This is a genomic window from Sporosalibacterium faouarense (assembly GCF_016765695.1).
Classification (GTDB): Bacteria; Bacillota; Clostridia; order Tissierellales; family VENL01; genus Sporosalibacterium; species Sporosalibacterium faouarense.
This window is the reverse complement of sequence record NZ_JAETGO010000044.1, coordinates 1-57,671: the sequence shown is the minus strand read 5'-3', so window position 1 is coordinate 57,671 and position 57,671 is coordinate 1. Positions and strand designations below refer to the sequence as shown.

The following is a 57,671-nucleotide window of genomic DNA, read 5'->3' as shown; positions in this document are numbered from 1 at the left end:
AACAAGTTTAATATAATACTCTGTAAGCATCTCTCAAGATTCTCAAGGGATATGGAGTTAATAGAAAAATATCTTCACAAGGAATTTCAAGAGTGGAAAGTAAGATTTGTTAGTGTTACAGATAACGTAGATACATTAGATAAAGGCAACAAAAAATCAAGACAGATTAGTGGACTGGTAAACGAGTGGTACTGTGAAGATATCAGTGAAGCTATCAAAGCATCATTTAAAGTAAAGAGAGAAGAAGGTGCATTTATTGGGTCCTTCGCTCCCTATGGATATAAGAAGGATCCAAATAATAAAAATAAACTTATAGTGGATGATGAAGCTGCCAATATCATAAAAATGATATATAACTGGTACATAGATGGATACGGAACTCAACATATAAGTCATATGCTCAATGAGCAAAAAATACCTAATCCAACTAGATACAAAAAAGAACAAGGGTTGGACTTTAAGAATTCTTCTCAAACCGATGGTTATGGTCTATGGAATAAAACCACCATACGTAGGATATTAAGAAATAAAGTATATATAGGGTATATGATACAGGGGAAAAGAAAAAAAGTAAGCTTCAAATCAAAAAAAGTTATAGCAACTCCAAAAGATGAGTGGATGCTAATAGAAAATACTCATGAGCCAATAATAGATGAAAGAACTTTTAAGTTAGTTCAAGAGAAAATAAAAAAAAGAACAAGAAGTACTGGGAAGGGGAAGACACATATCTTTGCCAATAAAGTTAGATGTATGGATTGTGGAAGTATTTTAAATAAGGTAAGATCTGGAAAAGCATATGAATATCTCAGATGCAAGCTATATGCAAGAGACCCTAGAAAGAATTTATGTACTAGTCATAGTATTCGTCTAGATAAACTAGAAGATATAGTCTTAGAAAAGGTAAGAAGTCATATTAAGAATGTATCCGATGATAATTTAGTATATAGACTTAAACAGGAAGATGAAATAGCTCAATTAGCAAAAAGGAAGAAAAAAGAGATTTCAAGATTAGCTAAGAGAATAAAAGAAAAAGAAGAGATTATTAAAAATTTATATATAGATAAGTATAAGGGTCATATTAATCAGGAGCAATTTAATGAGTTGAACAATGGTTTTATAAAGGATAAAGAGCAATTGCAGGAAAGACAGAACTTGCTAAAAGAAGAAGTTCAAAGCTTGAAAGAGAGTCTTAGTACTATCGATAAGTGGTATGAGACAGTAAAGAAATACAAGTCATTTGATAAGTTATCAAGTACAATGGTGAATGAACTAATAGATCATATTGAGGTAGGAGAAAAGGATAAAAATAGGAAGAAACAAAAAGTTAAGATAGTTTGGAACTTTTGAGGACCTAAGGGTCCTTTTATTTTTGGAAAGTTTGCAAATAGTTAGTTCAATATTACTATTTTTCTTATAATACTTTATATTTATATATATTATGATAGTAATTATTCTAATGAAGGTATCTTACAGAAAGTCATAAACAGAGATAATTATATTTTAGATATCACGTAAGAATCAGTAATAGTTACGCTATATATTAAAAAGGAAGAAGCATGTCGTAAAATGTACCTTCTGCATAAAATATCACACTTTTTGAGTAGGAGATATTGACGTAAATCCAATAATTACCAAAATTAACTATCAATGGATATATATAGCGGTATTTATGATTTAAATAAAGACATAGCTATAAAAAACTAAACCCTATTATTAGACACTATATTTTAGTCTTGTAATAGGGTTATTTACATATGTTTCTAAAGAAAAATTATTAATAAAACGTAACAAAATATACTTAAAATGAAGGATTTTTAAATTAAACTTGCATTTTCTGCTTGAATATTAAAAACATACATGGTAAAATGAATGATAACAAGAAGCTATGAAAAGAGCGATGACTGGATTATGATGAATTAAAAATAAAGAAAGCTTCTACATTAAATATGCAAGTAAAAATTAATATCTTTCATAATACGTTAGGAGGAACTGTAATGAAATATAACGCTATTGATGTTTTAAAACCAAATTTGTATAAGGATATATTTCCTTATGATGAATTACCTAAAGTGATCTTTAATAATATACAACTACCTGTATCACCACCAGAAAACATATGGATAACCGATACTACATTTAGAGATGGTCAACAATCAATGACATCTATGACTACTGAACAAATGGTAAGAATTTATGATATGCTTCACAAGCTTGATAATGGTTCTGGAATTATAAGACAGACTGAGTTTTTTCTCTATACTGAAAAGGATAGAAAAGCCGTAAAGAAGTGTATGGCAAGGGGCTATGAATTTCCACAGATAACATCTTGGATAAGGGCTAATAAAGAAGATTTCAAATTAGTTAAGGAAATGGGGATAAAAGAAACAGGAATACTAATGAGCTGCTCTGATTATCATATATTTAAAAAATTAAAGAAAACAAGAAAAGAGGCTATGGCCATGTATTTAGGAATAGCTAAGGATGCCTTAGACAATGGTATTACTCCAAGATGTCATTTTGAAGATATTACAAGGGCTGACTTTTTTGGATTCGTAATACCCCTTGCAAGAAATTTAATGGAGTTAAGTAAGGAAGCTAATATTGATGTCAAGATAAGGGCCTGTGATACTTTAGGACTTGGAATTCCTCATAATGGTGTAGAATTACCTAGATCTGTTCCTATGATTATCCACGGACTTAAAACCTATGCAAAGGTTCCATCAGAATCTATTGAGTGGCACGGACACAATGATTATCATTCTGTAGTACCTAATGCAGTGGCTTCTTGGTTATATGGAGGTTCTTCAGTTAATACAACCTTGTTTGGTATAGGTGAAAGGGTTGGTAACTGTCCACTAGAAGCAATGATTATAGAGTATGGTCAGTTAAAGGGGAATACAAAGACTATGAATCTACAGATAATCAATGATTTAGCTGAGTTCTTTGAGAAGGAATTAAATTATCAAATTCCACCTAAGACACCATTTGTAGGTTCTGAGTTTAATGTTACTAAGGCAGGGATACACGCAGATGGTCTGTTAAAGAATGAAGAAATATATAATAGCTTTGATACAAGGAAGATTCTAGGGAGAAGTCCTTTGGTTGCTATTAATAATTACTCAAGTATTTCGAGCATAGCTTATTTTATAAATGGCTATTTTAACAAAAATGGTGAAAATAAGTTTTCAAAAAATGATGGAAGACTAATCCCTATTAAGAAGTGGATTGACAAGGAGTATGAAAATGGAAGAACTACTAATATCTCAACAGAAGAAATGGTAGAACTAGCAAATATATACTTAGTTGATGAATATAGAGAAAGCTTAATTTAGAAAGAGGTGTTTTTATGGGATTAACATTAACAGAGAAAATTTTAAAAAATCACTTGGTTAGTGGTGATTACATTAAAGGTAATGAAATAGGAATAAGAATAGATCAAACTCTAACTCAAGATTCAACAGGTACAATGGCATATTTACAATTTGAAGCTATGAATATAGATAAAGTAAAAACAAAATTATCCGTTGCTTATATTGACCATAATATGCTTCAGTCTGGGCCTGAAAACGCAGATGATCATTTATATATTCAAACTGTAGCTAAAAAACATGGAATACACTTTTCAAAGCCAGGTAATGGTATATGTCATCAGGTGCACTTAGAAAGGTTTGGTGTACCAGGAGATACTCTCCTTGGTTCGGATAGTCATACACCAACCTGTGGTGGACTTTCTATGATTGCAATTGGAGCTGGAGGGTTAGATGTAGCTGTAGCCATGGCAGGAGGAGAGTACTTTATAAAGACTCCTAAGGTTGTTAAAGTGAATTTAAAGGGAAAGCTTAGCTATTACTGTAGTGCTAAGGATATAATTCTAGAGGTTCTTAGAAAATCCACAGTTAGTGGTGGAGTAAACAAGGTATTTGAATACGGTGGTGAAGGGATAAAATGTCTTTCTGTTCCTGAAAGAAGTACAATAACCAATATGGGTGCGGAGCTTGGAGCTACAACTTCAATTTTTCCATCAGATGAAAATACTCTAGCCTTCCTAAAGGCTCAAAACAGAGAAAAGGACTTTACCCAGTTATCTGCTGATGAAGATGCAGTATATGATGAGGTTATAGATATTGATTTAGATAAATTAGAGCCAATGATAGCTTGTCCCCATTCTCCAGATGCAGTGGTTCCAGTTAAGGAATTAAGGGGTAAAAAACTTACTCAGGTGGCAATAGGTAGCTGTACAAATTCATCCTTTATGGATTTAATTAAAGTAGCAAATATATTAGATGGTAAAACTATACATGAAGATGTTTCTCTTGTGGTATCTCCTGGTTCTAGACAGGTATTAATTATGTTATCTCAAAATGGAGACCTAGCGAAGATAATAGCTGCCGGTGGAAGAGTACTAGAAAGTGGTTGCGGTCCTTGTATAGGGATGGGGCAAGCACCAAGTAGTAATGGTATTTCGTTAAGAACCTTTAATAGAAATTTTAAAGGTAGATGTGGAACAGAATCTGCCAATGTTTATCTAGTTAGTCCTGAGATAGCAGCACTATCGGCTATAAAGGGTTACATTGCAGGAGTTGAGGATTTTGATAAAGATGTTGATTTAGATATAAAGCTTCCGGATTCATTTTTAGTTTATGACAATCTAGTTGTTAAACCAGCTGATGGTGGTAAAGAGATTGATATAGTTCGTGGACCTAATATAAAGCCATTTCCCATGAATGATCCATTAAAGGATAAAGTCACAGGAAAAACCTTAATAAAGGTTGGGGATGGAATAACTACAGATCACATTATGCCTTCAAATGCACATTTGCTGCCCTTTAGATCAAATATCCCTTATCTATCAGAATTTTGTTTTAATCAAATAGATAAAGATTTTGCAAAAAATGCTAAGAAATTAAGTGGAGGAATAATTGTTGGAGGATTAAACTATGGTCAAGGGTCTAGTCGTGAGCATGCAGCGTTAGCACCCCTTTATCTAGGAGTAAAAGCTGTTATGGCTAAATCATTTGCAAGAATTCATAAAAATAATCTTATTAATAACGGAATTTTGCCATTAACCTTTAATGATAGGGATGATTATAATTCAATAGATGTTTTTGATGAACTAGAAGTTAAAGATGTTCTCTCTAGCATAGATTCTAATGAAGTTGTAGTTTTCAATCAAACAAAGAACTTAGAATATACTACAGCTTTAGATATAACAAAGAGACAAGCTGATATGCTAAAAAGTGGCGGGCTTTTAAATATGATGAGATCAACGGCTGACTAGATTGTAGGGAGGTGATATTTTGGAAAGAATAATTACTTTGATTCCTGGAGATGGAATAGGAAAAGGTATTATAGATGCAACAACAAAAATAATAGAGGCAACTGGGGCAAAAATTACTTGGGATGTACAAGAAGCGGGACTTTTAGCTAATGAAAAATATGGCAATCCACTACCCGAGGAAACTTTAAAGAGTATTGAAAAGAATAAGATTGCTTTAAAAGGGCCTCTTACTACTCCGGTAGGAGTGGGATTTAGGAGTATAAATGTTGCCCTAAGACAACATTTCAAACTATTTGCCAATGTAAGACCTATTAAATCTTTTGATGGTATAGATTCTTTACATAATGGCGTGGATTTGGTCATTGTAAGGGAGAATACAGAAGACTTATATAAGGGTATAGAGTATATGGTTACTAAAGATGTGGCAGAAAGCATAAAGATAATAACTAAAGAAGCTAGTTTGAAAATATGTAACTTTGCCTTTGACCTTGCAAGACAAGAAAAGAGAAATAAGGTTACACTAGTACACAAAGCAAATATTATGAAGTTTTCTGATGGATTGTTTTTAAAGTCAGGTGCTGAAGTATCGAGTAATTATAAGGATATTGAATTTGAAGATGTAATAGTAGATGCTATGGCAATGAAAATGGTTATGAATCCAAAGGACTATTCTGTTATTGTGGCACCCAATCTTTATGGAGATATTTTATCTGATTTAGGTGCCGGATTAATAGGAGGATTAGGTATTGCCCCTAGTGGGAATATAGGAGAGAACTGTGCTATATTTGAACCTGTTCATGGATCAGCTCCTGATATAGCAGGTAAAAATATTGCAAATCCAACATCAGCCATACTTTCAGGTGTTATGCTGCTAAAATATATAAAAGAATTTGAAGCTGCATCTAAAATTGAAAAAGCCTTAGAAGAGGTACTTAAAGATAAAGAAAAATGCACAATAGATATTGGGGGAAAGTTATCTACTACTGAATTTACAAATGCAGTTATAGGGAAAATAAAGGACCTGTAAGGCTTATTTAAATATAGAAGAAATTATTGGACCTTCCCATAGGATGATTGAAAAATTGGGAGACAAGGTTCAATCAAAATTAGCAGCAAAAAAAGAAGCCAAAAAGGGAAGTAGTTCCAAACTCGTATATATGGTGATACACAGGCTCTATACCAAGGGAACCTAAAATGTATAATTTTAATCATCACGTGGCATGCTAATAGTTTGTGTTTATGAGACACCTTGACATGTTGTCGACCCCAAAAATCCAGGAGCGGTAGATGAGATTATCCACTTAGGAGATTATTGGGATGTGGAGAAGATGGAAGCAAATAAAGAAGTAATCCTTGAGGGTATAGAGAGAAATGGTAAGTTTTATAGAAGAGCTTATAAATATCTAGCTGCTGCTAAGCTAATAAAAGATGATATTGCTTGGAAGGTAGAAGAAGCATTAGAAATTGGTCAAGTAAATGTTGCAATATATAATCTTATTAGTGATATTTTTGAAAATGCTTGGATATCACCAACTACTGGAAAAGACAGACACTTGTTCGGTAGTGCTTACACACCAACAGGATGGCATGAGTATACTGATACTTTGCTAGAAGACCTTAATAAAACATATTACATTACAGGTGAAATTGGAACTGGGAAATCAAAACTTTTAGAGAAAGTTTATAATGAAGCGATTATTAGAGGTATAGATGTAGAAGTATATCATACTCCTTTAGTTCCTGAAAAAATAGAAACTGTAATAATAAAAGAGTTAAATATCGGACTTACTACAAGTAAATTAGCTACTATGTTTAATGCTGAAGAAATCAACTTAGATCAATATATAGATCAAGGTAAATTAGAAGTATACAAAGAAGATATTGAAGAAGATAAAAAGATTTTCCTTGATTTAGTAGCTATAGCATCTAAAGAATTTGCTAAGGCTAAGAAAAACCATGATGGTATAGAAGAAAGCTATGTACCAAATATGGACTTTGAAGCTATAGAAGAGGTAAGAAAAGAAATTATTAGTAGAATGTTAAGTTATGAAAAGTAAGAAATTAAAATCCGAGGGAGGATACCTCGGATTTAGTTTTTAATAATAAAAAAAGTAATTATTTGTATATTAAGCATGATTTCTGAATAATGAAGTCATGTTTTTTTATTTATTAAAAGAACTATGTAGATAATTTTAATTCATAAATATGCAATTTACTCAATAAATAACCAGCTAAATTCAAGGGTTTTATTGGATTTAGTGAAATTAATTTAAGAATAAGGAATAATATTACCACTTTCTATGTAGAAAAAATAGTAATTGATATGGTAAAGCTCTGATGGTAACATTTATATATAAAATATTAGACCAAATATTTTGAAAAATCAGTTAATTTTATAAAAGTACTTTTATAGTCTTCACGTTTGGAAGAAGAGAGGAGATGTCCTATGCTAAGTGATAGATTGACGAATCTGCTAAGCTTGTTATCACAGGACGATTACCAAACGGCAGGAAGTTTGGCGGAAAAATTAGATTTAAGCACAAAAACAGTAAGAAATTTATTAAAGCAACTGCATAGTGATTTGTTAGATAATGGTGCAAGAATAATTACAAAACATGGTTGTGGATCTAAGCTTGAAGTTTATGATCTAAAGAAATTTAATCAACTTTTAACTAAAAATCACTCAAATATTCCAAGTTCTCCTGCAGAACGTGTTCAATTTCTCTTGGAGTTTTTTCTCAATAGTAAAGAGTATGTGAAAAAAGAAGATTTGAGCGATATGTTGTGTGTATGCAAGAAAACGTTAACAAACGATTTGAAAAAAGCAGAAGAAATTCTAAATCAGTACAATATTACAATAGAGAGAAAACCCTATCATGGGATGAGAGCTATAGGGGATGAATTCCAGATTAGGTTATGTATTGCTGAATGTATTGAAAAAAGAAATACAAGAAATTCTCTCTTATTTGATGATGAAGAGAAAAGAAAGATTAGCTTAATTGAAAATTGCATAATGGAATGCTTTGAACATGAAACCTATGCTATCTCAGACATTGCAATAGAGAATTTAATAATTCATATGTATATTGCTATGAAAAGAATACGAGAGGGGAAATATGTGTTTTCCCTACATACAGAGAATGATAGATATGTAGGAGACGAGGAGTATAAATTAGCAAAAAAATGCACAGAGAAAATAGGGGAACAATTCTCTATAGAATTTCCTAAAGAGGAAATAGAGTATTTGGCAATACATTTGGCAGGGAAAAAAATTGCTAAAAGTAAGAATGACGATAGTAGAAATATTGTAATTAATAGTAAAATTAGTGAGCTGGTAAAAGACATGCTAGAAGAAGTCTATCAAGTTTTCCGTATAGATTTTAGAAACGATTTAGAACTAATTATGTCATTAGGACAGCATTTGGTACCACTAACTGTAAGAATAAAATATGGAATGAGAATGAAAAATCCTATCCTTAATGAAATTAGAGAGCGTTATAGCTTGGCATATATAATGGCATCACAAGCATGTGTAGTTATCAAGCAACGACTATGCAAGGAATTAGATGATGACGAGATAGGATATATTGGACTATCATTTGCTTTGGCACTTGAGAGACAAAGGACACAAATTAAGAAGAAAACTATTTTATTAGTATGCTCTTCAGGGGTTGGTAGTGCTAGACTACTTGTATTTAAATTAAAGGAAACCTTTAGAAATTATATTGAAGCAGTGCATACATGTGACTTAAGGTCAGTAGGAAAGGTTGATTATTCGAAATTTGATTATATATTCACTACTGTTCCAATTAATGAGCCTGTTCCTATACCAGTTTATGAAGTGAATTTCTTTATGAATGATGAAGATATATATGAAATGAGACAGTTTTTGAAGTCTAAACAGAAGAGTAAAATAGCACAATATTATCCAGAAAATCTGTTTTTTAGTAATGTGGATTTAAATAGAAAAGAAGAAGTAATTAAATATATGTGTCATAAGATTTCAAAGAGGCGGTCTGTTCCAAAGGAGTTTTACCAAGCAGTTATGAAGAGAGAAAGGTTAGCAAAGACATCCTTTGGAAATAGGATATCAATGCCCCATCCCTATAAAGCATTGACAAAAGATAGCTTTGTTTGTGTATGTGTATTGAAAAAAGATATTTTATGGGATGAAGACCAAAAAGTTAGAGTAGTATTTCTGGTTTCAATTCAAGATAGTGTGTCACAGGATATTAAAGAGTTTTATAAAGTTACATCCAAATTGTTGTTAAGTGAGAATTGTATTAATGAATTGATTAGCAATAGCAGTTATGAAAGCTTGATAGAAATCTTAAGTAGACTAGAAAATCAACTGGGAGGGGAATTAGATGAAAGACAACAATGATGAAAAATATCAGGTAGCTTTCGATATGATTATAAAGGCAGGTGATGCAAAAAATTATGCAATGATGGCAATTGAAGAAGCAAAAGAATTTAAATTTGAACAGGCAAGAAAATACTTGAAACTATCTGAAGAAAAAATGACAGAAGCCCATGACTGCCAAACAAGTATGATAAATCAAGAAGCAAAAGGGAATAAAGTAGATGTTAATATCATTCTAGTCCACGCTCAAGATCATTTTTCTATGGCTGTAACAGCTAGAGATATGGCTGAACAATTTATTAACCTATATGAGCTTGTTTCTAAAAAATTGTAATTCAAAAATGGAAGGAGATTATCGCAATGAAAAAAATAGTTCTATTTTGTTCACAAGGTATGTCAACCAGTTTATTGGTAAATAAGATGGAAAAAGTAGCAGAAAAAGAGGGGTATGATTGCAAAATAGAAGCTCATAACCTTGCATCATTGTCACAGAAGGCACCGGATGCAGATATTATCTTATTGGGACCACAAATACGTTTTAATGAGAAGAAGATAAAAAAGCAATATCCAGAAAAAAAAGTTATGGTAATTGATATGTTAATGTATGGAAGAATGGATGGCAAAGGAGTTTTAGAATCTGCTAAGAAATTATTAGGAGATTAGTAAGGAGCTTTATTATATGCAATTTTATTAAGTAAAATTAAATTTATTAAAGGGGAGAGTTAATAATGAAAGAAAAATTTATGAATGGTATGTTAGCAGTTGCAACTACGATGAATGGACAACGTCATCTCGCTGCAATTAGAAACAGTTTCATGAATTTGCTACCAATAATTATTATTGGATCATTCTGTACGTTATTCACTAATGTTGTTACTAGTACAAAAGAAGGGTTTATGAGTATTGCAAATATTCCTGGCATGGGATTTCTAGAAAATATTCAACCAATGTTTACAGCGGCAAATTATGCGACAATGAACTTTTTAGCCATTGGTATAGTAATTCTCTTAGCCAATGAATTAGGTGAATCCTATGGGATTAAAGATAAGGGACTTCCACTAATTGCATTAGGAGCATATATATCCTTATGTGCAACAACTATAGTAATAACAAGCTCTGGTAGTGGTGAAGCAATTACTGTCTCAAATATATTATCAAGCAGTTATACAAATGCACAAGGATTATTTGTAGGTATGTTTTCTGCTATTGCTGCCACAGAGATATATTGTAGACTGGTTAAAAGTAAGAAGCTCGCAATAAATATGCCCGATAGTGTGCCTGCCAACGTAGCAAGATCATTTGAAATTTTATTTCCAGCTGCAATTACTATATTAGCTATTTCGGGTATTGGTATGGTATTTGAAATGATTGTAGGTATGTCCTTATTTGATGCTATTGCAAAATTTGTTCAAGCACCTCTTAGTAATGTTTTAACTGGATTACCAGGATTTATGTTCTTTGTTTTTATGACCACATTACTATGGATATTTGGTATTCATGGAACTCAGACATTAAAAGCTGTATCTGAGCCAATATTAATAGCAGCATTAGCTCAAAATGAAGCAGCATATGCGGCAGGACAGGCAATTCCTAATATTATTAGCAGACCATTTTTAAACAACTATGCAATAGTAACAGGAGCAGGTGTAACTGGTGGACTACTTATTGCAATATTCTTATTTTCTAAGAGAAAGGATTATAGAACCATTGGAAAGCTAGCAATTCCATGCGGTATCTTTAATATTAATGAACCACTTATATTTGGTCTTCCAATTGTATTAAATCCATTACTTGCGATTCCATTTATGCTTACACCAGTTATAACTTCAGCATTTGCTTATTTTATGACTTCTATTGGTTTTGCTGGTCGTTTAGTTGTTAACGCACCGTGGACAACACCATTAGGTATTCAGGCATTCTTGGCTTCTGGGGGAAGTATTGGAGCAGTTGTTACACAGATTTTAGTTGTTTTAATATCTGCAGCTATATACACACCATTTATTCTTGCAGCTAATAGACAGGCAGAAAATGATGAAGTAGAAGAAGTTGCTTAAGGAGCAAATCAAATATTCAGTATGAATTTATAAAATGGGAGTGATTACAGATAGAATGAATAATCAAGCCATTAGAAATGAAAGTAATAAAAAAGTCAGAAAGACAAAGTATTTCAAATCAATATTTAATAAAGAGAATATGAGTGAGAGAAATAGAATTAAGATGGAAGAACTAGAAAGATTAGATGCAGCAAAAAGAGAGCAAAGCACTATGCAATTTAAGAGGATATTTTCAAAAAAGAGAATTATTACTTACTTATGCTTAATGTTTTTAGCACCATATGGTATATACAGGGTATGGTATAAGGATTCAACTTTTAATAAAGTTGAGAAATATCTGTGGACTTTCATATTTATTATGTTGATTTCTAAACTTGTAAATCTGATACTTTAAAAAAACATACTAAAGGATATATGTTTCAACATATATCCTTTAGTATTAAAAAAAGAAAAATAATATAATTGAACTTATTTAAAAAATGAGACTAAGAATTTGTATTAGGAGGTATGTATATGAGTAAAAGAGAATTTCCTAAAGGTTTTCTATGGGGTGGTGCTACTGCTGCAAATCAATTTGAAGGCGCTTGGAAAGAAGGAGGAAAAGGAATCTCCGTTGCCGACTGTGCTAGATCCCACTTGGACATAGATGTTAAGGATTATAAACGACAAAATGCGGTGACAACAGAGGATGTTTTAAAAGCGTTAGAAACAGAAGATACAGTTTATTACCCTAAAAGAAGAGGTTCAGACTTCTATCATCATTACAAGGAAGATATTGCTCTACTTGCAGAAATGGGCTTTAAGTGTTTCAGAATGTCTATCGCATGGTCACGTATCTTTCCAAATGGAGATGATAGTGAACCAAATGAGGAAGGTCTGCAATTTTATGATAAAGTTTTTGAAGAGCTTGAGAAGTATGGAATAGAACCATTAGTAACTATGTCTCACTATGAGCCTCCTGTTAATTTGGTACTAAATTATGATGGATGGTACTCGAGAGAATTGATTGGTATGTTTACTAAATTTGTAGAGACAATTTGTAGGCGTTATAAGGATAAAGTAAAATACTGGTTAACATTTAATGAGATTGACTCTATAATACGACATCCATATACCACAGGAGGGCTAATCGAAGATAGATTTTCTGGGAAAAACTTTGAAGAAGTAATTTTTCAGGCTATGCACCATCAATTTGTAGCATCGGCACTAGCTACTAAAATATGCCATGAAATAATCCCGGACTCTATGGTTGGATGTATGTTAACTAAGAAAACAATTTATCCATACTCCTGTAGACCAGAAGATGTACTAATAGCTCAGCAGAATATGCGTAGCACTTATTGTTATGGTGACACCCAAGTGTTTGGCGAATATCCATCCTATTTATTAGCTCGATTTAAAAATAGAGGAATTAATATAGTTAAAGAATCTGGAGATGATGAAATTATAAAGAAATATCCAGTTGATTTTGTATCATTTTCCTATTATTCATCTTTGTGTGCTGCAGAACCAAGAGAAGGCTTAAAAGAGGCAGTTGGAAACAATAGTACCGCATATGAAAATCCATACCTTTCTTCATCTGATTGGGGATGGCAAATAGATCCTTTAGGTCTAAGAATTTCTTTAATTGATTTATATGATAGATATCGTAAACCCTTATTTATAGTGGAAAATGGGTTGGGTGCTAAAGATATTGTGAAAGAGGATGGGACGATTGATGATCAGTATCGAATTGATTATTTCGATGCACATTTTAAAGCGATGTTGGATGCAATAGAGTATGATGGAGTAGATTTGTTAGGATATACATCCTGGGGGTGCATAGATTTAGTTTCTGAATCAACAAAGCAGATGAGTAAACGATACGGATTTGTTTATGTTGATTGTGATGATTATGGTAATGGAACCTTTGAGAGGATAAGAAAGAAATCATTTGATTGGTATAAAAAAGTAATCTCAACAAATGGAGCTAGCTTGTTTGAGGAATAGATTGAGAAATCAATTAAGTTAAAGGTTTTAAAAATTATGGCTAAATAGGAAACTGGATCGTATAAAGGAGTGTCAATATGATAGTTATAAATACACCTTTAAAAAAAGAAGTTTTTCGAAAAGTTGCTGAACAAGAAGGATTAGTATATTTAAAAACTAAAGGTATGAAGTTATATTTTAAAAATACTACAGAAGAAGATGAGAAGGATTTTGCTTTAAAGCTTAAAAGGATTTATAAAAAGAATAGAGAATTGGGAGCCATTTACTTTTCTGTGGGGATAGAATAGTAAAGTAAGGGGTTTTAGACGAAGGTGAAAAGGTGTAGAATTATTTTCATCTTCGTTTTTTATAAGAAATTTTTTTTGAAGTGATTTATAGGAATTACTATTTTGTTCATATTAATCATGGATATAAAGTTTTAGAAAGTTGAAAATATATAGTATTTGAGTGTATAATTTAAGAAGAACTAGAAAGGAGAGTTATAATGATAAGTTTAGATGTGACATTAAAAAATAAATCAGGTATACACGCAAGACCAGCAAGTTTATTAGTAAAAGAAGCAGCAAAATTCAAATCGCAAATCAAGTTAATCAAGGGAGAAAAAGAGTATAATGCAAAGAGTATTATGGGAATATTGAGCATGGGTGCACAAAAAGGAGATAATATTACCTTTCAAGCTGAAGGTGAAGATGAAACGCAAGCAATTAAAGCATTAGAGACTTTAGTAGATAATAATTTTGGAGAATAGAAAAGGTATAAGTTAGATAGGAAGTGATGAAATGATTCAATGTATAGCAATAGATATGGATGGCACATTATTAAATGGAAAGCATGAAATATCAACTGAAAATATTCACGCAATAAAGAAAGCACAGTCTATTGGTATAGAGGTTGTGATTGCTACAGGAAGGTCATATCCTGAATCAATATATATATTAGAAAAAGCTGGGATTAAATGTCATTGTATATGTGTTAATGGAGCAGAAGTTAGATCACCCAACGGAGAAATTATTAATATAAATTTCTTTAGTAAAAAGTTAGCTACAGATGTAGTGGATACTTTAATGGAAGAAAAAATGTATTTTGAAGTATTTTCAGATAAAGGGCTATTCACGACAGATATAGAAAAAGGTATAGAAATGTTTGCAGATATAGCAGCAAGTGCAAATGTTAACACTAGTAAGGGTAGACTAGGGAAAGGCATAAGTGAAAGAGCTGAGTTTTTAAAAAAAGTAGATTCTTTTGATAATATTCTTAATGATATGAATATTAAAATATATAAGATTTTAGCATTTTCTTTGAATAAGAAAGCTCTAGCTGATATGAAGATTTTATTAGAAAAAATAAATGGAATAGCTATTAGTTCATCGGCTATACATAATATAGAAATCAATACTCTAGAGGCGCAAAAAGGAGAAGCCCTAGAAGCCTTTGTAAAAGAACGAGGAATTTCTTTAGATAATACCATGGCTATAGGTGATAATTACAATGATCTGTCGATGTTTCAGAAGGTAGGTAGGTCAGTAGCCATGGGAAATGCTAGTGAGAAAATTAAAGAGCAATGTGATTTTGTTACCACTACAAATGAAGAAAATGGTGTGTCAAAAGCCATATTAGATGTATTAAAAATTAAAGAAAATAGTTTTTAAGTCTAGGTATGAAATAAAATCTAAAAAAATAAGTAGCAATCTGTAAGCTAAAAGGCATAATTTTTATTTAAGAAATTATGCCTTTTAATCATCTACTGAGTAATTCTTTAACTTAACTCAAATATCCTATGTTGATTCTATAGTAAAGTGATTTAAAATAATAAAACTAATATTTATATGTTAAACTAGCATTAAAAGATAGAATATGAAATATAATTATGTAAATTATAAATATGAATTGTTATTGGAGGGATTTAGATGGAGAGAAATAAAGAATGTCCAGAGTGTGGTTGTAAGGAGATTAGTAAAGGAAAATTATCAGGCTATGCTTCAATGATGCCTGCTTATAAGACTTTATCAATGGGGTCGGCAATTATAGCGGATATTTGTACAAATTGTGGGCATATTTTAAGTATGAAGGTGACTAGACCTGAAAAGTTTAGATAGTATATCACAATAGAGTTTTCTAGCTTAACTATAGATCATATTTTGTTAAACTCTGAGTAATATGTAAGGAAAAAGCTAGAATCACATATATGATTGGATAACATAAAGCTGAATACCAAAGTTTCCATCCATTGTAGGAAAAATATCCTGCTTGAACTGATAGTCCTTCAAATGCTAGGCTAAAAAGCACCCATCTTAAAATATACCAAACTTTAGTTGTCCACTTATCCTTTAATACATAATAGTTTAAATATATTGTATTAAATGCTGGGTAAAGACCAAACATTGGAATTAGAGAAATCCAATTTATTTCTATTGAGAAGTAATAATATAAATGATACTTTCCATTTAAAAATACATCAGTTAAAGTTTGGAATAATAGAGCAAATAAAATTGTAGTGAAGATTTCGTATTTTGTTATATATTTAGGCATAAAAATAGCTATTAAATTGAAGATTATAATAGAGCTTATTAAAAATATCATATTACTCCTCCATAAAATAAAATTAAACAGAATCAATTATATTCTTATTATTTTGTCCAAGGGGCTACATTCTTATCAGATACATTTAAATATGAAATAAAAATATATTTATAGTAACACTTGATAATATAGGTAGAAAATAAGCACAAGAGTAGGTAATCTACTAAGTTTTAATTGAGTTTTCCCATATAAAGGAATATTGATAATGTTCTTATATTACTTGCAAAAAAACTCTAATAAGTTAAAATAAAGAGTGGTTAGATAATTTTCAGTAACACCTTTTTTTAACTTAAGGAGGAAGAATTAATAAGATGAATATATATAAGAATATTTTAAAAGCTTTAATTTATATTTATTCCTCTCTAGTAATAGCTCCAATTGTTATAATAATGTTGATGATTTTTAATATAGTACCACAATTTAATGAGTGGCCTTTTTTATTAATAAAAGTCTTTTTAATAATGTCTTTTATTGCTATATTTATTGTTATCTATACTTTATTTAATTTTAAAAAGATATATTTATTATTAGAGAGAATATATAAAAACAATATAAGTAAATTTGGAAAAGCAAGCTATCCTGTACTTCCACTGTTATCCTTTAATATGATTAATAAACTATATGGATATATTGATTTAATAGGGCTTGAAAATCAAATATTATATGATACAGCCTTGATTATACATACTTCTGCTACATTACAAGAGTTATTAGATACAGTGACAGCTCGACTTAATACTCATTTAAAAGGATCATTTGGTTTGATATATTTATTAGAGGGAAATTACCTTCAATTAGCTTCTAAAGTAAATGTAAATAAGAAATCAATCTATAAAACCAAATTTCGTATGGGAGAAGGATTGGCTGGGTATGCAGCTCAAGAAGATGAAGCCCTACTTATACACGATGTGACTAATGATAAAAGATATATTAAATGTGTTGAGGAATGCAGATCACAATTAACAATCCCCTTACAGGTATATAACAAAAATTTAGGAGTATTGGTCTTAGGAAGCTATGAGACAAATCATTTTAATGAAAAGGATTTATTAATCTTGAAAATGATATCTAGTCAAATAGCATTAGCTATTAATAATACTAGACTAACAGAGGTTCTAAGAAAAGAAAAAGAAAATGTAGTAACTCTATATGAAACAACTCAACAAATAACAGCTAATATTCAAATTGATAAAGTTATGGAGACAGGAGTAAAGAAGGTTTGTGATATTACTAAGGCCGTATCCTGTTCCATAATGCTTTTCAATGAAGAGAAGCAGCTGCTAGAGGTCATGGCATCCCAAGGTTTGTCAAAAGAAACGGTGAATAATATAAGGTTTTCTATAGGTGAAGGTATAGCTGGAAAAGTGTTTCAAGAAGAAAAATCACTATTGATAGAAGATGTGAAACAGGATCCCCAATTTAAAGTTGTAGAAGGTCAGAAGGAAGGATTCAAAAGCTTGTATTCTATACCTATAAAGACGGAACAGAAATGTGTAGGGGCTATAAACATAGCTACAAATAAGCCACTATCATCTGAAGAATATGACCTTATAGAGAATATTGTTTCTCAGCTATCAATATCTATAGAGAATGCCTTATTACATAGTTCATTAGAAGGGTTAGCTATAAAGGATAGCTTGACAGACATATATAATCATAGGTATTTTCAACAGGCAATTGATAAAGAAATTGAAAGAGCAAAGAGATATAATAGAGATTTAAGTCTTGCAATAATTGATATTGATGATTTTAAGAAATACAATGATAGTTATGGTCACATGATTGGAGATTATGTTATAAAAACAGTATGTAAGATTCTTCAAACTGGTATTAGGGAGAGTGATATACTAGCTCGATATGGTGGTGATGAATTGATTATTATTTTTCCAGAGACTGATGTTGAGATTGCCAGTGTAGTAATGGAAAGACTTAAAAAAGAGATTTCTTCACAAACCTTTGAAAATACCGATGGAGAAAGAGAGAAAGAGTCTTATGCAATTGATAAAGAAGAGAATCCTTCTTTAAAGAAACAAGTTAAAAATTGGATAAATAAAAATAGTTTTTTATTTGGGAATAAAATTGAAAAAGGACCAAAGCGTATTACTATTAGTGTAGGAATTGCATGTGTTAGTGATTTAGATGAAGAATTTGATAAAGAATTACTTATTCAGAAAGCTGATGAGGCCTTATTACTAGCTAAGCAAAAAGGTAAGAATCAAGTTTGTTCATATAGAGATAATCAGAAAAATAAATAAGAAAAAAGACAAGCTTCTTTCTAGATAATTCTAATTATAATAAACTAGAGAGGAGCTTTATTTGAGTTTCATATTTTTTAAAATAGGTTCAATATAGAGGTAAATTAGTAAGTATATCGAAATATATATTATATACTTTTTATCAAAGAGTAGGAGATAATTATATGAAGAAAAAAGGCGTTAGTTTACAAACTAAAATAATAATTTTAATAATTACTGTTATATTTATTTCACTAGCTTTAGTGGGGGCCTTTGTAACTCAGTGGGCTGTAAACAATGTTCAGAATAAGGTGGAGACAAATGTAATGAATGTAGCTCAGATTGTTGCTAACTCTACTGGTATTAGAGATGCATTGGACAATAAGGATCCTAATTGGAGTATTAGAGATCAAGTAGATATGATGTTAAATTCCATTAATCAAATAGATTTTATTGTTGTTACAGATATGAATGGGACTAGATACTCTCACCCCATACATGAGAGAATAGGCAAAAAGTTTGTTGGTGGAGATGAAACAAGGGTTGTAAAAGAAGGAGAAACATATATTTCAGAAGCCATAGGAACCTTAGGCAAGTCAGTTAGAGCTTTTGTACCGATATATAATAGGGAAGAAGAACAAATAGGTTTTGTAGTAGTGGGTACACTTGCAGAAAGTGTAAATGAAGCAAAGCATCAAGTTATTCTTACAATAATATTATCTTCGTTCTTTGGACTTTTCATAGGGATTGTAGGAGCTTTCCTATTAGCTAAAAATATTAAGAGGAGCTTACTTGGATTTGAACCTTATCAAATAGCCCAACTTTATCTAGAAAATAAGGGGATGCTAGAGGCTATACATGAGGGGATTATAGCTATTGATGAAGATGAGAAAATAACTTTATGTAATGAGTCAGCGATAAAAATTCTTAAGCTGGAAGATGATGAAATAGTAGGTAAAAAGATATTAGATGTATTTCCCAATAGTAGGCTTGTAGAAGTCTTAAATTCTGGTGAGGCAGAATATGATAGAGAACAACAAATGAATGATACATTTATAATGACTAATAGAGTACCAATCAAAGATAATAACAATGTAGTAGGAGCCATTGCCACCTTTAGGGATAAAACTATGATTACAAGATTAGCTGAAGAAATAACTGGAGTAAAGCAAATGGTGGATGCCCTTAGGGCAAATACCCATGAATTTCTTAATAAATTACATGTAATTTTGGGGCTTATACATTTGAAAGAATTAGAGAAAGCTAAGAAATATATAATTGATATTACAGGGAATCAACAACAAATCATGAGTACTATAAATAGTAGAATAAAAGATTCTACAGTAGCAGCATTATTATTAGGAAAGATAAGTCGTGCAAAGGAATTAGGCGTAGAAATGACAATTAAAGATACTACTCTATTAGAGAATAAGCATGGCAGGATAAAAAGTAGTGCTTTAGTTACAATTTTAGGTAATTTAATTGAAAATGCTTTAGAAGCAGCAAGCAAGAGTAATAAAAACAAAAAAAGAGTATCTTTGAACATTGCCGAAGAGGAGAAAAAAATAAGAATCATTGTAGAAGATAATGGGATCGGAATTGATGATAAAGATTTAGCTATTGTATCAGATAAAGGATTCACTACTAAGCCGGGAAGTAAAGGTGTTGGGTTATTTTTAGTTAAGGAAGCAGTTAAGAGTCTAGATGGAAATATAGAGTTTCAATCTAAGATTAATGAAGGAACAAGTGTAATTGTGAATCTATTAAAGGGGGATAAAAATGATTAATGTTTTAATAGTTGAAGATGATCCTATGGTGTCAGAATTAAATAAAAAATATGTAGAAAGTGTAAGGGGTTTTAAAGTCATAGGAATTGCTAGAACAGGGAAGGATGCTTTAGATTTTCTAAAGTCTAAAAATATTGATTTAGTAATTTTAGATGTGTATATGCCTAAGATGGATGGATTAAGGCTTTTGAAGGAGATGAGAAGGTCATACATATTAACAGATGTAATACTCGTTACAGCAGCTAAAGAGGTAGATAAAATTGATTCAGCATTAAAACTAGGGGCCGTAGATTATCTAATAAAACCATTTCAATTTGAACGATTGAAGGATGCTTTGGAGAATTATCTAGATAGACAAGAAGTGTTGCAGAAACAGAATGATATTCAACAGAGAGATATTGACAGGATAACTATGGGTGATCAAAATAAAAGAGATAACAGATTACAAAAGGGCTTGCACAGAAAAACTTTAGTTAGGATTAAGTCCTTTATGCAGAAAAGGAAAGGTGATTACCTTACCAGTGATGAAGTAGCAAACAAATTGGGACTAAGTAAAGTAACAGTAAGAAAATACTTAGAATATTTAGAATCAATTGGTGAAGTAAAGCTAGAGGTAGAATACGGTTCAGTAGGAAGACCTAGCCATCTTTATAAGTATTTAAATTAGAATATTTATTTGTAAGAATGATAATAAAATAACAATACTTTTTTTATTTACTAAACATTTAGAATAATTTCTAAATGTTTTTTTAATTATTACGATATGGTAACATTTAGATGACATAAAAAAGAGAGAAGGGGGAAGAAGATGAATTACGCAGAAAAAAGTTTGGAAATGCACGAGGATATGAAAGGAAAGTTGAATGTAATATCTAAGGTTCCTGTTAAAAACAGAGAGGATTTAAGTACAGCTTATACACCAGGGGTAGCAGAGCCCTGTAGAAAAATTTTTGAAAACAGGGAAAATGTTTTCAGATATACCTCAAAGGGAAATTTTGTAGCAGTAGTAACAGATGGGACAGCAGTATTAGGATTAGGAGATATTGGTCCCGAGGCAGCTATGCCAGTAATGGAGGGTAAGGCGGTATTGTTTAAAGAATTTGCAGACGTCGATGCGTTTCCAATTTGCTTAGCAACAAAAGATGTAGAAGAAATTGTTAAAATAGTTAAGCTTATGGCGCCGACATTTGGAGGAATCAACCTTGAGGATATTGCTGCACCAAGGTGTGTAGAAATAGAAAATAGGCTAAAGGAAGAACTAGATATACCTGTATTTCATGATGACCAGCATGGCACAGCTGTTGTAGTAACAGCAGGACTTATTAATGCATTAAAGTTAGTTAAGAAAAAAATAGCAAATGTAAAAATAGTAGTAAATGGAGCTGGTGCAGCAGGTGGTTCAATAGTAAAGATGTTGATTGGTTTGGGGGCAGAAAATATTCTAGTTTGCGATAAGGAAGGTATCTTGTATGAAGGATCACAAAGCAATAATTGGTATAAAGAAGAGCTTGCAAAATTAACTAATAAAGAAAATAATATAGGTTTATTGAAGGATGCTCTGATTGGAGCTGATATCTTTATTGGTGTATCCGCGGGGAATATAGTAAGTGAAGATATGATTGCATCCATGAATAAAGATGCAATTGTGTTTGCTATGGCTAACCCAATACCAGAAATTATGCCTGATTTGGCTTTGAATTCAGGAGCTAGAGTATATGGCTCAGGACGTTCAGATTTTGCTAATCAGGTTAATAATGTACTTGCATTTCCAGGAATCTTCAGAGGAGCTTTAGATGCTAGGGCTAAGGATATAAATGAAGAAATGAAAATCCAAGCCGCTTATGCCATTGCAAGTATTATAAGTGAAGAAGAGCTTAAAGAAGATTATGTTATCCCAGATGCCTTTGACAAAAGAATTGTTGAAAGAGTATCTACTGCGGTTTCTAAAGCTGCTAAGGAAACTGGAGTTGCAAGAATATAAAATAAAACTAAGGGGGAAAAGTTATGTCAACAAAGGTTGATAAGCTAAACAGAAAAGAGAATGAAGGTTTTAGAATCATGGGACTTCCTATTGGACTTTTTGCAATTATTACTGTTGTTGTTCTTATTGCTACTTACATGAAGGTATTACCAGGTGGTATGATAGGAGCCTTCCCATTGATGATGGTAATTGGTGCTATATTAAATGAAATAGGTAATAGAACTCCGATTATTAAAGACTTCTTTGGTGGGGGACCAATAGTAGTCATATTTGGGTCTGCTGCACTTGTTACCTATGGCGTGCTACCAGAAACTTCAGGAGAAATCATGACTAGCTTTATGAAAGCAGAAGGGTTCCTAAATTTCTACATTGCAGCACTAATCACAGGTAGTCTACTTGGCATGAGTAGAAAACTTCTTATTAAAGCTGCTGTGCGATATCTACCAGCGATTTTAGGTGGGGTAGTTACTGCGTTAGGATTAGTTGCTATAGTTGGAGCCATAATTGGTTATGGTGCTAAAGAAGCAATACTTTATATCGGTATCCCAATAATGGGTGGTGGTATGGGAGCTGGTGCAGTTCCTTTATCAGAAATATTTGGAACAACCTTGAACTTAGATGTAACAGCCATGTTATCAAAGATGATTCCTGCCCTTGCATTGGGGAATGCCATTGCGATAGTAGTAGCAGGACTTTTAGACAAGCTTGGAAAAACAAAAAAGAGTTTAACTGGTAATGGTAAATTATTAATATCTCAAGAAAAAGAGGAAGTTAAGGCTGAAGAAAAAGCCCCTGTGGCAATTGAATATAAGCTAATGGGGATTGGATTACTTCTTTCCACAACATTCTTTGCTTTTGGTAAGATTTTAGGTGAGTTCATACCAATTCACTATTATGCACTTATGATTATATCTGTTGCAGTAATAAAAGCTTTAGGAATATTGCCTGAGAAATATGAGTTGGGAGCATTCCAATGGTTCAGATTTATTATGGCTAACTTAACACCTACACTATTAGTAGGAATAGGAGTAGCTTATACCGATTTAGCAGCAATTATTGATTCTTTTACTTTCCAATATGTTATTTTGGTTGCAGTAACAATACTAGGTGCTGCTTTAGGTTCTGGTTTCATTGGAAGGCTATTAGGATTCTATCCTATAGAATCCTCAATAACAGCAGGGTTATGTATGGCTAATATGGGTGGAACTGGAGACGTTGCAGTATTATCAGCTTCTAATCGTATGGAATTAATGCCATTTGCTCAAATTTCATCCCGTTTAGGTGGAGCATTCATAATAATACTGGCCACTGCATTATTGAAGTTATTTATGTAGAACATTATAACGGGCATACAGCATAATAAGGGAGCAGAGAACAGGTGTCAATATCTGTTCTCTTATTTTAATTAATTTCGTAATATTAAGGGGGAAATATAATGCATGCATTAGAAAAAATTCTTGCTAAAGCATCGGGAAAAGAGGATGTTTCAGCTGGAGAAATAGTAAATGCAAAGATTGACTTAGCAGAGGTAAACGATTTATATCTTCAAACTATCAAATCTTTCTATGAGATGGGAGGAGATAAGGTATGGGACCCAAGTAAAATAGCATTTGTGCTTGATCACTATGCTCCAGCTCCTTCAATATTATCTGCATCTAATCAAAAAGAAATGAGAGAATTTGTCTGGAATCAGGAGATTGAACATTTATTTGATGTAAACACAGGAGTATGTCATCAAGTAATGGTTGAGGGAGGATTAGTTTATCCTGGAATGATTTTAGTCGCAACAGATTCTCACACCACCACTCATGGTGCATTTGGAGCATTTGGAACGGGTGTTGGAGCCACAGACCTTGCCAGCATCATGTTAACTGGCGAGTTATGGTTTAAGGTGCCTGAGGTAATTAAAATTGAAATAAAAGGTAATCTGAAAAGAGGCGTAATGGCAAAGGATATCATACTTCATATTTTAGGAGAGCTAGGCACTGATATTGCAGTGTATAAAGCAATAGAGTTTACTGGAGATACTTTGAAAAATCTAAATATATCGGAAAGAATGGTACTTTGTAATATGACTGTTGAAATGGGAGCAAAGACTTCATATATCCAACCCGATGAAATAACCTTAAAATATCTTAATGATAGAGGAATTAAAGACTTTAAGGTGTTTGAAACTGACTCTGACTTTGAATACTCAGAAGTATATCAATTTGATATAAGTAATCTTGAACCTCAGATTGCCTTACCCCATAGTGTTGATAATGGAACTGATATAGGAAATGTAAAAAGGATGAAGGTAGACCAAGTATTTATAGGGACTTGTACAGGTGGAAGGCTAGAAGATATTGAAATTGCTGCACAGGTAATTAAGGATAACAAAGTTAATAAAAAAACAAGATTAGTTATAATCCCAGCTTCTAATGAAATTATGGAAAAAGCAGTGGAGAAAGGTTATGTTTCTACTTTAATAAGGGCAGGTGCAACATTTTCAAGTCCAGGATGTGGTCCTTGCTTAGGAACACATCAAGGTTTATTAGCACCAGGAGAAGTATGCGCAACTACGTCTAGTAGAAACTTTCCTGGGAGAATGGGAAGTACAGAAGCAGATATCTATTTAGTATCTCCTGCTACAGCTGCGGCTATTGCCATAAATGGATGTATAGCAGATCCAAGGGACTATTTGAAAATATAGTGATTATGTAAGGAGGAAAGTTGAAATGAATACTGTATTAAAGGGAAAAACTCTAGTTTATGGTAAGAATATTGATACTGACCAGATATATCCTGGAAGATATCTTGAGCTTGTAGAACCACAGGAAATTGCTAGTCATGCAATGGAAGGAGTAGACCCTAATTTTTCTGAGAAATTTAATAAAGGAGACATAATTATTGCAGATAAAAACTTTGGGTGTGGCTCAAGTAGAGAACATGCTGTAATTACTCTAAAGACAGTAGGAGTGAGTGCTATTATATCAGAATCCTTCGCTCGTATTTTTTATAGAAATTCTATAAATCTAGGACTTCCGTTAATAATATGTCAAGGTATTTTAGACTTTGTTAATGAGGGTGACGAGCTAGAGGTGCATCTAATAGAAGGTAAAATTAAAAACATTACAACAGGTAAAGAAATATTTGGAGAGAAATTGCCGAGCTTTGTTCTAGATATGATAGCTGAAGGTGGTATAAAGCAGTATTATATAAAAAAGAAAAATGTTAAAAAGTAATAAATAAATAAGAAATGTATATATAACGAGGAAATTACATATTTACAAGTTATATATATCATTGCAAGTTTGTATCCTAGATAAAAATGACTTATGAGATTACATTTTTCTTAAAGTCAAATTATTTGGCATTCTTAGTTATGTTATGGAGGGATTTTGTGTTTATTGAGAGACGGATATTAGACGTTAGTAAAATTGAATCTTTCTTAGAAAATTTAGGCTTAAAGTTACCTAAGAAGATAGACTATACGGTAGGCGTATTCTATGGCAAGGAAATAGTAGGTATTGGATCAATTTCAGGTAATACTTTTCAAGGTATAGGGGTAGACTGCAGATTTCAGGGAGAAGGAATATTAGGTAAAATCATAACCCATTTAATAAAAAAGACTTTAGAAATGGATAATGATGAAATATATGTTTATACAAAGCCTAATCAGTCAATAAACTTTGAAAGTTATGGATTTAAAAAGATAGGTCAATGTGAACTGGCTGTGCTATTAGAGTGGTCTTCAAAAGGTATCAAGGATTTTAAAGAATCATTAAGAAAATTATCATTAGATAAACCAAAAGAGACTTCATGCATAGTTATGAATGGAAATCCTATGACCATTGGTCATTTAGAATTAATTGAGAAGGCAGCAAAGGAAAGCCCTTGGTTATATATTATTGTGGTTGAAGAGGACTGTTCTCTCTTCCCCTACGACATAAGGATAAAACTTATTAAAGAGGGAACTAAGCATATTAAAAATATATCAATAATACCTGGAGGGCAGTATATTATTTCATCCCTTACTTTTCCATCTTATTTTACTAGAGAGGATGAGCTAGTAAAGGCCCATGCACAGCTAGATTTAGATATTTTTGTCAGGCATATAGCACCTGAGTTAAATATAGCAAATAGGTATGTAGGGACTGAACCATATTGTGAAGTCACCTCTTATTATAACGAGTGTATGAAAAATAAATTAGAGAGATTTGGTATTAAAGTAAAAGAAATACCTAGGATTAAGGTTAATGGGGATATAGTTAGTGCGTCTAAAGTAAGGGAAATGATCAGGTTAGGTAAGGTTAAAGAAACTAAAAGGTTTTTGCCAGAAACAACCTATAGATTTGTTATTTCGAAAGAGGCTGAAAAAATTAGGAAGAAAATAAAAGCTAGTGATTCAAGACATTAGGGGAGGGAAATTGATGAAGATACAAAATGTAGTTATGGCAGGTTCATTGGAGTCTAATGATGTTTTAGTCACATTACGTCCGACTGATAATGATAAACTTTTTATTAATTTAGAAAGCATAGTACAGAAGCAGTTTGCTAATCGAATTAAGAAAATAATAGATGATATGCTAAATGAGTTTAATGTAGAAAGTGGAGATATTCATGTCCAAGATAGAGGTGCCCTTGATTGTACCCTTAGAGCAAGGCTTGAAACAGCATTATCTAGAGCAGAGGAGGGAAGATAAATGGCAAGAATAAGAAGAACTATGCTATTTGTACCGGGAAATAATCCAGGAATGCTTTTTAATGGATGTGTTTTAGGTGCAGATTCTGTTATCTTTGATTTAGAAGATGCCATATCATTAGGAGAAAAAGACTCGGCACGGATACTAGTTAGGAATGCATTGGAAACACTAAATTATAATGGAACTGAGATTATAATTAGGATAAATGCCATTAACACTAGCTTTTGGCAAAAGGATCTAGACATGATAATACCTAAAAATCCTAATATAATTATGCCACCAAAGATAGAATCTAAAGAAGATATTATAGAAATTGAAAATTATATTACGAAAATAGAAGAAAGAGATAACTTAGTCAAAAATGAAATAAAGCTTATACCCTTGATTGAATCAGCTCTTGGAGTAGAAAATGCATTTGAAATTGCAAAGGCTAGTTCAAGAGTAGTCGCCTTATTCCTAGGAGCAGAGGATTTAACAGCTAATTTAGGGGCAAAAAGGACTGTTGAAGGAAAAGAAATATTTTATAGTCGTTCAAGAGTTGTAATTGCAGCAAAAGCAGCAAATATACAAGCTATAGATACTCCATATACAGATATTAATGATGAAGAAGGTTTGATTAAAGATTCAAAAATAGCTAAAGATATGGGATTTGATGGTAAAGCTGCAATCTCACCTAGGCATGTGGAAGAGATAAATAAAATATTTACTCCTTCATATGAAGAGATAGAGTATTCTAGGAGGGTAATTGAAGCTATAGAAAAAGCAGAGAAAGAAGGCAAAGGTGTTATTTCACTGGATGGTCAGATGATAGATGCTCCAATAGTTGAGAGGGCGAAATATGTAATTAGTATATTTGAAAATGTTAAAGGAGGAAGGTACTAATGAGCAAGCTAGTTAATTCACTAGAGGAAGCAATAAAAATATGTGGTCTAGAAGATGGTATGACAGTATCTTTCCATCATCACTTAAGAAACGGTGACTTTGTCTTAAATGACGTAATGAGAGCAATAGATAAGTTGGGATTCAAGAACATAAAGATAGCTCCAAGTGCAATTTTTCCAGTACATGAGCCCTTAGTAGATTTAATAAAGAAAGGTGTTGTTACTGAAATAACAACTAATTATATGAGTGGTCCTGTTGCCAAAGCTATTTCAGAAGGGATTATGGATAAACCAGTTATTTTTCACTCCCATGGAGGAAGACCTAGAGCTATTGAAAATAATGAAATTAAAATTGATATTGCTTTTATAGCTGCACCTACATGTGATAGAGAAGGTAATATGAATGGAATAAACGGTCCTTCAGCATGTGGCTCTCTTGGGTATGCCTATTCAGATGCTATGTATGCTAACAAAGTTATTGCAGTAACAGATAACCTAGTAGACTATCCTGCTACACCTATTTCCATCTCTCAAACTGAAGTAGATTACGTAGTTCAATTAAACAGTATAGGTGACCCAAAAGGAATTGTATCAGGGACAACTCAAATCACTCGTGATCCTGTTGGACTTACTATTGCTCGATATGCATCAAGAGTGATTGAGCATTCAGGATTGTTAAAGGATGGTTTCTCATTTCAGACAGGTGCAGGAGGTGCATCATTAGCAACAGCTTTTTATCTTAAAAAGATATTAAAGGAAAAAAATATTAAGGGTAGCTTTGGTTTAGGTGGAATTACTGGATATATGGTGAATTTTTTAGAAGAAGAACTTTTTGAGGGCTTACTAGATGTGCAGTGTTTTGACTTAGCAGCTATAGAATCACTTAGAGAAAATTCTAACCATCAAGAAATATCAGCTTCATTTTATGCCAACCCTTCACCTAAAGGGTGTGCAGTAGATAATCTAGATATTGTTATACTTGGAGCTACAGAAATAGATAAATTTTTTAATGTGAACGTACATACAGATTCAAATGGGTACATAATAGGTGGCTCAGGTGGGCATAGCGATACAGCAGCTGGCTCTAAACTTTGTATGATTGTAGCACCTCTTTTTAGAGCTAGATTACCGATTGTGGTGGAGAAGGTGCATACTATTACTACACCAGGAGAAACAGTAGATGTTTTAGTAACTGAAAGGGGAATATCAGTAAATCCCAAGAATATTATGCTAAAAGAAAAATTAGTGAATGCTGGACTACCTATAATTGATATTCAAGACTTAAAAGAAATGGCAGAGAAAATAGCAGGGAAACCAAATTCCATAATCGTTGGAGATAAGACAGTAGGAAAAGTAATATACAGAGATGGAACAGTTCTTGATATTATAAAAAGTGTCATTTAAGGAGGTAGTATGCTAAACTTAATACTTAAAGCTAGAGAGGAAAGATGGTTAAATCGTTGTCAATTAGCTGATATATATAAGACATCGGTAATAACCATAACAATGAATATACCTGGTCCAGATAAAACTAAACCTAAATATATCAAAGCTCACAGTCTGTTCTTTAGTCATTTTATCAAGACTCTAAATAAGAAAAAGTATCATATAGTTAATAAAGAGATAAAAGTATCTTTTGATGGGCCAGTGGTATATTTAATATCCAAGGAAGCACCAGATAAATTGAAGGATTTATCAATTAAATTGGAAGAAAGTCATCCTTTAGGAAGAATTATGGATATTGATATTATGGATAAGGACAAGAGAATATATAGTCGTAAAGATAATCAAATAAAAGAAAGAAAATGTTTAATATGTGATAATCCTGCGAGAAATTGTATAGTTGAGAGGAAACATGATATAACTGATATCTTAAAAGAGATTGATAATATAATTGATGATTATATAGAGAATGTATAAACCTGCGATTTGTAGATCGTGGGTTTATATTATTATTGAATAATTACTTTTAATATTATAAAATTTATATGAATGGAAAATTACATAATTATTAAAATTAATTATACTAAAAGAAAAATTAGGAGATAATTTACCATGGGGGAGGTGAATTAATGAAAATTAAACTAATATATAATCCTATTTCTGGCGATGGTACTTTTAAAAATTACTTAGATCATATGTTAGATAGGTTTCAATCTAAGAGTTTTGAAGTGGAGTTTTATAGGACATCAAATGATCAGTCACTAGATAGTATGATTGCAAAAATTAATGAAGAAGAGTATCAGAAAATAATTGTAGCAGGTGGGGATGGAACTATTAATAAAGTGGTAAATGGTCTCATAAAATATAATATTAATATACCTTTAGGAATAATTCCCGTAGGAACATCTAATGGATATGCTCAATACTTTAATTTACCAAATATAGTTGAGGAGAATGCTGAAATATTATTAAGAAATAATTATACATATTCTGATATTGGTTGTATAAATAATGAATACTTTGTTAATGTGGCTAGTTTAGGAAGATTGATAGATATTAGTCAAAAAGTTGGGGTAGAGACAAAAAATAGCATGGGTGTCATGGCCTATTATCTAAAAGGTATTACCGAATTACCTAAATTAAGAGCCTTTAATATAATAATAAAGAGCAAAGAATTAAAATATAAAGGTAAAATACTATTTATGTTAATAATGAATGGGAAATCCGCTGGTGGATTTAGTAATATTGCACCTTCTGCATCGATAAATGATGGAGTTTTAGAGGTGTTTATTTTCAAAAAATGCCCCATATATAAGATGGTATCATTATTTTTGGCAGTTATAAATGGTGAGCATGTAAATAATCCAAGTGTTATTCATTTTAGAACTAATAGACTGTTTGTAGATTCAGATGCTGATGTAAGTACAGATTTAGATGGCGAAAAAGGGCCAGGATTTCCTTTAAATATAAGAGTAGCTAAACAAAAAATTAAAATAATAACTAGATATAACAATGAAGATAAAAGATCACCAAAGAAAAACTATAGTTTTTATGATGTTAAAAAGGTTTTTGGGCAATTATCTAAAGGGGTAGTTAGTGGAGCGAAAAAGTATGCAGGTACAAAGACTGAGAGGAATGTAGTGTTTGACATAACAAAGATGATAATGGATTTACCCCGTCATAATACCTTTAATTACGTTAATCAACATTCCTTAGGAGAAGAATATTTTAAAGCTGCAGAAGGAACTCTTAACAATGGATATATATATATTGTTTTATCTAGCACAGGTAGTATAGCAGGAGAAACTATAGCTAAGGTTACTAATAAGCATTATTCGCATTCGTCATTATCCTTTGACGAAGAGCTAAAAACCATAGTTTCATATAATGGAGGAGAGAAAATTTATTCTCCTGGATTAAATGTAGAAACTCTAGATTTTCTATATCAAAAAGAAGACGCTAATGTACTAATTTATAGACTTGAAGCTACATATGATCAGAAAAAGCAGATTTTAGATAAAATAAAAAAAATTAATGAAGAAGGTAGCTCTTATAATGTAATTGGGTTATTTTTAAAATACTCCCATAAAAGAAATATAATGTTCTGTTCACAATTTATCTACACTATGTTAAAGGGAGCTGGACTTGATTATTTTAGTAAAAAACCAGAGACAGTTAAACCTACAGATTTTGTAGAACTTGACTATGAACGTAAGTTAGAGTTTTGTGGTAAGGTTTTTATAAAAGATATCATTCAAAATGATGACTAATATAAACATAATTATTAACCTTAAGGAATAAACTCTAGTGTTTTGATATTTATCGGGGAAAATTAGAAGACAGTGAATGATTATCCACTGTCTTTTTATAATTTGTGGAATAGTATTATACACATTAGTAATTACATATAATAAAGCTTATATACTATAATTGAACTAACGAATATAGTTGTTATATAATCTTTCTAGCCGATTGTAATCAGGGCGTGTTGCAGAATCCATAAGGTACGCAGACTCGGTTGCATCCTCTTTTCTAAATCTATTTAGGATTCTAATAATTTCATCCATACTCCTTATTCCTATACCATGTCCGTAATATCTACCATTTCCCAAATCAATAGCATTTTCACCTTGCCATTCAGGGGTAAGTGGATCTACATCAGGGTTTTTGACATATCTACAATCTCCAGGTAGATATTCTGATTGATTTCTATAAACATTGACTCCTAGTTTTGGATCCATGTAGTGCCAGTTCATCAAATGAATCTTAGGGAATATACTGTTGAACGCATCATCCTTGAATACATCTAGCACAGCTTTATAAAAAACAATAACTATGGCAGTAGCACACTCAGTTCCATACATAGAGCTATTTATATAGATATCATTAATTCCTTTTGAAGCCTCAACACCATCTTTAAGAATAAATCCCCCTTCATTTGTACGTTCCCAGTATTTAGGATTACATCGGGATTCCCTAAATACTTTAAATGAAAATCTACTTCTATGAAGGCTTATTGCAGCATCTACAGTACTAGAACGCAAATTTGATTCAAAGTTTAATTGATCAAGAGTGTTATATCTATAGGTATCTTCGCTTTCAGAAAGCATTTGAATTATATGTTCTTGGATACTATTTTGAGGGTAGTTTTGGAGTATGCTAGATGTGTTAATTTCATTCCCATTTATGATAATCATTATACCAACCCCCTTCTAGTACGAGCTATTTTCAATTGGTCTTCTATAGAATTTTTCATCCATGAATTCCACCAATAAATATTTTTCTTCCTCATTCTATAAGAGAAGTTTGCTAGAAAGGACTTAGAGTTGCTATCGAGCTTATTGAAGCTAGCTATTTGGGTAGATTCATTTGTACTCAATCTATGGTATTTGCTGTCATCACATATATTTGTGGCAGTCTTGCATAGATATTTAGATTCCATGTCAATGACAAAAGGCTCAGGATTACTAGTTTGTTGAAAGCTCTCACCAGTGAATTTTAAAAATTGAATGTTCTCTTCAAACCAGTGAATGAAGGTCAAATATAAATGCTCAGAATTGTTGATTTCTAAATTTAATTCAGGAATGAACTTAAGTAGACTACAAGCTAATTCCACTTCTTTCATATTTTCTGATTTAAGCTTTTCACCAACAAAATAAAGACAATGGGGGTCTTTTGATTCAAAATATCCCCATATAAGGTCATGAATCAAGGCTCCTCTTTTATACCTATCAAAGATTAAAGTATTTATAAGGGGGAGTATTTCTTTTTCCTTAAAAACCCTTGTCAATAAGATCGATGAGATGTCTAATATTCTATCAAATTCATTATTATATCCATCATTTTCTGCGCCTGTTTCAAGAATCCATTTTAAAGTTGAGTTAGTCATCTGAACGTATTTAGATGATGAATAATCATTTATAGAGTTATTGTTTTCATTATTAATTATTTCATTAGTAAGATCTAAAGCAATTTTATTTCTTATGCTCAATTGAGTGAACATATCTTCTTTTTCAAATTCTTCTTTTAAAATATATAGTGTAGTGTATGATAGGTTTTCATCATTAATATAACCTATTGCTTCATTTAAGTTTGTATTTATCAATTCTTTAAAAAAGGTATTAAGTTTTTTAGGACCATTTTTTATTCTCATGTCATCTAAAGATGTAATTGATTTATTTTCGGACATATAATAAAGCTCCTTTCATATAGATATAAGGTGTTATAATATACTATTAATTTTAAGCTTGTTTGGTCAGTAAAATTTAGTTGAGAAAGGTAATTAAGAAAAAAAGGAGAAAACAATATTATATGGGTATAATAGAAATGAAATTTTATGTCATCCGAAATTCGGCAAGAACTGTAATTGTTCTGATTTTTAAATAGAAGAGGTGGAAATATGATAAAAAGAAGCATATTAATTTTTCCTGAGTTTGAAAACATAGATAAAATTGAAAGTATTAGAAAAAAATATGATCCTGTTGTTGAAAACATTGGACCACATATTACATTGATATTTCCCTTTGAAAGTGATATAACAACAAAGAATTTAAAGAAACATGTAATAAAATCTTTAGAGGGAAGTAGCCCATTCTCAATTGAGCTGAAAAATATTACAGGTGTAGAAAAAAATTTCTTGTTTTTAAATGTAATTAGAGGGAAAGAAGAAATCATTAATTTACACAGAAAGCTGTATAAAGGGATTTTGAAAAGATATTATCCAGATTTTCTAACTAAGGTTGAATTTATGCCTCATCTTACAGTGGGAAAGATTGATGATGAGGAAAAATTTTCAAAAGCATTAGCAGAAACTAAAAAATTTGATTATACCTTTGAAACTGTTGTGAGAAAAATAAGTGTTGAAATTATTGCTGAAAATAATGATTCAATAATTGAGTTTGAAGTTTTACTTAAATGAGGAAATTGCTATTAAAAATTTATACAAAAACATATTTAGATTATAAATATCCAATTTTCTAAATGAATTATATCTAAAAATTAATACTTACCAATATTGTATTTAGATTAAGTATGTGTTAAGATTATATTGAAATTAGGAATTTATTAGTATTATTGAGGTTGATATCTTAGGAGTCAAACCATAAATAAAATTAATAGATAAAATTTAAAATTGAAAATCCTAAAGCATATACCCAGATGCTCTGATCCAAGTGACAGAGACAGAAAAGGTAAATATTATGGATGAAGTTACTTTGAAGTCAAAATTTTTTGACTATTAAACCATTTGATTTTACATACCCTTTCTGCGTCTGTAGCAAACTACTGACTAGAAAGGGTTTTTTAATGCAATGGAGAGTGATTAAAGTGAAAATAGGTTTTATTGGTGCAGGTAAGGTTGGTACGGCATTTGGTATTTATTTAAATAATCAAGGTTTTGCAATACATGGCTATCATAGTCGCACTATAGAATCAGCACAAAGAGCCGCTGATTTAACAGATTCAATAGCAGAAAATACTATTGATAAACTTGTTAAAAACTCAGACATTATTTTTATTACTACTAATGATGATGAGATTGCATCAATATGTAATTTCTTAGTAGAGGAAAATTTGTTATCAAAAGGGCAAATACTAGTACATATGAGTGGGGCATCGTCATCTAAAATTTTTCATCGAGCTAAAGAAAAAGGCTGTAGCGTATATTCATTACATCCTTTACAATCTTTTGCTGATATTGAAAAGGCAGTCAAGGATTTGAAAAATACTGTCTTTAGCCTCGAAGGAGATGAAGATAAAATAGATATTTTAGAAAACATGTTGAAAAGTATGGGAAATAGCTATTTTAAAATAGAATCTGATGAGAAGCCAATATATCATGCTGCTGCTTGTGTAGTTTCAAATTATTTAGTTTCATTAATGGATTACGGATTATCTTTATTTGAATCAATAGGGATTAATAAAACAGATGGATTTAAAGCACTACATCCATTAATCGAAGGAAGTATAAAAAATATTTATGAGTTAGGGACTGAACAAGCCTTGACTGGTCCTATTGTAAGAGGAGACACTGAAACAATTTTAAAGCATTTAAAAGCTATACAAAATAAGAAAGCAGATAGTTTGAAATTATATCAAACATTAGGGTTAGAAACACTGAATTTAGCAAAAAGGGCAAAATTAAGGGATGAAAATAAGGAAAAAGAATTAGAAAATATTTTAAAAGAGGTGTAGACCATGTCAAACAAGAAGTTTACTGTTAGTTCATTTCTAAAGGCTAAAAAGGAAAATGATAAGATATCTATGTTAACTGCTTATGATTACTCTACTGCAAAAGTATTAGATGATGCAGGTGTGGACAGTATATTAGTTGGTGATTCATTGGGTATGGTTATGTTAGGCTATGAAAATACTTTGCAGGTTACTATGGATGATATGATACATCACTGTAAGGCAGTGTCTAGAGGAACAAAGAATGCCATGGTTATAGGAGATATGCCTTTCCTTTCATATCATGTAAGTGTTGAAGAAAGTGTAAGAAATGCAGGTAGATTGATTCAAGAAGGAAATGTTCATGCTGTTAAGCTTGAGGGAGGTAGCAATATTATTGATAATGTAAGAGCAATAATAAAGGCTCAAATACCAGTAATTGGTCACTTAGGACTTACTCCTCAGTCTGTTAATATGTTCGGTGGCTTTAAGGTGCAGGGAAAGAATGAACAGAAAGCAAAGCAAATAATTGAAGATGCATTGTTGCTTCAAGAAGCTGGAGTCTTTGCCATAGTATTAGAATGTGTGCCAGAAAAGCTATCTAAGATAATAACAGAGAAATTAACTATACCTACAATAGGAATCGGTGCAGGGAAATATTGTGATGGTCAAGTATTGGTTGTACAAGACATGTTAGGAATGTATAAAAACTTTACTCCTAAATTTGTAAAACAATATGCTAATTTAAGCGAATCTATTGAAGGCGCAGTTAAAGGGTATATAGATGAAATAAAGAAGGGAGATTTTCCAGCTAAAGAACATACCTTTAGTATAAATGATGAAGTTCTTAATAAGATTCAATAGGAGGGATTAAAAATGGATGTATTTCCAAAACCTATTAAGAATTTACCCAAGGCTGATATTGGACTTGATGGCTTAGAGGCATATCTATCACAGGGAAAAAATCATCAATTATTATTTATGAAATTTGATAAAGATGTGGAATTGGAGGAGCACAGCCATGAAGCCCAATGGGGTGTGGTATTGGAAGGTAAAATTCAATTAATTATAGATGGTATAGAAAAAACATATTTCAAAGGAGATAGATATTTTATTCCAAAGGGAATAAACCACTCTGGTAAAATATTTGCTGGTTACTCAGATATAACTTTTTTTAATGAAAAGGACAGATATTATGTAGAAGAAGCTAATAAAGACAGTTAGCAATAAAGAAAAATCTAAGGGTTTGTATAGGAGGCATATAATGAAAATATTGAATACAGTTGACGATATTCGTGAAGAGATAAAGGCTGCTAGAAAAGTAAATAAGTCTGTTGGTTTAATTCCAACTATGGGATTTCTTCATGAAGGTCACTTATCCTTGATAAAAAATGCTAGAAAAGAAAACGATATAGTAGTTGTAAGTATATTCGTAAACCCTACTCAGTTTGGACCTAATGAAGATCTAGAAAGCTATCCTAGAGATTTGGATAGAGATAGAAAACTTGTAGAAGAAGCTGAATGTGATTTACTTTTTGTTCCTGAAGTTGACGAAATGTATCCTAGTGGATATAAAACTTATGTAGAAGTTGAAGGAAATATTACGAAAAGACTATGTGGTGAATCAAGGAAAGGACATTTTAAAGGCGTAACCAGTGTTGTTTCAAAGCTTTTTAATATAGTATCTCCTGACAGAGCATATTTTGGACAAAAAGATGCTCAACAGGTAGCTGTTATCGAACAGATGGTTAGAGATTTAAATTTTGATATAGAGATTATTCCTTGTCCTATAGTGAGAGAAGAAGATGGTTTGGCCCTTAGTTCAAGGAATATTTATTTAAAACCTATGGAAAGAGAAGATGCTACTATATTATCTAAGTCGTTGTTCAAAGCAAAGGAAATGATTGAAAATGGAGAAAAAGATGCAAAAATAATTAAAGATTTCGTTACATACAATATAATGACAGTTGAATATGCTAAAATTGATTATGTCGAGGTAGTTAGTGCTAGAACATTGGAAGAAATTAGGACCATTGAAGGTGACGTATTGATTGCCGTTGCTGTAAAAATAGGAGAACCTCGACTAATAGACAACATTAGAATGGAGGTATAATTTATGATGGTGAATATGTACAAAGGAAAAATACACAGGGCTACTGTTACAGAAGCAGACCTTAATTATGTAGGTAGTATAACTATAGATAAAGCATTAATGGATGCGGCGGGAATATTACCTGGAGAAAAGGTTCAAATAGTTAATAACTATAATGGTGCTAGATTAGAGACATACACAATAGAAGGACCAGAAAATAGTGGTGAAATATGTCTTAATGGTGCTGCGGCAAGATTAGTTCAACCAGGGGATAATATCATTATAATAGCTTATTGTTGGGTTAATGAAGAAGAAGCTAGGAGTCTAAAACCTAGAATAGTTTTTGTGGATGAAGATAATAAAATCGTTGATAAGAGTGATGTAGAGGTCCATAGAGATATTAGATAAAGGAAGAAGGCGTGAGATAGTAAATAATAACTTATCTTTACAGATAGTGACTATACACTTTGTTCATCTGAATAATTAATGAAAGGGTGCTTAATTATGAAAAAAATTGGCCAGGAGTTTATGGAACAAACATATTATAAGAACTCAGAAGAATCTGATCAAGATAAAGGTATAGAGCAGCCACCTTTACAATTACCCTATGATGAAAAAGCTAATTTAATAGACCTTCCAGAAGCCAAGGATATTCAAATAGAAAATATTAGCTTGAGAAAATCTATTGAGAGAAGAAAAAGTCTTAGGAAATATTCTGAACTACCTTTAACCTTAGAAGAACTATCATACCTTCTTTGGTGTACCCAAGGAGTTAAGGAGATAGTGTCCAGACCATCTACATTAAGAACAGTCCCATCGGCAGGAGCACGTCACGCCTTTGAAACCTATCTTATGATTAGAAACGTTACAGGATTAAAAAAAGGATTATATAGATATTTGGCTATAGAACATAAATTAGTAGAAGTAAATATGGATGAAGATATAGATTCAAAAGTTGCACAAGGATGCTTTGACCAACCAATGATGAACCAAAGTGCTGTGACATTTATATGGTCAGCAGTATTATATAGAATGAAATGGAGATATGGAGAAAGAAGCTATAGGTATTTACATTTAGATGCTGGTCATGTGTGTCAAAATTTATATTTAGCCGCTGAAGATATTGACAGTGGCGTTTGCGCAATTGCTGCCTTTGAGGATGAAGATATAAACAAATGTATAGGAGTAGATGGTGAAGAACAATTTGTTATTTATGTTGCAACAGTAGGTAAACGTGTAAAATAATATATTATATAAAGGATTCTTAAGGAGGGGGCATATAATAAATATGAACTCTTCTTTTTCTCTTTTTATTTTTGAAAAACTTAAAAATAGAATAGTGAAATATTAAGTATTAATGAGTAAGTTATAGATGGTCATAATATTTAATTTTTTAGCATAAAAAGTAAACTTATGTATTTTTTGCAGGAAATAAGTTGCTATTTGTAGAATACCTTTATAGATAATAAGGGGGAAGTGGATTGACTAATATATATTTAGTTCGTCATGCTCATTCTGTATACACTCAAGATGAATTAAATCGTCCATTATCAGAAATAGGCAAAAAAGATGCTCAGAGAGTAACTGAGATATTGAGTCGGAAGAATATTGACTATATATTATCAAGTCCCTATAAAAGGTCAATCGAGACTGTTGAAGGGTTGGCTAGTTATCTAGATAAAGAGATTACTATAGTAGATGATTTTAGGGAAAGGAAATTGGCTGAAAGGTCAGTGAATGATTTTGAAAAAGTAATTACAAAAGTATGGGAAGATTATTCGTTTTCATGGGACGGTGGTGAATCTAATTACATAGCTCAAAGAAGAGGCATAAATGCTTTGAGAAAAGTATTAGAACAGTACAATGAAAAAAATATAGTAATAGGAACTCATGGAAATATTATGGTACTTATAATGAATTATTTTGATAAAAGTTTTGATTTTTTATTTTGGAAGGACTTAGAGATGCCAGATATATATAAATTGACTTTTGAAAATGAAAGATTAGTTAATACAGTGCAGATATGGAGATAGAGGGGGAGTGGGATGAAAGAAGGTATATTAATCCTTATAGTAGGAATGTTATCTGGTTTTATGAACACTATAGGTGGGGGTGGTTCATTACTGACATTACCTGTATTAATATTTGCTGGACTTCCATCTGCAGTTGCGAATGGAACAAACAGAATTGCATTAATGGTACAAAATCTTGTTGCTGTAAATACATTTAGGAATAAGGGATATTTTAATCCTAAATTCTGTATTATGTTAGGGGCTCCAGCAGTTTTAGGGTCGATAATTGGAGCACAGATGGCTGTAAATATATCGGGAAATACATTTGAAAAGATTCTCGGTATTGTAATGTTGGTAGTATTAGTATTAATAATTTGGAGACCAGAGAAAAATTTAATTAAGTCTATAGATATTGAAGACCTAAGCAATATAAGGAAAGCTGTTGCAGTAATAGCCTTTTTCTTTGTTGGTTTTTATGGGGGATTTATCCAAGCTGGAGTAGGTTTTATTATTATTCTTACATTGGGATTAATAACAGGTAAGTCCTTAGTTGAAATTAATAGTTTAAAGGTTTTTATAATAGGGATATACATGCTATCGTCGCTAGTAGTGTTTATAGCTAATGGGAAAATAGACTGGATTTTGGGTATTGTATTAGCAATTGGTAATGGTATTGGAGCATACATAGGAAGTAATTTTGCAGTAAATAAAGGGGATAAGTGGATACGTAGAATTATATTTGTAGCTATAATGATTATGGCAGCAAAGCTTTTGGGAGTACATAGAGTGATTTTTTAATGAAGCATGGTGTTAAAGACTAACATAGGTAGAGGACTATTAATTAAGAATAGCTTACAAGGAGAAAGGTGGGGAAACACTATGAGAATAAATCTAAGATTTAAATTACTAGTTTGTATTTTTATTTTAATTACAATTCCAATTGCAGTATTGGGGACAATATCCTATTTCAATTCTTCGAATTCTTTGCAAACAACAATTGAAGATCAGCTAAATAAGGAAATAAAGCTTGCAGCAGAAAATGTTGAAATGACCTTAGATTCATTGACTAGAGTTGTGGAAAATACTGCTTTAAATGAAAAATTAAGATATTTATTAATGACAGAGAGTGATGCATATAAGGATGGTGCCTATAGATATCTTGAAGAACTATATCAGTCTAATTCTGATATCTTAGAAAGTTTGGTACTTGTTGATACTAGTATGCATTCCGTTGTAGCCAGTGGTGATAAAAATAAAGAGTATGATTTAAGTGATAGAAAGTATATAAAGGATGCTTTCTCAAGTGGATCTGTAACTATAAGTGATGTTATTGTTTCAAAGGATACAGGCAATTCAGTAATAGCTGTTGGTGTACCTATAGAGGAGAATAACAAAATTATTGGTGTATTATTAGGAAGTGTTAAATTTGACCAAATTACTAAGCACCCGGAAAAAATACAAGTAGGAGAAGGCGGATATAGCTATATGATTGACAAGGATGGTTTGATTGTATATCATCCAGTAGGAGAAAAGGTGTTTTCAGAAAACCTAAGTGACACGGAAAATAAGTCGCTCAAAGATTTGGTAGAAGAGATGAAGATGGGAGAAACCTCAGAAGGGTTTTATACATATGAAGGGGTAGAAAAATTTGTTAGCTTTGCCCCAGCAGGTAATTGGTCAATTGCTATAACGGCAAATTACGATGAATATATGGCGCCGGCCATAGAAATTAGAAATGTAACAATTTGGATAGCTTTAATTTCAATTATTTTAGCTATGATATTCGCATATATTTATACAAATTTCGGAATTGTTAAACCTATAAGATTACTAGAAGATAGAATGAGTAAGGCTGGGGAAGGAGATTTAACTGTTAAAGCAAATATTAAATCAAAGGATGAATTGCGAGATTTAGGAGAATCATTCAATAAAATGGTAACAAATCAAGCAGACATTGTTGAGAAACTAAAGGAATCCTCTCATATATTGACTTCTTCTTCTCAGGAGCTTGCTGCTTCATCTCAGCAGGTTAGTGTAACTACTGAGGAAATTAGCGCAAGTATTCAAGAAGTAGCTAATAATGGAGATAAGCAAAATAATTCCACGATAGAAGCTTCGCAGTCATTGGTACAGCTCTCTAGTTTGGTGCAATTAGCTAAAAACAAGGCAGAATCTTTAAATGAGCACTCTAATTTGACTCTCAATGCAGCTGAGGCTGGGAGATACAAAGTAAATGAAACAGTAAATGCCATGGATTCTATAAATGAAAACACCCAAAGAACTATAACTACCCTTAATAGCTTAAACAGTATTACTAATAAAGCAATAGGTATAATTGATACTATTAATTCAATCTCTGAGCAAACTAATCTTTTAGCTTTAAATGCTTCTATAGAAGCTGCTAGAGCAGGTGAGCATGGGAAAGGATTTACAGTAGTAGCAGAAGAAGTAAGACAATTATCAGAAGAATCAACAAGGGAAGCTAATCAAATAGCATCACTAATTAAGGAAATAACTAGTAAAGTTGATGACTTGGTAAATTCAGTAGATGAAAATAAATATGCTGTTGATAATGGTGTAAAGGTTGTAAATGAGACCGATAGCTCTTTTGTAGAAATTATTCAAGCCGTTGAAAAGACCGTTAAAAACATTGGTGAAATAGTTGATTTAACTAAAGATGAAGTTGCTACTTCAGACCAAATAGTTGACTTAATTAATAACATAGCGACAATCACGGAGAATACAGTTTCTAGTACTCATGAGATTGCCGGTAGTACTGAAGAACAAACGGCAGCTATAGAGAACTTATCTTCATCTGCTGAGGAAACAAGCAATTTGGCATGTGACTTGGATGAATTAGTTTCAAAATTTAAAATAAGAGGTGAGGCTGATGATAAACATTAAAACTGAAGATAATAAACAAATTACCATAGCTTTAGTTGGAGAATTTGCACTTGATGAGGTTGATAAGTTTAGAAAAGAGATAAATGAGTATTTTCAGCAAATCCAAGAAAAGATAATAGTAGATTTTTCAAGATGCAGCTTTATTGATAGTACTGGATTAGGAGTATTAGTTTCATTGCATAAGAAATGTGCTGAAAATAATAAGATATTAGAGTTACAGTCTATAAATGATTCAAATGTTAAAAAGGTGTTTAAGTTAACAAGATTAGATAAGGTTTTTAACATTCTTTAACAAACTGTAATTATTGAAGGAATATTGGCTTTAATATAGAATAGTTTCTAAAGTGAGAATAAAAATAGTAGGGATATATTATTTTTATCTATTAAGGAATAGGAAGGTGATAATGTGAATAAAGACTTTTTTATTAATAATCGTAAGAATATAATAGACAATCTAGAAGATGATTCTGTGTTAGTTTTATTTTCAGGATCTGCTCCTCAAAGAAGTGCTGACCAAGGGTATAAATATACAGTGAATAGAAACTTCTATTATTTAGCAGGAGTTGAAAGGGAAAACTTCATATTACTTATTACAAAAAGAAATTCAAAGGTTGAAGAAATTCTATTTATTGAAGAGGTAAATCCAGACATAGAAAAGTGGATAGGCATTAGAATGAGAAAAGAAGAAGCACAAAATGCATCTGGAATTGAAAAAATTCAGTATGTTAATGGATTTAAAGATTTCTTCAGTAGACTTTTATTAGTGAATTCATTTGAAAATTTATATGTGGACTTAGAAAAAAGAGGTTGGGATGAACTAGATACCTTAGGTGTAAAGTTTGCTAAAGAAAGCAGAGACAGATATCCATATCTAAATATAAAGAATATACATGGTGATATTGCTCAATTAAGAGTAATTAAATCAGATGAAGAAGTTGAAAAAATTAGTAAGGCTGTTGAAATAACTGGTGAAGGTATTAAGAGTATAATGGAAAATCTTAAGCCAGGAGTTAAAGAATATCAGTTAGAAGCTCATTTTGACTTTACTATAAAATCACTAGGAGCTCAGGATAATGCTTTTAAAACAATTGCTGCTTCAGGAGAAAATGCAGTAATTCTTCATTACGTTGAAAATAAAAATGAAGCTAAAAATGATAATTTGATATTATTTGACTTAGGAGCAGAGTATGACAATTATTGTGCTGATATCAGTAGGACTTTCCCTGTAAATGGTAAATTTACTGAGAGACAAAAACAAATTTATAATATTGTTTTAAAAGCAATGGAAGAAACTATTTCAGCAGTAAAACCAGGACTTCCTTTTACCGAATTAAACAAAATTACTACTAAAGTTTTAACTGAAGAGTGTAAAAAAATAGGTTTAATTAAGGAAGACTCAGAAATAAAGAATTATTATTATCATGGAGTAAGTCACTTCCTAGGGCTAGATACTCATGATGTAGGAAATCGTGATGTGAAACTAGAACCAGGAATGATATTTACAGTTGAACCTGGTCTTTATATAGCTAACGAGGGTATAGGTATTAGAATTGAAGATGATATTTTAGTTACTGAGGATGGATATAAGAACTTATCCAAAGATATTATAAAATCAGTTGAAGAAATTGAAGATTTTATGAATAGATAAATTAGTCTTAGTAAGATAATATTATTTGATTCAACTAATCAGTTAAAAATGCAGAAGTAAAGCAGCATGGTATCTATCTTTATTGGATGCATGCTGCTTTTTTATTAAAATTTAATTTGATTCCTTTGTAGTTTTATTACATTCATTGGGTAATATATAGGAGAAAAGGAGTGATTAATACAATGCTTTTTGAAAAATATAATATTAAAAATATGGAGCTAAAGAATAGAATTGTTATGCCTCCTATGTGTATGTACACTGCTGATAATCAAGGATATGTTAATGATTGGCATATGACCCATTACACTAGTAGAGCTATAGGTCAAGTAGGTTTGATTATTGTTGAAGCCACAGCTGTGGTACCTAATGGAAGGATCTCAGCCAATGATTTAGGGATATGGGATGACAGTCATATAAATGGTTTAAGCAAATTGGTTAATGAATGTCAAGATAAGGGGACAAAAATGGCCCTACAACTAGCCCATGCTGGAAGAAAATGTGGAGTAAATGAAGTAGAGACTGTTGCTCCGAGCTCTTTCGATTTCAGTGATAAATATTCAGTACCAAAAGAGATAACTAAGGATGAAATAAAAAATGTAATTAATGCATTTAAAGAAGGAGCAAGAAGAGCTGATGAAGCAGGTTTTGATGCAATAGAAATTCATGCTGCTCACGGTTATCTAATACATGAGTTTTTATCACCAATTGCTAATAAAAGAAATGATGAGTATGGAGGTAGCTTAGAAAATAGAACAAGGTTTTTAAAGGAAATCATATATAGTATTAAAGAAGTTTGGCCAAAGGAAAAACCAATTTGGATTAGAGTCTCCGCAGACGATTATCTAGAGGGTGGATTAGAGGTTAAGGATATAGTAGATATGATTAATAACATTAAGGAACACATAGATATGGTTCATGTAAGTTCAGGTGGAATAGATATAGCTGATATTAATGTTTATCCTGGTTATCAAGTAAAATACTCTGAAACAATAAAAGAAAAGTGTTATATTCCAACGATTGCAGTTGGATGGATAACAAATTATGAACAAAGCGAAGAAATAATCTCAAATCATAGATCAGATTTAGTAGCATTAGGAAGGGAGCTCTTAAGAAACCCCTATTGGCCTATACATGAGGCAATGAGAAAAGGCATTAAGATATCAATTCCAGAACAATATGAAAGAGCAATTAAATTATAATAAAGTAAAAGCAAATGACCTTGTATATCAATATACAAGGTCATCTATAATTAGTTTTTTAATACTTTTAATTATCACCGTGAGAATGAGCAATTCTAGCACAAGCTGCTGCGACTATACCACTAATTAGGTCATCTAGGAAGGTATGAACCTGGTCAGTAGTCTTGCCTAATTTATCGACTTTCCCAATAATTCCTATCTTTATTTTATCTAGATAGCCAAAGTTTGTAAATCCAATTGAGCCATATACATTAGTTATACTTAAAGCCAAAACCTCATCTATTCCATATAGAGATTTATCATTTTGAATTATTGATAATAAGGGCTCCTCTATTAAGCCTTCTTCAGCTAATCTATCAAGCTCTAAACCAGTAAGTATGGCATTTTGAACCTCTCTTTTATCTAACACACCTTTAACATTTTGTATTGCTTCATCCATAGTTATATCTAAATAATCTTTTTGTAATTCAAAAACCAGTTCTGCCATCTCTTCAATTGATGCGCCTCTTTCCTTTAGCTTCTTTACAACGATATCCTTCATGTCTACCTCCTATAATTCATATTAAAAAAGGGTTTCATTACATAGTATTCTAACGATACCAATAATGTGTTATAATTATTATAATTTAAAAAAAACATAGTTTTTATACTTGAAACTATATTATTTGAAGACTAGAATAAATAATATTTACCCAGAACAATTGATATTACACAATATATATGTTTTTTAAATGAAAAAGGAGGGTAAGAATGAGTAAAAAATTCTTATATAATGGCAGTATTCTAACGATGGATGACAAGAAAAGGGAAGTAGAATCAGTTTTGATTGAGAATAGTAAGATAGTTTTTTGCGGTGATTATGAAAAAGGCTTAAATCTAATAGATGAAAACACTGAAAAAATTGATTTAAATGGTAGAACTCTTTTGCCAGGGTTTAATGACAGTCATTTACACCTTTTTAATTATAGCTTATCTCAATATAAAGTTAATCTTTTTGATATGATTTCTATAACTGATATTAAAAATGAGTTGAAAAGCTTTAGAGAGAATGAAGAACTAAAGGTATTTGGAGACTGGATAGTTGGGTTTGGTTGGAATCACATATATTTTGAGGATAAAAAATTACCTAGTAAAGAAGATATAGATGGAATAATAGATGATAGACCTGTATTTTTATCTAGAGCTTGTGGACATATTTGTTTAGTTAATTCAAAGGCTTTGGAATTAGCAGGAATTGATAAAGACACAGAGGATCCTAAAGGTGGAAGAATTGACAGAGATCCTAATACGGGGGAACCTACAGGGATTCTTAGAGAGAATGCTTTATACTTGGTATATGATAAAATACCCATGTTGGAAGATATAAATAAAGTTAAAGAATTAATATATATTGGTATCAAAAAGGCAAATGAAGTGGGATTAACATCTATTCAAACAGATGACTTTTCCCATGTGAAATTCTATACTCAAATAATTGATGCTTATAAGCTTTTGAAGGAAGAAGGTAATTTGAATGCAAGAATTAACCTTCAAATGCTTTTAAAAGATACCGATAAATTAAAGGAATTTTTAAAGCTAGATATTAAGACTGGAGATGGTGATGCAAACTTGAGGTTTGGTCCATTAAAGATTTTGGCTGATGGTTCATTGGGATCGAGAACAGCTGCTCTAGAAGAGCCCTATAGTGATGATGAAAGCACATATGGAGTTTTAATTTATAAAGATGAAGAAATATATGAAGTTTTAAAGATGGCCCATACAAATGGATTGCAGTTAGCAGTACATGCAATTGGTGATAGATGTATGAATCAAATTTTAGATATATATGCTAAATTAACAAAGGAATATCCTAAGGAAGATCCAAGATATAGAATAATTCATGCCCAGATAGCATCTAGTGAAATATTTAATAGATTCAAGACATTAGATGTTATTGCAGATGTACAACCAATATTCATGAAAACTGATATGTATATGGCAGAAGAGAGAGTTGGTAATGATAGATTAAAGACTAGCTATGCATGGAAAACAATGATGGATAAAGGTATTCACTTATCAGGTAGCTCTGATTGTCCTATTGAACCCTTTGATCCAATTTTAGGTATATATTCTGTTGTAACTCGTAAAGATTTGAAGGAAAATCCTAAAGGTGGCTGGAACTCAAATGAATGTTTAGATATTTACGATGCACTTAAGCTATATACTACAAATTCTGCCTATAGTACTTATGAGGAAAATATTAAGGGGAAGATTGAAGAGGGTATGTTAGCAGATTTAGTAATATTATCTGATGATATTATGAAAATAGAAGAGGAAAGTATAAAGGATATAAGGGTTGATATGACTATGTTAGGAGGAAAGGTTGTATTTGAGCGATAGTAAACGCATATTAGGCATAATATGACATTGAACATTGATAGCCATTATATTTGATAGTAAAAATAGCAGGATTAAATCCAAATTATCTGGATTTAACCCTGCTTAATTTTGCATTCAATATACTCTATTTAAACGTTTGGTTTTAAATTATTATATAGCTCGCTTTCAATTAGCTTTAGACTAGTTTCGATGCATCTTTCTAATTTTTCAACTCTTGAACCGCCACCTTGGGCCATTTTGGGATTCCCACCACCTTGACCATTGATTATTCCAATAACATCATTAAAAATCTCTCTTATATTTAATTCTATATCATTTGACCTACCAAGGACTATTTGACATTTATTATCCTCTACAACACCCATTGAAACAATCGAATTATAATTTTCAATGATTTGTGTAGCCATATATCTCACATCCTTGAAACTTGTATCTGTAAATATTGTAGAAACAATATTTATTCCATTATAATCCCAAGAGTTGCTGATTAAGTCTTTTATTTCGTAATCCACTAGTTTCACCTTTAAGTCCTTCACTTTCTTCATAAGGTCTTTATTCTCATCATAGATCCTTTTTACGCCTTCTAGTGAATCCATATCTTTAACAGACAGTAAATTAGAAATTTCATTGATTTGACTATTTTTCCATCTAAAGTCCTCTAAAGCTCTATTTCCACATATAAATTCAACTCGAATATTGCCCTTATATTTTTCCCATTTTCTTATCTTTATGAGACCGACTTCACCTGTGTTTCTCATATGAGTTCCTCCACAGGGAGTATAATCTATATCATTTATCTCTACAATTCTAATATTACTGTCAACAGTAGGTTGCTTTCTCAAAGGTAGGTTTGATACATCATTTTTATCAATATAGTAAGCTTTCACTTCAAAATTTGAAAATACTACTTTATTAGCAAAATCTTCTATTTTTTTGATATCTGAATCCTTTAATTCAGGAAGATCTATATCTATATAGACAAATTCACTACCAAGATGGAACCCAATTGTTTTACCATTATATAATTTGCTAAAAACAGTAGATAGAATATGCTGACCAGTATGCTGTTGCATATGGGTAAACCTTGTATTCCAATCTATATTTAAAATAACTTCATCTCCGATTATGTCATCTTCAACTACATGAACAATATCGTTATCCTTTTCATATACGTCTATAACCTTCACGTCGTTCATTGTTCCAATATCTTTAGGTTGTCCACCTGATAGATGTGGATAGAATATGGTTCGATTAAGGACAATATGAAAGGCTCCCTTTTTATACTGTTTTTTCACAACTTTAGCTGTGAGTTCTCTTAAATACGGGTTTTCTCTATAAAGTTTTTCAGTCACTTTTACACCTCACTTTAGTTTGTAGTCAACTCCAACTTCATCGGCTAATTTTAGAACCTTATCATTGTATTCGTTCATTAATTCCTTAGATTCTTTAAGGAGTTCCCCGGTCTTGTCAATTTTCTCATTACTTTTTTCTTCAATTCCTTCCTTTAAGCTAGTTAAAGCTTCTAGTTGTTTCTTGGCCCCTTGTACATATAGACTATGTATACTTTTGACTTCTTCAGTATTAAGGGAAATTGCCTCTAATTTTTCTACAAACTGAGTATATTTAGGAATTATACTATCTTTCAAAGAGCTATATAGAATTTGATAAGAATAATCATCCTGTGAAATAATACTCTGATACTCGTCTAGGGCTTCACCCTCCAAATTAGTAATTCGAGGCAGTTTATCATTAGTATAGTTTAGTAAATCATCTTTAGTGGTATTTGAACATCCTATTACAGCGAAAATAATAATAGTTAGAATACCTAATAAAACAATCTTCTTTCGCATTTTATACCTCCTCATCTCTAAAACATTCTTAATAGTTCCAAATCTTTTTCATCTATATAATTTATTTTACCATTTTTATCAATAACTTTATAGTGGTTATCTTGAGAGTTCATTAGTGATTCTACTGATTGAGATGAATCCTCGATGATTCCAACTATTTTATTGCTATTTTTTATTTTACCCACACCTTGAAGGAAATACTGATAGTTTTCATTCCATATACTTGTAAGCTCAAAGCTTTTATCAGTAGCAAGTTGAAAATCCTCTGGGATAGAGTCATCTTCCGTTGGCTGGCTTTCATATTTAGCTAAGCTTTTAGCTGTATTAATGACGATTGTTCCATTATCAACAGACATATAGTCAATTAGATTGTTTTCATTTAGTCTATACCATTTAGGATTTTCAATTGAAGGGTCAAACCACTTTTCGTAGTAAAAAGCCTCATACTCCATTGACTCTCTATATACTTCCTCATAATCTTCATCAATTAACGTAAAAATACGTATATAATCATCAATGAAGTAAGCTCCAAAGCTTTCATCAAGCAATTCTTCAATCACCAGAAATACTCTGTTATTCAAAGCATCTTCAAGGGGCTCAACATTTTCAATAAAAGCTAAATCTTTGATTTTATTCTCATAAACATATTTATCGTCTTTAAGTTTATAGATTCCAATAATTCCTTCATCCTTGGATAAATTCATAACAATTACTAGTTCTTCCTGCAAATCTCTAGTTATCTCCATAGGGTATATGGTCATTTCTATATAGTCAGTATACTCTAGCCAGTCTTCGTAATCCAGGTCTTCTAATACGAGAACTTTTATTATATCTTCTGCCTTTTTATGCAGTTCTCTATCTTCTGAAAAGTAATTTTTAATTAATTGGATTGTAATATTAGAGTTTAAATCAAATGCACTACTGAATGTAGTTTTTAATTTAGTTGCATTATAATAGTTTTTTCCTATAAAAATTGAGCTAAGAATAATAAAAATTAAAAATAAAAATGTAAATTTTTTCATTGCTATCCCCACTTTAGAAAATATTGACAAACCCTTAATAATTAGCTATAATATATAGTGCCGGACTTTTTCCAAGTCACCGTAAAACATATCGAGATTAAATTCTTATCAAATTTTTGATTTCTAAACAATCAAAACCCAAGGATTCTTATACTTTATATTATTTTTAGAAAACTGTTTTTATTCTTTGTACAAGACTATTTTTTGAGTTAACAAAATAGCCTTGATTTTAGTAACTTTTTTTAATAAAAATGCCCAAGCCTTTTTTGTGTTTTGGGTAATAATATAAATTATGTAATAGGAGGAATGCTGATGACAGAGAAAAAAGATATGTCCAAAAGAGAAATATCATTACAAAGAGCTGATGAGTTAAAATCTAAGATTAACGATTACCTAGAAGCAAGAGAAAATATTCAAAAAGGTTTAGAGTTAGAGGAAGAGTTTCAAAAATCAAAGGAAAACATATTAAATATACTAGGTGGAACTGAAGAAGACTGGGACGATTATAAGTGGCAGTTGAAGAATAGGATTAGAGATGTAGAAACCCTTAGTAAAATTATAAATCTTTCTGATAAAGAGAAACAAGAAGTCAAAGAAATAACGGGTAGATACAGATGGGCTATATCTCCTTATTATGCTAGCTTAATAAATAAGAATGATAAATATGACCCTATTAAGCTTCTTTCTGTACCAACTGTTGCTGAAATAGTGAACAAGGGTGGAGAAAGAGACCCAATGGGAGAAGAGTTTACAAATCCAGCTGGAAGTGTCACAAGAAGGTATCCTGATAGACTAATTATAAATGTAACTAATGAATGTGCAATGTATTGTAGACATTGTCAGAGAAGAAGAAATATTGGTCAGAAGGATGAGCATAGGTCAAATGAAATGATACAACAGTCTATAGACTATATTAGAGATAATCCAGAAATAAGGGATGTTTTAATCACTGGAGGAGATCCTCTTACTTTACCAACCCACAGATTAGAATGGATTTTAAAAGAATTAAAATCTATTCAGCATGTGGAGTATATTAGAATTGGATCTAGAACTCTAGTTACTATGCCTCAGAGGATTACAGATGAGCTTGTTGACGTACTTAAGAAATACCATCCGATTTATATTAATACACATTTCAATCATCCTAAGGAAGTAACAAAGGAATCAAAGGCAGCTTGTGAAAAACTTGCAAATGCGGGAATTCCTTTAGGTAACCAAGCAGTACTATTAAATGGAATTAACAATGATAAGTTTGTTATGAGATGTTTGAATCATGAGTTATTAAAAGTCAGAGTAAGACCTTATTATATTTTCCATGCTAAGCATGTAGAGGGAACAGAACATTTCAATACTTCTGTAGATGATGGTTTGGAAATTATGGAATATTTAAGAGGTTATACATCTGGACTGGCTATTCCTACTTATATTGTCAATGCACCTAAGGGACAAGGAAAAACTCCAATGTTACCAGAATATCTAATCTCTAGAGGAAAAGATTATATTATGATTCGAACTTGGGAAGGAAAGGTTATAAAATATGCTAATTATCCTACTCAAGATTTTAAGGAAATAGTGAAGTAAAGACTAAATTGGAACAAGAAGGGTTAGAGTAATTAATACTCTAGCTCTAATTATTTTAGAAAGAAGGTATCATAATGAACATTGGTGAATACATTAGAGAGATTCCTTTATTCAGTCAAATTAAAGATGATCAATTAGAAGAAGTAAAAAACATAACCAGTGAGCGGTTTTATAAAAAAAGTAAGATTATAATTACTGAAGGAAATAAAGGAGATTCAATATTCATTATAAAATCGGGAAAAGTTAAAATTTTTAAAACATCCCTTGATGGTAGAGAAATAATATTGGATATTAAGGCAGAGGGAAGTGTCTTTGGAGAGGTCGTTCTATTTAATAATATAGACTATCCTGCTACCGTTGAGGCAATCGAGGATACCTATGTTTATATTTTAAAAAATATTGATATTGAGAATTTATTGAAGGATAATTCTAATATCGCTTTAGAGATGATAAAAATATTAAATAAAAGGTTAACTCAAGCCCAGAAAAAGTTAAAGAATATTGCTTTAAATGACACTTATGTTAGGGCGGCACAGTTAATCTTGACTTTGAGTGATAAATATGGAAAGAAAATAGATGGTGGGTTAGTTATAGAATTGAGTTTAACAAGGGAAGAACTAGCTAATTTAGTAGGTACATCCAGGGAAACTATAAGTAGAGCTTTGAGTCAGTTTAGTAAAGAAAACGCAATTGAAATAAAAGGAAGAAAAATAGTAGTTACTGATAAAGAAAAATTAAAAGAATGGCTAGTATAATCCGAAGAAAAGTCTTTGGATTATATTTTTTTATCCATTTTAAATCTTCTCACGTATAATATTGTAAGGGCTACATTGCTAAAATAAGGTAATAATTATCTAAAAATTGGAAATAATAGTAATATATATTGATAAGGAGGTATAACTATGGATTTAATTAGAAATATGATCTCAGACCTAACAGAGTTTATAAACTTTTTTAAGATGAAATATAAATATGACCAAAGAGGAGTCTTAAAAAGATATAGACTCAAGTTTGGACTAAACAAAAAATTGACTGAAGACGTTTGGTGTGACCTCTTTGTGGAAAAATCTGCTTATAATTATTGTGCCAAATTATTACTAATCAAATATTGGGAAGACAATGGAAAAATATCATCTAAAATCAATAAAGATGGGTTGTTGAAATGGAATAACTTAGTCACTAATATAGAAAACTATTATAGTACTTTGTACAAAATATCTGAAATTGATATGATGGAATGCCAAGAGATGAAGGATATTTTCAAAGAAAGTGACTACGATATTTTTGAAATAGATGATGAGTTAGCAGGTTTTGCTATTGGCAAGCTAAAAGAATACAGCTTTAAGGGTTATAAATATGATTTATTGGTTAATATATTTAATAGATTTTATGTAGATGAAAAAAGCTCTGGTGTAAACCTACAATATTTTTATAAGCCTGCAAAAGCAATAGACTATGTATTAACACTAAAAAGCAATGAAGAAAAGCTTGGTTAAAATAAAATAACGGCCCAACGGCCGTTTTATTTTGACTAATATTCGTCAAAGTTATCATCAATTGTATCTTCATTATCTAAATCTTCACTTTCATCATAAATATCTTCATAAATAACTTCATCTTCATTAATTAAAGCATCATCATAATCTTCATGTAAGTATTTAGCATATTCGCTTTCTAGAAGAGCATCCATCTCTCGGCTATTAATTCTTTCTTTTTTATCCATTACAAAGCTACTTATATTACTCATACCTTCATCATCAAGTTGATCAATTATTTCATCATAGAGGTCAAGTATTACATCAATTATGTCTCTCATATCTCTAGGATTAAACTCAAAGTTTTGATATTCTTTTTCAGATATAAAATTTGAAATAACATCTAGTGCGATTTCAGATTCCTCTAATGAACTATAATAAATTTCATCATAAAGCTTATTTAGCTCATTGATTTCAATTTCACTTTTATACATAATTAACAACCCTCCTCAATTCCAATGTACTAGTTAGTTATATTCAAATAATTCTATTCAGCCTCTAGAATTGATTATAAGCAATAATAAATAAGTTGCTTATAATACTATTATTTTCTTAAAAACCATTTATGTCAATATGTAATTTTATCTTATTATATGTAAGCTAGAGATATTAAATTACTATTATGTTATAATAACCTAATAGGAGGCGATTTCATGAAAAAATTTGAATATAAAATTGTTAATTTTAGAACCCATGGAATGGTTAATTTGGTGCTAACTAAGGACCATGAAAAACAAATGAATCAGTTAGGTGAAGATGGTTGGGAGTTAGTAGATATAAATGATGCGAAAACTGGCAGAACAATTATGGGAATCTTTAAAAGGGAGAAAAATGACTAGAGTACATAAATAGCAATAGTAACAATATTAACTACTTTCCAATAAAATATTCTAGGAAATATTATTGGAGGTATGATTATGAAAATATGTATTGACCCAGGACACGGTGGTAAAGACACAGGTGCATCAAAATTTAATCTTCATGAAAAGGATGTTAACTTGGATATTGCAAAAAAGCTTAAACAAGCTTTAGTTGACGAAGGAATTCAAGTTCAAATGACTAGAGATAAAGATAAATCTATGTCATTAAGTGAAAGGGGTCAAATGATAAATAGCTCAGAATTTGACTTTGTGGTTTCAGTCCACAATAATTCAGCTTTAAGTGAAGATGCTAGAGGAAGTGAGATTATATATCCTAGTAATTCACAGAAAGGGAAAGAATTAAGTCAATATATTTTAGACGAATTAGGATTAACAGGACTACGTAAAAGAAAAGTGTATACTAGGCTTAATAGCTCGGGCGAAGATTATTATTATATGATAAGAGAGATAAATCCACTATCTATAATAGTAGAATGTGCCTTTATTTCTAATCCATATAACAATGAATTTCTTAAACAAGAAGAGTCTAGACAAAGAATTGCTTTAGCTATAAAAAGAGGAATTATTAGGTATAAAGAGAAATATTATAGTGGAATTGAAGAACATTGGGCTATGGATAGCTTTAAGAGACTAAGAGATGAAAAATTAGTGTTAAATAAACATGACTTAGATGACTATGTAACATGGGGAGAATTTGCTACTTTAGTTGTTAGATTATTAGATAGAATGGATGAAATAAATAATGATAACTAATTTGAGACCAATAGTTATTATGAAAAATTATACGCTATAAAAGAAGGCTAAAGCATCACTGGTCTTCTTTTTATGTAAAATGTTAGTAGCACTATTATATCCCTAAACATAGGGATAAAAAAGTAACTTTAGTAAATAATATAAAGAGGTTTAATACCATTGCTATAGGGAGTGAAAATAATGAAATTAACAGTGCTTGGGAATAATGGACCCTATCCAAAAGCAGGTGGCGCATGCTCCGGATATTTATTAGAAGAAGGTGAAACAAAAATTCTTCTTGATTGTGGAAATGGTGTGCTATCTACTTTGTTAAAAGTTTGTGATTTAGAAGAAATTGATGGAATCTTTTTATCTCATCTACATAGTGACCATATGGCAGACATACTGATTATGAAATATGCTATTGGAATAAATAAAAACAATAAACCAGTAAAAAGTATTCCTTTATATTTGCCTATGGAAGACATGGATCTCGTTAATAGGCTTAATTATAACGATGCCTTTGAAATACATGGTATAGAAGAAGGTAAGCCTGTAGATATTAATGACCTCAGTATTGATTTTAAAAAAATGAATCATCCAATTGAGACATATGGCATAAGAGTGAAAAATGGAGAAAAAGTTATGGTATACTCTGCTGATACCTCTTATAACGAAGAGTTAGTTACATTTGCATCGGATGCTGACTTATTTCTATGTGAATCTGGAGTTCTTGAAGAGGATTTAACAGAGACTACCCCCCATCTATCACCAAAGCAGGCCGGTGAAATTGCCACTAAGGCAAATGTTGAAAGATTAATACTTACCCATTTTTATCCCGAATATAGGCTAGATAAGATAGCTAATGAAGCACAAGAAAGTTTTGACTCAGAACTAGAATTATCGGAACCAATGAAGACATATTTTGTATAAAATAATAACAAAAGAACAAAGTCTCTAGAGGAGGTATTCTGATGAGTGATGTTAGTAGACCACTAAACGTAAAGTCAGAAATCGGTAAATTAAAAAAAGTACTACTCCATAGACCAGGAAAAGAACTGGAGAATTTAATGCCAGAGTACTTGGAAAGATTACTATTTGATGATATACCATACTTAGAAATAGCACAGAAAGAACATGATGCTTTTGCTCAGATATTAAGGGATAATGGAGTAGAGGTATCGTATTTAGAGAACTTAGCTTCAGAAGCAATTGTAGAGGATGAGATTAGAAAACAGTTGGTTGAAGACTACCTGGATGAAGGAAACATTATTGGAAAAGGAAGTCGTGAAGTAATTAAAAACTATTTTAAAGAGCTTAACAATAAAGACCTAGTAGAAAAAATGATGGCAGGAATAAGAAAAACAGAGCTTGCAGATAGTAAGGATAAATCTCTATCCGATATGATAGATTCTAGATATCCCTTTGTAGTAGATCCCATGCCGAATCTGTATTTTACAAGGGATCCTTTTGCAACAATTGGTTCAGGAATTACTCTTAATCGAATGAAGACAGAAACTAGAAACAGAGAAACTCTTTTTGCAAAATATATTTTTAAATATCATCCTAGATATAGAAATATTAACGTCCCTATCTGGTACGATAGAAAAGAAGGTTCTCCGATGGAGGGTGGAGATGAACTTATACTCAGTGATAAGGTCATAGCTATTGGAATATCAGCGAGAACTGATGCAGTATCTATTGAAAAGTTTGCAAGAAAAATACTATATAGTGATGAAAGCTTCGAGACTATATTGGCCTTTGATATCCCTAAAAGAAGAGCATTTATGCATTTGGATACAGTTTTTACGATGGTAGACTATGATAAATTTACTATTCATCCAGCAATAGAAGGACCGCTAACTGTATTTTCATTAACAAAGAATAAAAATGGTGGAGATAAATTAAATATTGTCAAAGAAGAAGCAACTTTAAAAGAAATCTTGAAAAAGTACTTGGAATTAGATAATATTACTTTGATAAGGTGTGCTGGTGGTAATCTGATTGATGCATCTAGGGAGCAATGGAATGACGGGTCTAATACTCTCGCCATAGCTCCAGGGGAGGTAATAGTTTACTCAAGAAATTATGTTACTAATAGAGTATTAAGGGATCATGGTATTAAAGTACATGAAATGCCAAGTTCGGAGCTTTCAAGAGGACGAGGAGGTCCCAGATGTATGAGTATGCCCCTTATTAGAGAAGACTTATGATAAAAAACATAAACTCGTATTTTTAGATAAGAACATCAATTAAGACACTTTATATTTAATAAATAGGAAATTGTATAGAAATTTAGTATGCAATTTCCTTAAATAACAAATTAATAAGAGGAGGAAATTAAAATGGCATTTAATTTAAAAGGAAGAAGTTTTTTAACACTAAAGGATTTT

General features: G+C 31.3%; 57 protein-coding genes (1 of these 57 running past the window's edge). 49 read left to right on the top strand and 8 right to left on the bottom strand.

Features of this window, described 5'->3' with window-relative positions:
- The 15 genes from JMO20_RS08995 to JMO20_RS08925 form a co-directional block, all read left to right on the top strand.
- Window positions 1-1,347: the 3' portion of a recombinase family protein gene (locus tag JMO20_RS08995; protein WP_202709246.1), read on the top strand. It extends 219 nt beyond the left edge of the window; only the last 1,347 of its 1,566 coding nucleotides appear in the window; its start codon lies off the left edge, out of view; it ends in the stop codon at window positions 1,345-1,347.
- A gap of 647 nt (window positions 1,348-1,994) precedes the next feature.
- Entirely contained in the window at window positions 1,995-3,332 is a 1,338-nt protein-coding gene (locus tag JMO20_RS08990) for a beta/alpha barrel domain-containing protein (RefSeq protein WP_202709245.1), read from the top strand.
- Between the two features lie 14 nt (window positions 3,333-3,346).
- Window positions 3,347-5,278: an aconitate hydratase gene (locus JMO20_RS08985; protein WP_202709244.1), complete on the top strand. Its 1,932-nt coding sequence runs from the start codon at window positions 3,347-3,349 to the stop codon at window positions 5,276-5,278.
- 19 nt (window positions 5,279-5,297) lie between these two features.
- Window positions 5,298-6,305, top strand: coding sequence for an isocitrate/isopropylmalate dehydrogenase family protein (locus tag JMO20_RS08980; protein ID WP_202709243.1), 1,008 nt, complete (start codon window positions 5,298-5,300; stop codon window positions 6,303-6,305).
- Window positions 6,306-6,606: 301 nt separating this feature from the next.
- Entirely contained in the window at window positions 6,607-7,335 is a 729-nt protein-coding gene (locus JMO20_RS08975; RefSeq protein ID WP_243414695.1) for an ATP-binding protein, read from the top strand.
- A gap of 389 nt (window positions 7,336-7,724) precedes the next feature.
- Window positions 7,725-9,662, top strand: a complete 1,938-nt coding sequence (locus tag JMO20_RS08970) for a BglG family transcription antiterminator (RefSeq protein WP_202709242.1) — start codon at window positions 7,725-7,727, stop codon at window positions 9,660-9,662.
- Complete coding sequence (locus JMO20_RS08965) at window positions 9,646-9,975, top strand: PTS sugar transporter subunit IIA (RefSeq protein ID WP_202709241.1); 330 nt, start codon at window positions 9,646-9,648, stop codon at window positions 9,973-9,975. Before JMO20_RS08970 ends, JMO20_RS08965 begins: the two co-directional genes overlap by 17 nt.
- 26 nt (window positions 9,976-10,001) lie before the next feature.
- Complete coding sequence (locus JMO20_RS08960) at window positions 10,002-10,304, top strand: PTS sugar transporter subunit IIB (RefSeq protein ID WP_207753474.1); 303 nt, start codon at window positions 10,002-10,004, stop codon at window positions 10,302-10,304.
- 65 nt (window positions 10,305-10,369) lie between these two features.
- Window positions 10,370-11,695: a PTS sugar transporter subunit IIC gene (locus tag JMO20_RS08955; RefSeq protein WP_202709240.1), complete on the top strand. Its 1,326-nt coding sequence runs from the start codon at window positions 10,370-10,372 to the stop codon at window positions 11,693-11,695.
- Between the two features lie 34 nt (window positions 11,696-11,729).
- A complete protein-coding gene (locus JMO20_RS08950) occupies window positions 11,730-12,089 on the top strand; it encodes a hypothetical protein (protein ID WP_202709239.1) in 360 nt (119 codons plus the stop codon).
- Between the two features lie 119 nt (window positions 12,090-12,208).
- Window positions 12,209-13,684, top strand: a complete 1,476-nt coding sequence (locus tag JMO20_RS08945) for a glycoside hydrolase family 1 protein (protein ID WP_279380086.1) — start codon at window positions 12,209-12,211, stop codon at window positions 13,682-13,684.
- 77 nt (window positions 13,685-13,761) lie between these two features.
- Complete coding sequence (locus JMO20_RS08940) at window positions 13,762-13,971, top strand: hypothetical protein (RefSeq protein ID WP_202709237.1); 210 nt, start codon at window positions 13,762-13,764, stop codon at window positions 13,969-13,971.
- Between the two features lie 197 nt (window positions 13,972-14,168).
- Complete coding sequence (locus JMO20_RS08935) at window positions 14,169-14,432, top strand: HPr family phosphocarrier protein (protein WP_202709236.1); 264 nt, start codon at window positions 14,169-14,171, stop codon at window positions 14,430-14,432.
- 31 nt (window positions 14,433-14,463) lie between these two features.
- Window positions 14,464-15,333, top strand: coding sequence for an HAD family hydrolase (locus JMO20_RS08930; protein WP_202709235.1), 870 nt, complete (start codon window positions 14,464-14,466; stop codon window positions 15,331-15,333).
- Between the two features lie 258 nt (window positions 15,334-15,591).
- On the top strand, window positions 15,592-15,780 hold the full coding sequence (locus JMO20_RS08925; protein ID WP_202709234.1) for a transcription initiation factor TFIIIB: 189 nt from the start codon (window positions 15,592-15,594) through the stop codon (window positions 15,778-15,780).
- Between the two features lie 28 nt (window positions 15,781-15,808).
- On the opposite strand, the gene JMO20_RS08920 is transcribed toward JMO20_RS08925, so the two are convergent.
- A complete protein-coding gene (locus JMO20_RS08920; RefSeq protein WP_202709233.1) occupies window positions 15,809-16,264 on the bottom strand; it encodes a CBO0543 family protein in 456 nt (151 codons plus the stop codon).
- Between the two features lie 311 nt (window positions 16,265-16,575).
- On the opposite strand from JMO20_RS08920, the gene JMO20_RS08915 reads away from it, so the two are divergent.
- The 13 genes from JMO20_RS08915 to JMO20_RS08855 all read left to right on the top strand — a co-directional run bounded on the left by JMO20_RS08915 (window position 16,576) and on the right by JMO20_RS08855 (window position 31,545).
- Window positions 16,576-18,519 (top strand): diguanylate cyclase, encoded by a 1,944-nt coding sequence (locus JMO20_RS08915; protein WP_202709232.1) that lies wholly within the window; start codon window positions 16,576-16,578, stop codon window positions 18,517-18,519.
- Between the two features lie 164 nt (window positions 18,520-18,683).
- The gene (dcuS, locus tag JMO20_RS08910) at window positions 18,684-20,285 is read left to right on the top strand and encodes a DcuS/MalK family sensor histidine kinase (protein ID WP_202709231.1); all 1,602 of its coding nucleotides are present in this window, start codon (window positions 18,684-18,686) and stop codon (window positions 20,283-20,285) included.
- The gene (locus JMO20_RS08905; RefSeq protein ID WP_202709230.1) at window positions 20,278-20,952 is read left to right on the top strand and encodes a response regulator; all 675 of its coding nucleotides are present in this window, start codon (window positions 20,278-20,280) and stop codon (window positions 20,950-20,952) included. The genes dcuS and JMO20_RS08905 overlap by 8 nt, the downstream gene beginning before the upstream one ends.
- Window positions 20,953-21,093: 141 nt before the next feature.
- Window positions 21,094-22,266, top strand: a complete 1,173-nt coding sequence (locus JMO20_RS08900; protein ID WP_202709229.1) for an NAD(P)-dependent malic enzyme — start codon at window positions 21,094-21,096, stop codon at window positions 22,264-22,266.
- A 23-nt stretch (window positions 22,267-22,289) separates the two neighbouring features.
- On the top strand, window positions 22,290-23,600 hold the full coding sequence (locus tag JMO20_RS08895) for a 2-hydroxycarboxylate transporter family protein (protein ID WP_202709228.1): 1,311 nt from the start codon (window positions 22,290-22,292) through the stop codon (window positions 23,598-23,600).
- 101 nt (window positions 23,601-23,701) lie between these two features.
- Window positions 23,702-24,958 (top strand): 3-isopropylmalate dehydratase large subunit, encoded by a 1,257-nt coding sequence (locus JMO20_RS08890; protein WP_202709227.1) that lies wholly within the window; start codon window positions 23,702-23,704, stop codon window positions 24,956-24,958.
- A 25-nt stretch (window positions 24,959-24,983) separates the two neighbouring features.
- Window positions 24,984-25,490 (top strand): 3-isopropylmalate dehydratase small subunit, encoded by a 507-nt coding sequence (locus tag JMO20_RS08885; RefSeq protein ID WP_202709226.1) that lies wholly within the window; start codon window positions 24,984-24,986, stop codon window positions 25,488-25,490.
- Between the two features lie 158 nt (window positions 25,491-25,648).
- A complete protein-coding gene (citC, locus tag JMO20_RS08880) occupies window positions 25,649-26,665 on the top strand; it encodes a [citrate (pro-3S)-lyase] ligase (RefSeq protein ID WP_202709225.1) in 1,017 nt (338 codons plus the stop codon).
- A gap of 13 nt (window positions 26,666-26,678) precedes the next feature.
- On the top strand, window positions 26,679-26,951 hold the full coding sequence (citD, locus tag JMO20_RS08875) for a citrate lyase acyl carrier protein (protein ID WP_202709224.1): 273 nt from the start codon (window positions 26,679-26,681) through the stop codon (window positions 26,949-26,951).
- A complete protein-coding gene (locus JMO20_RS08870; protein WP_207753473.1) occupies window positions 26,952-27,833 on the top strand; it encodes an HpcH/HpaI aldolase/citrate lyase family protein in 882 nt (293 codons plus the stop codon). It abuts the gene before it with no gap.
- Window positions 27,833-29,236, top strand: a complete 1,404-nt coding sequence (gene citF, locus JMO20_RS08865) for a citrate lyase subunit alpha (RefSeq protein ID WP_202709223.1) — start codon at window positions 27,833-27,835, stop codon at window positions 29,234-29,236. The genes JMO20_RS08870 and citF overlap by 1 nt, the downstream gene beginning before the upstream one ends.
- Before the next feature lie 9 nt (window positions 29,237-29,245).
- Window positions 29,246-29,752, top strand: coding sequence for a citrate lyase holo-[acyl-carrier protein] synthase (gene citX, locus JMO20_RS08860; RefSeq protein ID WP_202709222.1), 507 nt, complete (start codon window positions 29,246-29,248; stop codon window positions 29,750-29,752).
- 152 nt (window positions 29,753-29,904) lie between these two features.
- Window positions 29,905-31,545: a YegS/Rv2252/BmrU family lipid kinase gene (locus JMO20_RS08855; protein ID WP_202709221.1), complete on the top strand. Its 1,641-nt coding sequence runs from the start codon at window positions 29,905-29,907 to the stop codon at window positions 31,543-31,545.
- Window positions 31,546-31,710: 165 nt separating this feature from the next.
- Here JMO20_RS08855 and JMO20_RS08850 read toward each other — a convergent pair whose 3' ends face one another.
- Both JMO20_RS08850 and JMO20_RS08845 read right to left on the bottom strand, forming a co-directional pair.
- Window positions 31,711-32,472: a protein-glutamine gamma-glutamyltransferase gene (locus JMO20_RS08850; protein ID WP_202709220.1), complete on the bottom strand. Its 762-nt coding sequence runs from the start codon at window positions 32,470-32,472 to the stop codon at window positions 31,711-31,713.
- On the bottom strand, window positions 32,472-33,464 hold the full coding sequence (locus tag JMO20_RS08845) for a hypothetical protein (protein WP_202709219.1): 993 nt from the start codon (window positions 33,462-33,464) through the stop codon (window positions 32,472-32,474). Before JMO20_RS08845 ends, JMO20_RS08850 begins: the two co-directional genes overlap by 1 nt.
- Before the next feature lie 210 nt (window positions 33,465-33,674).
- Here JMO20_RS08845 and JMO20_RS08840 point away from each other — a divergent pair, with 210 nt between their 5' ends.
- The 13 genes from JMO20_RS08840 (at window position 33,675) to namA (ending at window position 45,298) form a co-directional block, all read left to right on the top strand.
- On the top strand, window positions 33,675-34,193 hold the full coding sequence (locus JMO20_RS08840) for a 2'-5' RNA ligase family protein (protein ID WP_202709218.1): 519 nt from the start codon (window positions 33,675-33,677) through the stop codon (window positions 34,191-34,193).
- A gap of 407 nt (window positions 34,194-34,600) precedes the next feature.
- Window positions 34,601-35,467: a DUF2520 domain-containing protein gene (locus JMO20_RS08835; protein ID WP_202709217.1), complete on the top strand. Its 867-nt coding sequence runs from the start codon at window positions 34,601-34,603 to the stop codon at window positions 35,465-35,467.
- A 3-nt stretch (window positions 35,468-35,470) separates the two neighbouring features.
- The gene (gene panB, locus JMO20_RS08830) at window positions 35,471-36,307 is read left to right on the top strand and encodes a 3-methyl-2-oxobutanoate hydroxymethyltransferase (RefSeq protein ID WP_202709216.1); all 837 of its coding nucleotides are present in this window, start codon (window positions 35,471-35,473) and stop codon (window positions 36,305-36,307) included.
- Between the two features lie 12 nt (window positions 36,308-36,319).
- Complete coding sequence (locus JMO20_RS08825; RefSeq protein ID WP_202709215.1) at window positions 36,320-36,667, top strand: cupin domain-containing protein; 348 nt, start codon at window positions 36,320-36,322, stop codon at window positions 36,665-36,667.
- 40 nt (window positions 36,668-36,707) lie between these two features.
- Complete coding sequence (gene panC, locus JMO20_RS08820) at window positions 36,708-37,556, top strand: pantoate--beta-alanine ligase (protein ID WP_202709214.1); 849 nt, start codon at window positions 36,708-36,710, stop codon at window positions 37,554-37,556.
- A 3-nt stretch (window positions 37,557-37,559) separates the two neighbouring features.
- Window positions 37,560-37,943 carry an aspartate 1-decarboxylase gene (panD, locus tag JMO20_RS08815; protein WP_202709213.1) on the top strand — a complete coding sequence of 128 codons (384 nt, stop codon included), beginning with the start codon at window positions 37,560-37,562 and terminating at the stop codon, window positions 37,941-37,943.
- Between the two features lie 96 nt (window positions 37,944-38,039).
- Entirely contained in the window at window positions 38,040-38,780 is a 741-nt protein-coding gene (locus JMO20_RS08810) for a SagB/ThcOx family dehydrogenase (RefSeq protein WP_243414691.1), read from the top strand.
- Window positions 38,781-39,016: 236 nt separating this feature from the next.
- Window positions 39,017-39,568 carry a histidine phosphatase family protein gene (locus tag JMO20_RS08805; protein ID WP_202709212.1) on the top strand — a complete coding sequence of 184 codons (552 nt, stop codon included), beginning with the start codon at window positions 39,017-39,019 and terminating at the stop codon, window positions 39,566-39,568.
- Between the two features lie 12 nt (window positions 39,569-39,580).
- Window positions 39,581-40,345: a sulfite exporter TauE/SafE family protein gene (locus JMO20_RS08800; protein WP_202709211.1), complete on the top strand. Its 765-nt coding sequence runs from the start codon at window positions 39,581-39,583 to the stop codon at window positions 40,343-40,345.
- Between the two features lie 81 nt (window positions 40,346-40,426).
- Window positions 40,427-42,451: a methyl-accepting chemotaxis protein gene (locus JMO20_RS08795; RefSeq protein ID WP_207753471.1), complete on the top strand. Its 2,025-nt coding sequence runs from the start codon at window positions 40,427-40,429 to the stop codon at window positions 42,449-42,451.
- Window positions 42,438-42,743 (top strand): STAS domain-containing protein, encoded by a 306-nt coding sequence (locus tag JMO20_RS08790; protein ID WP_202709209.1) that lies wholly within the window; start codon window positions 42,438-42,440, stop codon window positions 42,741-42,743. The genes JMO20_RS08795 and JMO20_RS08790 overlap by 14 nt, the downstream gene beginning before the upstream one ends.
- Before the next feature lie 114 nt (window positions 42,744-42,857).
- Window positions 42,858-44,099 carry an aminopeptidase P N-terminal domain-containing protein gene (locus JMO20_RS08785; protein ID WP_202709208.1) on the top strand — a complete coding sequence of 414 codons (1,242 nt, stop codon included), beginning with the start codon at window positions 42,858-42,860 and terminating at the stop codon, window positions 44,097-44,099.
- Between the two features lie 170 nt (window positions 44,100-44,269).
- Entirely contained in the window at window positions 44,270-45,298 is a 1,029-nt protein-coding gene (gene namA, locus JMO20_RS08780; protein ID WP_341534014.1) for an NADPH dehydrogenase NamA, read from the top strand.
- 67 nt (window positions 45,299-45,365) lie between these two features.
- Here namA and JMO20_RS08775 read toward each other — a convergent pair whose 3' ends face one another.
- Window positions 45,366-45,839, bottom strand: coding sequence for a phosphatidylglycerophosphatase A family protein (locus tag JMO20_RS08775; RefSeq protein ID WP_202709207.1), 474 nt, complete (start codon window positions 45,837-45,839; stop codon window positions 45,366-45,368).
- Window positions 45,840-46,048: 209 nt separating this feature from the next.
- Between JMO20_RS08775 and JMO20_RS08770 the strand changes: the two genes are divergently transcribed.
- Window positions 46,049-47,677 (top strand): amidohydrolase, encoded by a 1,629-nt coding sequence (locus tag JMO20_RS08770; RefSeq protein WP_202709206.1) that lies wholly within the window; start codon window positions 46,049-46,051, stop codon window positions 47,675-47,677.
- A 128-nt stretch (window positions 47,678-47,805) separates the two neighbouring features.
- Here the strand turns inward: JMO20_RS08770 and JMO20_RS20035 are convergent, their stop codons facing one another.
- The 3 genes from JMO20_RS20035 to JMO20_RS08755 are packed head-to-tail and all read right to left on the bottom strand — an operon-like array spanning window position 47,806 to window position 50,549.
- Window positions 47,806-49,029, bottom strand: coding sequence for a DHHA1 domain-containing protein (locus tag JMO20_RS20035; RefSeq protein WP_202709205.1), 1,224 nt, complete (start codon window positions 49,027-49,029; stop codon window positions 47,806-47,808).
- Between the two features lie 9 nt (window positions 49,030-49,038).
- Window positions 49,039-49,527: a hypothetical protein gene (locus JMO20_RS08760; RefSeq protein ID WP_202709204.1), complete on the bottom strand. Its 489-nt coding sequence runs from the start codon at window positions 49,525-49,527 to the stop codon at window positions 49,039-49,041.
- 17 nt (window positions 49,528-49,544) lie between these two features.
- Window positions 49,545-50,549, bottom strand: coding sequence for a hypothetical protein (locus JMO20_RS08755; protein WP_202709203.1), 1,005 nt, complete (start codon window positions 50,547-50,549; stop codon window positions 49,545-49,547).
- A gap of 312 nt (window positions 50,550-50,861) precedes the next feature.
- Here JMO20_RS08755 and eam point away from each other — a divergent pair, with 312 nt between their 5' ends.
- From eam to JMO20_RS08740, 3 genes are all read left to right on the top strand, one after another.
- Window positions 50,862-52,130 carry a glutamate 2,3-aminomutase gene (gene eam / locus JMO20_RS08750; RefSeq protein ID WP_279380085.1) on the top strand — a complete coding sequence of 423 codons (1,269 nt, stop codon included), beginning with the start codon at window positions 50,862-50,864 and terminating at the stop codon, window positions 52,128-52,130.
- A 74-nt stretch (window positions 52,131-52,204) separates the two neighbouring features.
- The gene (locus JMO20_RS08745; protein ID WP_202709202.1) at window positions 52,205-52,885 is read left to right on the top strand and encodes a Crp/Fnr family transcriptional regulator; all 681 of its coding nucleotides are present in this window, start codon (window positions 52,205-52,207) and stop codon (window positions 52,883-52,885) included.
- A gap of 147 nt (window positions 52,886-53,032) precedes the next feature.
- Window positions 53,033-53,626 (top strand): hypothetical protein, encoded by a 594-nt coding sequence (locus JMO20_RS08740; protein ID WP_202709201.1) that lies wholly within the window; start codon window positions 53,033-53,035, stop codon window positions 53,624-53,626.
- Between the two features lie 35 nt (window positions 53,627-53,661).
- Here the strand turns inward: JMO20_RS08740 and JMO20_RS08735 are convergent, their stop codons facing one another.
- Entirely contained in the window at window positions 53,662-54,099 is a 438-nt protein-coding gene (locus JMO20_RS08735) for a hypothetical protein (RefSeq protein WP_202709200.1), read from the bottom strand.
- Window positions 54,100-54,318: 219 nt separating this feature from the next.
- Between JMO20_RS08735 and JMO20_RS08730 the strand changes: the two genes are divergently transcribed.
- The 4 genes from JMO20_RS08730 (at window position 54,319) to arcA (ending at window position 57,491) form a co-directional block, all read left to right on the top strand.
- The gene (locus tag JMO20_RS08730) at window positions 54,319-54,504 is read left to right on the top strand and encodes a DUF4177 domain-containing protein (protein ID WP_202709199.1); all 186 of its coding nucleotides are present in this window, start codon (window positions 54,319-54,321) and stop codon (window positions 54,502-54,504) included.
- A gap of 78 nt (window positions 54,505-54,582) precedes the next feature.
- Entirely contained in the window at window positions 54,583-55,299 is a 717-nt protein-coding gene (locus tag JMO20_RS08725; protein WP_202709198.1) for an N-acetylmuramoyl-L-alanine amidase family protein, read from the top strand.
- A gap of 180 nt (window positions 55,300-55,479) precedes the next feature.
- Window positions 55,480-56,211, top strand: a complete 732-nt coding sequence (locus JMO20_RS08720) for an MBL fold metallo-hydrolase (protein WP_202709197.1) — start codon at window positions 55,480-55,482, stop codon at window positions 56,209-56,211.
- 41 nt (window positions 56,212-56,252) lie between these two features.
- Window positions 56,253-57,491 (top strand): arginine deiminase, encoded by a 1,239-nt coding sequence (arcA, locus tag JMO20_RS08715; protein WP_202709196.1) that lies wholly within the window; start codon window positions 56,253-56,255, stop codon window positions 57,489-57,491.
- Window positions 57,492-57,671: the final 180 nt, after the last annotated feature.

What these genes read in the sequence shown, in the direction of transcription:
- JMO20_RS08990 (WP_202709245.1), top strand. Translation starts at nt 1,995, where the DNA reads ATGAAATATAACGCTATTGATGTTTTAAAACCAAATTTGTATAAGGAT.
- JMO20_RS08985 (WP_202709244.1), top strand. Translation starts at nt 3,347, where the DNA reads ATGGGATTAACATTAACAGAGAAAATTTTAAAAAATCACTTGGTTAGT.
- JMO20_RS08975 (WP_243414695.1), top strand. Translation starts at nt 6,607, where the DNA reads ATGGAAGCAAATAAAGAAGTAATCCTTGAGGGTATAGAGAGAAATGGT.
- JMO20_RS08970 (WP_202709242.1), top strand. Translation starts at nt 7,725, where the DNA reads ATGCTAAGTGATAGATTGACGAATCTGCTAAGCTTGTTATCACAGGAC.
- JMO20_RS08965 (WP_202709241.1), top strand. Translation starts at nt 9,646, where the DNA reads ATGAAAGACAACAATGATGAAAAATATCAGGTAGCTTTCGATATGATT.
- JMO20_RS08960 (WP_207753474.1), top strand. Translation starts at nt 10,002, where the DNA reads ATGAAAAAAATAGTTCTATTTTGTTCACAAGGTATGTCAACCAGTTTA.
- JMO20_RS08955 (WP_202709240.1), top strand. Translation starts at nt 10,370, where the DNA reads ATGAAAGAAAAATTTATGAATGGTATGTTAGCAGTTGCAACTACGATG.
- JMO20_RS08950 (WP_202709239.1), top strand. Translation starts at nt 11,730, where the DNA reads ATGGGAGTGATTACAGATAGAATGAATAATCAAGCCATTAGAAATGAA.
- JMO20_RS08945 (WP_279380086.1), top strand. Translation starts at nt 12,209, where the DNA reads ATGAGTAAAAGAGAATTTCCTAAAGGTTTTCTATGGGGTGGTGCTACT.
- JMO20_RS08940 (WP_202709237.1), top strand. Translation starts at nt 13,762, where the DNA reads ATGATAGTTATAAATACACCTTTAAAAAAAGAAGTTTTTCGAAAAGTT.
- JMO20_RS08935 (WP_202709236.1), top strand. Translation starts at nt 14,169, where the DNA reads ATGATAAGTTTAGATGTGACATTAAAAAATAAATCAGGTATACACGCA.
- JMO20_RS08930 (WP_202709235.1), top strand. Translation starts at nt 14,464, where the DNA reads ATGATTCAATGTATAGCAATAGATATGGATGGCACATTATTAAATGGA.
- JMO20_RS08925 (WP_202709234.1), top strand. Translation starts at nt 15,592, where the DNA reads ATGGAGAGAAATAAAGAATGTCCAGAGTGTGGTTGTAAGGAGATTAGT.
- JMO20_RS08920 (WP_202709233.1), bottom strand. Translation starts at nt 16,264, where the DNA reads ATGATATTTTTAATAAGCTCTATTATAATCTTCAATTTAATAGCTATT.
- JMO20_RS08915 (WP_202709232.1), top strand. Translation starts at nt 16,576, where the DNA reads ATGAATATATATAAGAATATTTTAAAAGCTTTAATTTATATTTATTCC.
- dcuS (WP_202709231.1), top strand. Translation starts at nt 18,684, where the DNA reads ATGAAGAAAAAAGGCGTTAGTTTACAAACTAAAATAATAATTTTAATA.
- JMO20_RS08905 (WP_202709230.1), top strand. Translation starts at nt 20,278, where the DNA reads ATGATTAATGTTTTAATAGTTGAAGATGATCCTATGGTGTCAGAATTA.
- JMO20_RS08900 (WP_202709229.1), top strand. Translation starts at nt 21,094, where the DNA reads ATGAATTACGCAGAAAAAAGTTTGGAAATGCACGAGGATATGAAAGGA.
- JMO20_RS08895 (WP_202709228.1), top strand. Translation starts at nt 22,290, where the DNA reads ATGTCAACAAAGGTTGATAAGCTAAACAGAAAAGAGAATGAAGGTTTT.
- JMO20_RS08890 (WP_202709227.1), top strand. Translation starts at nt 23,702, where the DNA reads ATGCATGCATTAGAAAAAATTCTTGCTAAAGCATCGGGAAAAGAGGAT.
- JMO20_RS08885 (WP_202709226.1), top strand. Translation starts at nt 24,984, where the DNA reads ATGAATACTGTATTAAAGGGAAAAACTCTAGTTTATGGTAAGAATATT.
- citD (WP_202709224.1), top strand. Translation starts at nt 26,679, where the DNA reads ATGAAGATACAAAATGTAGTTATGGCAGGTTCATTGGAGTCTAATGAT.
- JMO20_RS08870 (WP_207753473.1), top strand. Translation starts at nt 26,952, where the DNA reads ATGGCAAGAATAAGAAGAACTATGCTATTTGTACCGGGAAATAATCCA.
- citF (WP_202709223.1), top strand. Translation starts at nt 27,833, where the DNA reads ATGAGCAAGCTAGTTAATTCACTAGAGGAAGCAATAAAAATATGTGGT.
- citX (WP_202709222.1), top strand. Translation starts at nt 29,246, where the DNA reads ATGCTAAACTTAATACTTAAAGCTAGAGAGGAAAGATGGTTAAATCGT.
- JMO20_RS08855 (WP_202709221.1), top strand. Translation starts at nt 29,905, where the DNA reads ATGAAAATTAAACTAATATATAATCCTATTTCTGGCGATGGTACTTTT.
- JMO20_RS08850 (WP_202709220.1), bottom strand. Translation starts at nt 32,472, where the DNA reads ATGATTATCATAAATGGGAATGAAATTAACACATCTAGCATACTCCAA.
- JMO20_RS08845 (WP_202709219.1), bottom strand. Translation starts at nt 33,464, where the DNA reads ATGTCCGAAAATAAATCAATTACATCTTTAGATGACATGAGAATAAAA.
- JMO20_RS08840 (WP_202709218.1), top strand. Translation starts at nt 33,675, where the DNA reads ATGATAAAAAGAAGCATATTAATTTTTCCTGAGTTTGAAAACATAGAT.
- panB (WP_202709216.1), top strand. Translation starts at nt 35,471, where the DNA reads ATGTCAAACAAGAAGTTTACTGTTAGTTCATTTCTAAAGGCTAAAAAG.
- JMO20_RS08825 (WP_202709215.1), top strand. Translation starts at nt 36,320, where the DNA reads ATGGATGTATTTCCAAAACCTATTAAGAATTTACCCAAGGCTGATATT.
- panC (WP_202709214.1), top strand. Translation starts at nt 36,708, where the DNA reads ATGAAAATATTGAATACAGTTGACGATATTCGTGAAGAGATAAAGGCT.
- panD (WP_202709213.1), top strand. Translation starts at nt 37,560, where the DNA reads ATGATGGTGAATATGTACAAAGGAAAAATACACAGGGCTACTGTTACA.
- JMO20_RS08810 (WP_243414691.1), top strand. Translation starts at nt 38,040, where the DNA reads ATGAAAAAAATTGGCCAGGAGTTTATGGAACAAACATATTATAAGAAC.
- JMO20_RS08800 (WP_202709211.1), top strand. Translation starts at nt 39,581, where the DNA reads ATGAAAGAAGGTATATTAATCCTTATAGTAGGAATGTTATCTGGTTTT.
- JMO20_RS08795 (WP_207753471.1), top strand. Translation starts at nt 40,427, where the DNA reads ATGAGAATAAATCTAAGATTTAAATTACTAGTTTGTATTTTTATTTTA.
- JMO20_RS08790 (WP_202709209.1), top strand. Translation starts at nt 42,438, where the DNA reads ATGATAAACATTAAAACTGAAGATAATAAACAAATTACCATAGCTTTA.
- JMO20_RS08775 (WP_202709207.1), bottom strand. Translation starts at nt 45,839, where the DNA reads ATGAAGGATATCGTTGTAAAGAAGCTAAAGGAAAGAGGCGCATCAATT.
- JMO20_RS08770 (WP_202709206.1), top strand. Translation starts at nt 46,049, where the DNA reads ATGAGTAAAAAATTCTTATATAATGGCAGTATTCTAACGATGGATGAC.
- JMO20_RS08760 (WP_202709204.1), bottom strand. Translation starts at nt 49,527, where the DNA reads ATGCGAAAGAAGATTGTTTTATTAGGTATTCTAACTATTATTATTTTC.
- JMO20_RS08755 (WP_202709203.1), bottom strand. Translation starts at nt 50,549, where the DNA reads ATGAAAAAATTTACATTTTTATTTTTAATTTTTATTATTCTTAGCTCA.
- eam (WP_279380085.1), top strand. Translation starts at nt 50,862, where the DNA reads ATGACAGAGAAAAAAGATATGTCCAAAAGAGAAATATCATTACAAAGA.
- JMO20_RS08745 (WP_202709202.1), top strand. Translation starts at nt 52,205, where the DNA reads ATGAACATTGGTGAATACATTAGAGAGATTCCTTTATTCAGTCAAATT.
- JMO20_RS08740 (WP_202709201.1), top strand. Translation starts at nt 53,033, where the DNA reads ATGGATTTAATTAGAAATATGATCTCAGACCTAACAGAGTTTATAAAC.
- JMO20_RS08735 (WP_202709200.1), bottom strand. Translation starts at nt 54,099, where the DNA reads ATGTATAAAAGTGAAATTGAAATCAATGAGCTAAATAAGCTTTATGAT.
- JMO20_RS08730 (WP_202709199.1), top strand. Translation starts at nt 54,319, where the DNA reads ATGAAAAAATTTGAATATAAAATTGTTAATTTTAGAACCCATGGAATG.
- JMO20_RS08725 (WP_202709198.1), top strand. Translation starts at nt 54,583, where the DNA reads ATGAAAATATGTATTGACCCAGGACACGGTGGTAAAGACACAGGTGCA.
- JMO20_RS08720 (WP_202709197.1), top strand. Translation starts at nt 55,480, where the DNA reads ATGAAATTAACAGTGCTTGGGAATAATGGACCCTATCCAAAAGCAGGT.
- arcA (WP_202709196.1), top strand. Translation starts at nt 56,253, where the DNA reads ATGAGTGATGTTAGTAGACCACTAAACGTAAAGTCAGAAATCGGTAAA.